This window comes from Nonomuraea sp. NPDC049714 (assembly GCF_044465295.1).
Classification (GTDB): Bacteria; Actinomycetota; Actinomycetes; order Streptosporangiales; family Streptosporangiaceae; genus Nonomuraea.
Genome location: NZ_JBITLM010000001.1, coordinates 1287458 through 1343135, shown reverse-complemented (window position 1 = coordinate 1343135; position 55678 = coordinate 1287458). Strand labels below are relative to the sequence as shown.

Below are 55678 nucleotides of genomic sequence, written 5' to 3'. Positions count from 1 at the left end.
CCGCCGTCCAGGAGGCGTTCTTCCACCGCCTGGCCGCCGGCATGCCCCTGGAGGAGGCGGGACGCCGCCGGACGGCCGACGTCGAACTCGCCTTCGACCTCCTCGAAAACGGCCTCAAGCCGAAAAATGGAGATAAATCGTGAGAAAAGGGATCAACTACGACACCGGCTTCCTCCCTGAGCCGGACCGCTCCCGTAAGGTCTTCGACGCCGAGACCGTCCGCCGCGAGATGCGCGTGATCGCCGATGACCTGCACTGCCAGGTCGTCCGCGTCTCCGGCGCCGACCCCGCCCGCCTGTCCGTCGCCGCCGAGCAGGCCGCCGGAGCGGGCCTGGAGGTCTGGTTCGCGCCGTTCCCCGTCGACCTCCATCCCCAGGAAACGCTCGACCTGTACGCCGAATCGGCCCGCCGAGCCGAGACCCTGCGCGCGGGCGGCGCCGAGGTGGTGCTGGTCGCCGGCTGCGAGACCAGCGCCTTCTGCCACGGCTTCCTGCCCGGCGACACCTACGGCGAGCGCATGCGCTCCATGACCACGGCGGACGCCGGGTGGTGGCAGACCACCATCCCCCAGATCATGCCCGCCCTCAACGCCCACCTGGCGAAGACGGCCGAGATCGTCAGACCACTTTTCCACGGAAGGCTCACCTACGCCGCCGGCCCCTGGGAGTTCGTCGACTGGACCCCGTTCGACCTGGTCGGGGTGGACGCCTACCGCGCCGCCTACAACGCCGGCCTTTTCCGCGAGGAACTGCGCGCCCACTTCGGGCACGGCAAGCCCGTCGCCGTCACCGAGTTCGGCACCTGCCCCTACCGGGGCGCGGCCGACCAGGGCGGGTCGGCCTGGCTGGTGCCCGGCGACGCGGTCCCCGACGAGGGAGAGCAGGTCCGCTACCTGGAGGAGCTGATCGACGTCTTCGAGGAGGAGGGCGTCGAGACGGCCCTGTGGTTCACCTTCGCCGGCTATACCCGCCTCGGCGCCGCCGACCTCGGCTCCTACGGGGTCGTCAGGATGCTCGACGAGACCCGCTGGGAGCCGAGGGCCGTCTTCGGCGCGATGGCCGCTAGATATTCGAGCAGCTGAAGATGGCGGTGCCGGGCAGGTGCCTGCCGCGCAGCGGGCTCCAGCCGCCCCACAGCCGGTCGTGGCCCGCCGGCCATTCGGGCTCCAGCAGGCCCGTGACGGTCAGCCCGGAGGCGACGATCAGGCTCACCCAGTCGCCCATCGTCCGGTGGTGCTCGACGTAGGTGGGTGTGCCGTCCTCGTCGCGTTCGACGTACGGGGCGCGGTCGAAGTAGGACCGGTCGGAGGTCAGCCCGCGCGGCCCCGGATCGTCGGGGAACGCCCACCGGATCGGGTGGCTGACCGAGAACACGAACCGGCCGCCCGGCCTGAGCACCCGGCACACCTCCCGGAGGACCGCCAGCGGGTCGGCCACGAACGGCAGCGCGCCGAACGCCGAGCAGGCCAGGTCGAAACCGTCGTCGGCGAACGGCAGTGCCTCGGCGTCGGCCTGCGCCACGGGAACGCGCACGCCCGTGTCGAGGTCGATCCGCCGGGCGTGCAGCAACTGCCGGTGGGACAGGTCGAAGGCCACGACCTGGGCACCCTGGCCGACCAGCCAGCGCGCGCACTGGGCCGCCCCGCAGCCGATCTCCAGCACGCGCCGCCCACGCACCTCGCCGAGCAGATGGGCGCCGGCCTCGTCCACGCCCTCCGGGCACCAGACGAAGCCGGCGTCCCGCAGGAAGTCGCCGTGCTCCACCTGGTAGTCGTCGGCGTTGCCGTCCCACCAGCCCCGGTTGGCCCGCGAAGAGGACGAGGGCACTAGCGCATCTTGGGGCCGCGCGGCATGCGCACGCCCTTGGGCATCGGCCCCTTGGGCATCGGCATGTTCTTCGGCAGGGACCGCAGCCGGTCCTTGACCTCGTTGACGGCGGGCTTCTTCAGGTTGCGCGGCAGCTTCATGATGTGCCGCTGCAGCTTGGCCAGCGGCACCTGGCCCTCGCCGTCACCGCACTGGATGTCGTAGATCTCGATGCCCAGCACCACCCGCGCGACCCGCTTCTTCTCGGCCGCCAGCATCTTCGCCACCCGGGTGCCGGGCCCCTCCGACACCAGCACGACCCCTGGGTAGCCGATCACCAGGTGGATCAGGTCCTGGTCACGGTTGACCGCCATCGCGGGGGTCACCTGCCAGTTGCCGCGCATGCCCTGCAGCACCGCCGCGGCGGCGCCCGTCTGGCCGTGCAGGATCGAATACTGGGCCCGCTGCGCGAGCTGCCCGAACACGACGAGGCCGACCGTGAAGGCCGCCAGGATGCCCAGGAACACGGAATACCACAGATAGTCCGTGACCAGACCGATCACGACGACCACAGCCAGCGTGCCGACCGCCGAAAGGAAGACGATCGGCATTCCCTTGGGATTGGCCTGCTTGATGATCTTCGCGATCATACGGAGCTGCTTGATGCGCCCCGGCTTCTCTGGATCCTCGGACTTCGCCATGGAAGGAAGGATACAAACGAACCGGACAGGTGCGAGAACGCGGTGGCCGGATCTTTCACATGAGACGCGTTTCAAACCCCTTTTCGGGTACGGGCGCCGCGCGCGTCAGCGGTCGGCGGCGGCGCCCAGCCCTTTTGTCAGACCTTGACCGTCACTCCGGTCACCCCGGTCAGCCGGCGACGAAGAACTCCAGCAACTCCGGCACCAGCGCCTCAGGGGCCACACCGTGCGCCTGGCCCTCCAGGACGCGATGCGCCGCCCGGGGGAGCGCCCCGGCGACGGCCCGGCCCGCCGCGGCCATCCACGGCGGGCTGAGCTCGCCGTTCAGCACCAGCGCGGGCCGGTCGACGGTGGCGATCCGCCGCGCCGGCAGCTCGCTGCCCGGCCCCATCACGGCGGCCTCGTACGCCAGCGTGTGCGCCAGCGCCTCCAGGTCCGCCCAGGAGGGCGACGCGCGCATGTCCGCGACCAGCTCGGGGGGCATCTGCGCCGCCGCCACCATGAACAGCTCCACGGCCGCCCCCCGCCGCCCCTCCCGCACCAGATCGGCCAGCCGCGCGCCGAAGTCGTCCGGCAGGTCGGGCGCGTCCGGGCTGACGTGGTACGGCGGCTCCCACACCGCGAGCTTGACGACCTCGGGCAGGCGCGCGGCCGCCTCCAGCGCCAGCGCGCCGCCGGAGGACCCGCCGAAGACCATGGCGGCGCCGCCCGCGGCCGCCATCACCGCGGCCAGGTCCTCGATCTCGCGCTCCACCGCGTACGGCGCGGTGTCGCCGCTGTCACCCCGGCCGCGCCGGTCATAGTCGAACAGGGTGAACCACGGCGCCAGCGCGGTCGCCACCCCGGTGAGCGTCGGATGTCCCCGGCCGGTGAAGGCCCCGTGCACCAGGACGACCGCCGGACCCGAGCCGTGCCGGTCGAAGACGATGGGTGTCCCGTCGGCGGAGATCGCCGTCCCGGTCACCGGATCCGCCGGGGGGACGTTCCTGAGCTCCGTGGCCGCCTTGCGGGCCGACCTCAACCTGCGGGCTGGACCAGGCACAGGACCTCCCAGTGGTGGCCGTCGAGGTCGGCGAAGGCGCGCTGGTAGCGGAAGGCGTCCTGCCTCGGCGGGCCGAGCGGGGTGGCGCCGGCCGCCAGCGCCTTCTCCGTCAGCTCGTCCACCTGGGCGGCGTTCTCGACGCCGACGACGAGGATCGCCTCGGTGCTCTTGGTCGCGTCGCCGACCTCCTTGGCCGCGTAACCGGCGAACGTCTCCTCCGCCAGCAGCATGACCTGGGCGCCGTCGTTGATGATCACCGACGCCATGTCGTCGCCGGCGCCGAACATGGCGAAGCCCAGTTCGCCGAAGAACGTCTTCGACCGGCTCAGGTCCTTGACCGGCAGATTCACGAAAAGCTGCATTGCCCGTTCCTTCCGACTCAGGTGGTCCGCTGGTCGCGAACCTGCCTCCAGTCTGGGGATCGGGACGCCGCCGGTCTTGCATCCTGGCGCCGGTCGACTTGACGATGCACGCACACCCGGCTCAGCCGCGCATACCGGACTCAGCCGCGCACACCCGGCTCAGCCGGCCTCGCGGCGGTACTCGATCGGCGGCCGTCCGTACGCCTGCCGGAACAGGCGGCTGAAGTGGGCCGCGTCCGGCAGACCCCACCTGGCCGCGATGGCGCTCACCGGCTGGGACCGCAGCGCCGGATCGGCCAGGTCCTGGCGGCAGCGTTCGAGGCGGCGGTGCCGGATCCACGCCGAGACCGTCGTGTCGCGTGACTCGAACAGCCGGTGCAGGTAGCGCACGGAGATGTGGTGCGCGACGGCGATGGCGGCGGGATCGAGGTCGGTCTCGCCCAGATGCTGCTCGATGAAGGAGTGCACGCTCAGCATCAGCGTCCGCTGCCGGGCTTCGGGGGACAGCGCCGGGAGCTGGTCGAGGCGCTCGGCCACGGCGGCGCTCACCAGATCCATCACCACGGCGGACAGCCGGGTCGCGCTGGCCGGCTGGTAGGTGTCGAGGTCGAGCGCCACCCGCCTCAGCAGCGGCGCGGCCAGGGCGCCCGCGCCGCCGTCGGACGTGATCGGCACCGCCGTGATGGCCGCCGCCGCGCCCGGAGGCAGCGCCAGCAGATCGTGGGGGAAGCTGAAGACGGCGAGCTGCACGGCCGAGTCGTAGGCCAGCTCGTAGGGCCTGGCGAAGTCGTAGAGGACGAACTCGCCACGGTTGAGCCGGGCGCTCCTGCCGTCCTGCTCCAGCAGCGGGTTGCCCGATAAGGCCAGCACCCCCCGGTAGAGCTCGGGGCTGTCGCGGCGGATCAGGCCGGGCGTGCGGTGCACGCTGTGCGGCGTGGAGGTGCGCACCCGGCCGACGCCCACGGCGCCGAGCCGGCCGGCCTCGATCTCGCCGCGCAGCGGCGCGTCCGGATCGATCCGGACGTCGAGCGGGCCCAGGGTGTCGCACACGAAGCTCCGCCAGGCGTCGTGCCGCTGCGCGGAGGGCACGTCGCGGGTGCGGATCAGGACGGCCATGCGAGTCGCCTTCCTTCGACGCCTGTCATGGTAGCCAGATGAGCGGGCCCCGGGCATCCGCCCGGGGCCGTGCGCCTGTGGTCCGCCGGCCGGACGTCCCCCGGGCCGGGCGGCCAGGGGCGGCCGGGGCAGCCAGGCGGCCGGGCAGGGCCGCCGGTGCGGTCAGGCCGTCTGGCGGGCCGCGATGGCCTGCTGGTAGAGCTTGCCCGCGCGGTAGGAGGAGCGGACGAGCGGGCCGGACAGCACCCCGGCGAAGCCGATCGCCTCGGCCTCGGCCTGCAGTTCGACGAACTCCTCCGGCTTGACCCAGCGCTCCACCGGGTGGTGGCGCGGGGTCGGGCGCAGATACTGGGTGATCGTCAGGAGGTCGGTGCCCGCGGCGTGCAGGTCGCGCATCGCCTCGACCACCTCCTCGCGGGTCTCGCCCATGCCGAGGATCAGGTTGGACTTGGTGACCAGCCCGGCGTCACGCGCGGTCGTGAGCACGCCCAGGGAGCGTTCGTAGCGGAAGGCGGGCCGGATGCGCTTGAAGATGCGCGGCACCGTCTCGACGTTGTGCGCGAACACCTCGGGCTTGCTGGAGAAGACCTCCTCCAGCTGGTCGCGGTCGCCGTTGAAGTCCGGCACCAGCAGCTCGACGCCGCAGCCCGGCAGCAGGGTGTGGATCTGGCGGGCGGTCTCGGCGTAGAGCCAGGCGCCGCCGTCGGGCAGGTCGTCGCGCGCCACCCCGGTCACGGTCGCGTAGCGCAGGCCCATCTGCCGCACCGACTCCGCCACCCGGCGGGGCTCGTCGCGGTCGTACTCCTTGGGCTTGCCGGTGTCGATCTGGCAGAAGTCGCAGCGGCGCGTGCACTGGTCGCCGCCGATGAGGAAGGTGGCCTCGCGGTCTTCCCAGCACTCGTAGATATTGGGACAGCCCGCCTCTTCACAGACCGTGTGCAGGCCCTCCCGGCGCACGAGCGATTTCAGCTCGGTGTACTCGGGGCCCGTCTTCAGCTTGGTCTTGATCCACGGGGGCTTGCGCTCGATAGGGGTCTCGGCGTTACGCACCTCCAGGCGGAGGAGCTTACGGCCTTCAGGAGCAACGGTCACGATCCCACCTTACGTCTCGCCCGGCATGACCGCTCCGAGGGGGGACCTCAGGTGATGAGGCCGAAACCGCGCACCGCCCGGGTGTAGTGCCTGAGCAGCTCATCGTCGATGCGGTCGGACTCGGCCGAGCCGAGCAGCGACGCGGCGGGGGAGCCGAAGACACTCGGCGCGGCCTGCTCGAAGCGGGCCAGCGCGCCCCTCCTGATCGCCGGTACGTTCTCCCCGCGCAGCACGGCCGCCTGCATGGGCGCCAAGTAACTGGTGCCCGCCATGACCGCTTCGAGCTCCGCCAGGTCCTCGGCCGGCACCACCCGCCGCGCCAGCGCCAGCGTCCGCTCGCGCCGCCGGCCGTCGTCCGAGCGCGTCAGCCGGATCAGGCCGTGCTCCAGCAGCAGCACCGGGATGCCCAGCACGCGGCCGATCATCCGCCCGAACATGCCGGCCACCTCGTAGCCGGTGCTGGGGCTTTCGAGCGCGCCGACCGAGGCGGTGATCTTGGTCTGGGCCTCCTCGCGCGCCTTCAGCGGCGCCGAGCCCAGCAGGGCCCCGCGCCATTCGCCCAGGGTCCACAGGGCGCTCCGCACGATGACGTCGTCCCCGGCGGTGCCGCGCGCGTAGGCCAGGGCCAGGAGCGCCACCCGCTGGCGGGGCGGCAGCGCCAGCCACAGCGGCAGGCCGATCATCAGCACCGGCGTCCTGAGCGGGCCGACCCGCTCGTAGGTGGTGGCCGGCACCAGGTCCTCCACGGCGATCTTCCTGGGCCGCCCGATCCCCATCCGGTCGGCGACCCGCTCGGCGGTGCCGTACAGCTCCGGGGCGGCGGAGCGGTCGAGCACCTCGGCGTCGGCGGGCACCCGGCCCAGGCGCGGCCGCAGCAGCCAGCCGATCCCGATCAGCCCGCCGCCGATCAGCCAGCCGAAGACGAACTCGGAGTTGACCACGATGGTCCAGGCGCCGAGCACGATGAAGGCGAGCGTCAGCGCGTGTACGACGAGCGCGATGGCCAGGGCTGTGATCCGCTTCACAGCCCGATCGTAAGGCGGCTGAAGGGGGAGGACCACCGCGTATCCGGTCAGCGGCGCAGCAGATCCTCTTCGTGCAGGTCGAACGGCTCTCTGCCGAGCGTCTCGGCCAGCCGCTTCTCGGCGATCGGCATGACCTCCTCGACCACGATCCGGCGGCCGGTCTCCGCGGAGAGCGAGGAGACGCCCACATCGGGCAGGCCGCACGGGACGATCCGGTTGAACCATCGCGGATCGTTCGCGCAGTTGAGCGCGAAACCGTGCATCGTGACGCCCTTCGACAGGCGGATGCCCACCGTGCCGAGCTGCCGGTCGGGCAGGCCGAGGCTGCTGTCGCCCACGGCCCAGACCCCGGCCCTGCCGCGGACGCGCCGCGCCGTGACGCCGAAGTCGGCGCAGACCTGGATCATCATCTCTTCGAGGCGGCAGATGTAGTCGACCACGTCGGTGACGGCCACGATCGGATAGCCGACGAGCTGGCCGGGACCGTGCCAGGTGACCCGGCCGCCCCGGTCCACGTCGACCACCGGAGTGCCGTCCGTGGGCCGCTCGTGCGGGGCGGCGCGCTTGCCGGCGGTGTAGACGGGCGCGTGCTCCAGCACCAGCAGCGTGTCGGGGAGCTCGTCCGCGACGCGCTTGCCGTGCACCCAGCGCTGCAGCGACCAGGCCTGCTCGTAGGGGACGTCGACGCCGAGGCGGACGATGGCGAGTGCGTGGGGATCGACCCCATGGGTGGGGCGCATGTGTCCATTGTGCCGTTCCCTCACCCTTGTAGGGTAATTCAGGATGTCAGCAACCGAGGTTCGATCCTGAACTCCTTGGTGCCTCCGGCCCCGTCGTGCTCCAGCTTGTAGGCGTAACCGTCGGGATCGGACGTCACCGCCTGGATGAACTCGGTGCCGACGTAGTGCAGCGCCACGCCCTCGTCGGCGGCGTAACCACCGGGCAGCTCGCCGTCGGCGATCGACCGCTGGAGCAGCGTCCGGCGCTGCGGGTCGGCGTTGTAGTGCACCCCGCACGAGTAGGGCAGCAGGCCGAGCCCGTCGGACCAGGCCCGCAGCCGGGGGCCGAAGGAGTCGGTGTTGCCACCGACGTGCCAGCACAGCGCGCCCGCGCTCTGCCCGGACAGCACCACACCGGCCCGCCACGCCTCGTCGAAGACCTCGTCGAGGCCGTGCAGCCGCCACAGCGCCATCAGGTTGGCGACGCTGCCGCCGCTTACGTAGATCATGTCCTGCTCCAGCATCCACGCCCGCGGATCCTCGACGTTGGGCATGGGGAACACGGTCAGGTGGCTCAGCTCCACGTCCCAGCCGGCGAACGCGCCGTACATCTTGAGCAGCCAGTCGGAGCTGTCGCCGGTCGCGGTGGCGAGCAGGCCGAGCTTGGGGCGGTCCTGACCGGTCAGGTCAAGGCCGTAGCGCAGCAGGGGACTGGCCTCGACGAAGCCGTAGCGCCCGGTCGGCCGGAAAGATCCGCCCCCGATGGCAAGGATGTGCGACTGCCCTGACCTGGTCATGTCGGTATCTCCCCGTAAATCTCCCGAGCGAAGGACGAACAGCACACTAGAGTACGGCGCGCAGCGCATCGCCGAGACTGGTATGGGCGAAGCCGAAGCCGGCGGCTGTCAACTTCGCCGGCAGGATCCGGTGGCCGGTCAGCAGCTCCCGGGCGAACTCGCCGAGCCCGAGGCTGAGCGCGAAGCCCGGCACCGGCACCGGCATGGTGGGCCTGCGCAGCGCCGCACCCAGCGTCCTGGTGAACTCGGCGTTGGTGACCGGGGTGGGGGAGGTGAGGTTGACCGGCCCGGAGAGCTCGGGCGTGTCGAGGACGCGCAGGGTCGCGTTCAGCCAGTCCTGCTCGGAGATCCACGACCAGTGCTGCCTGCCCGAGCCCAGCGGCGCGCCGAGCCCGATCTTGAAGATGGGCAGCATCCGGCCGAGCGCTCCGCCGCGTCCGCTGACCACGAGACCGGTCCGCAGCTGGGCGGTCCGTATCCCGAGCTCGCCTGCCGCTCTGGCCTCCGCCTCCCACCGCTCGCACAGATCGGGCAGGAAGCCGCTGCCCTTGCCCGCGCTCTCGTCGATCACCCGGTCGCCGGTGTCGCCGTAGAAGTCGATGCCGGACGCGGACACCAGCACCTCGGGCCGCTGCGGCAGCCGCCCCAGCGCGCCGACCAGCAGGCGGGTGCTCTCGACGCGGCTGCGGACGAGCTCGCTCTTGTAGGCCGCGGTCCAGCGCCGCCCGGCGATCGGCGCCCCCGCCAGGTGCACGACGGCGCGCGCGCCCGCCAGCGCCGCCGGGTCCAGCACCCCCTCAGAAGGCTTCCAGAACGCCTCGTCGCCGTCTCGTGGCTCGCGCCGCACCAAGGTGACCACCCGCTCGCCGGTGCCCCGCAGCGCGGCGACCAGAGGCCTGCCCAGCAAGCCCGAAGCCCCCGTCACGATGATCGTCATAAGGGCCACACTAACGCCGCCGGACGCCGAGGGGCCGGGGGCGCGACAGTCCGCGCACCCGGCCCCTCGGCTCACCGGTCGCGCCCGTGGTCCGGCCGGTGATCCGGCCGGTCTGGCCCCGGCCACTCCGGCCCGGCTCCCGAGCGGGACCTCGCTACGCGAGACCCAGCTGAGCCTCGAAGCGGCCCTCCTCCAGGCGGCGCTTGATCGTGGTCAGGAACCTGGCCGCGTCGGCGCCGTCCACCAGGCGGTGGTCGTACGTCAGCGCGAGGTAGACCATCGAACGGACCGCGATGACCTCGCCCTCGGGGGTGTCGACCACCACGGGACGCTTGACGACCGCGCCCGTGCCGAGCATGCCGACCTGCGGCTGGTTGAGGATCGGCGTGTCGAACAGGGCGCCGCGGCTGCCGGTGTTGGTCAGCGTGAACGTGCCGCCGGTGATCTCGTCGGGCGTCACCTTGTTGGCGCGGGTGCGCTCGGCCAGATCCGTGACCTTGCGGGCGAGACCGGCGAGGTTGAGGTCACCGGCGTCCTTGACCACGGCCGCGAGCAGGCCGCGCTCGGTGTCGACCGCGACGCCGAGGTTCTCGACGTCGAAGTAGGTCACCTCGTTGGTCTCGTTGTTGATCGTCGCGTTCAGCTTGGGGTGCTGCTTGAGCGCCTCGACGGTGGCCAGCGCGAAGAACGGGGTGAAGGTCAGCTTGACGCCCTCGCGGCGGAAGAAGTCGTCCTTCACCTTCGCCCGCAGTCGGGCGATCTTGGTGACGTCGACCTCGACGACCGAGGTGAGCTGGGCCGCCGTCTGCAGCGACTCCACCATCCGCTTGGCGATCGTCTGACGCAGGCGCGTCATCTTCTCGGTGCGGCCACGCAGCGTGGTGTCGACCTGGACCGGCTCGGGCTCGGCGGCCGGGGCCTGCGCCTGAGCGGCCGGGGCGGCCTGAGCGGGAGCGGCCTGAACGGCGGCAGGGGCGGGGGCCGGGGCGGCCTGCTCACGCCGGCTCTTGGCGGCCTCCAGCACGTCCTGCTTGCGGATCCGGCCGCCCACGCCGGTGCCGGTGATCGCCTCCAGGTCCACGCCGTGCTCGTTGGCCAGCTTGCGCACCAGCGGCGTGACGTACGGGCTGTCACCGGAGGTGGGCAGCGGGGACGGGGCGGCGGCGGGTGCCGGGGCCTGCGGCGCCGGGGCCTGGGCGGCCGGGGCGGGCGCGGCGGGAGCGGGCTGCGGCGCCGGGGCGGGCTGCGCGGGCGCGGGCTGCGGGATCGAGGAGACGGGCGCCGGGGCGGGCTCCGGCTCGGGCTCGGGCTCGGGCTGCGCGGCGGGAGCGGCCTCTGCGGCCGGGGCGGCGCCGCCGGCCTGGCCGCTCTCGTCGATGACCGCCAGCTCGGCGCCGACCTCGACGGTCTCGTCCTCAGCCACGACGATCTTGGTGATGACACCCGCGGACGGCGACGGAATCTCGGTGTCGACCTTGTCGGTCGACACTTCGAGGAGCGGCTCGTCAGCCTCGACGCGCTCGCCCTCCTTCTTCAGCCAACGGGTGACGGTGCCCTCGGTGACGCTCTCGCCGAGCTGGGGCATCTGTACGGAGACCGGCATCGTTATCTTCTCTCGCGTTCTGATCTCGAGGGCTGGACTAGTTGTGTACGTGCAGAGGCTTGCCGGCCAGAGCCAGCATCGCCTCACCGACCGCCTCGGATTGGGTCGGATGTGCGTGGATGAGCTGCGCCACCTCTGCGGGCAGCGCCTCCCAGTTGTAGATGAGCTGCCCCTCGGTGACGAGCTCACCGATCCGGCGGCCCACCATGTGGACGCCGACGACCGGCCCGTCCTTGCGCGCGAGCACCTTGACGGCGCCCGCGGTGCCGAGGATCTGGCTCTTCGGGTTGCCCGCGAGGTCGTAGACCTGCTCGACGATCTCGATGCCGCGCTCGGCGGCCTGTGCGGACGTGATGCCGACGGAGGCGACCTCAGGGTCGGAGTAGGTGATCCGCGGGACGCCGGCGTAGTCGATGGGCGGCGGGTTGAGGCCGGCGATGTGCTCGGCCACCATGATGCCCTCGGCGAACCCGGCGTGCGCGAGCTGCGGCGTGGCGATCACGTCGCCGATCGCGTAGACGCCGGGCACCGCCGTCTGGCAGTGCTCGTCGACGCTGACCGCGCCGCGCTCGATCACCACGCCGGCCTCCTCGAAGCCCAGGCCCGTCGTGACGGCCCCGCGGCCGACCGCGACCAGCAGGAGCTCGGCGTCCAGCGTCTTGCCGTTGGCGAGGGTGACGATCACACCGGTGTCGGTGGTCTTGGCGCCGTCGAAGAAGACGCCGAGCTCGTACTTGATGCCGCGCCGGCGGAAGGCCCGCTCCAGCAGCTTGGAGCTGGACTCCTCCTCGGCCGGCAGCAGGTGCGGCAGCGCCTCGACGATGGTGACCTCGGCGCCGAAGGAGCGGTAGACGCTGGCCAGCTCGACGCCGATGACGCCGCCGCCCAGCACGATCACCGAGGACGGCACCCGGTCCATCGTCAGGGTGTGCTCGCTGGTGATGATCCGCCGGCCGTCGATGTCGAGGCCGGGCAGCGACCGGGGCGCCGAACCGGTGGCCAGCACGACGTCGCGGCCTTCGTACACCTCGGAGCCCACCTGGACGCGGCCCGCGCCGGCGAGGCGGCCCTCGCCCTCGACCACCGTCACGCCGGCGGACTTCAGCAGCCCCTGCACGCCCTTCCAGGCGCGCGTAACGATCTTGTCCTTGAAGGCGTGGACGCCGGGGACGTCGATGCCCTCGAAGCGCGCCTTGACGCCGAACGACTCGCTCTCCCGGGTCTCGTCGGCGATCTCGGCGGAGTGCAGCAGGGCCTTGGTGGGGATGCATCCCCTGTGGAGGCAGGTGCCGCCGATCTTGTCCTTCTCGATCAGGACGACCGTCTTGCCGAGCTCGGCCGCCCGGAGCGCGCAGGCGTAACCGCCGCTGCCGCCACCTAGGACGACGATGTCGTAGGCCACAGGATGGCTCCTTGTCGGGGTGTTCGTGATGCCGTCATCTTTTCATTTGTTTCAGATGCTCGCGTGCCGCTCGGCGAGTCCGATCAGGGTCCGCGTGATGGCGCCGGTGCCGCCCTTGGGGGTGTAGCCGTGCGGCTCGCCCTTGTTGAAGGCGGGTCCGGCCATGTCGATGTGCGCCCAGCGGACCCCGTCGGGCACGAACTCCTTGAGGAAGATGCCCGCGGCCAGCATGCTGCCCCAGCGCTCCGGCTGGAGGTTGGCGATGTCGGCGACCGGGGAGTCGAGGCCCTTGCGCAGCTCCTCGGGCAGCGGCATGCCCCAGGCGCCCTCACCGGCGGCGCGGGCCGCCTCGACGACCAGGTCGCGCACGGCGTCGTCGTTGGCCATGACGCCGGCCGTGCGCCAGCCGAGCGCGACGATCTGGGCGCCGGTGAGGGTGGCCACGTCGACGATCAGGTCGGGGCCGTCCTCGGCGGCGCGGGCGATGCCGTCCATGAGGACCAGGCGGCCCTCGGCGTCGGTGTCGAGCACCTCGACGGTCTTGCCGCTGTAGCTGTGGATGACGTCGGAGGGGCGCTGGGCTGTGCCGCTCGGCAGGTTCTCCGCCAGGCAGAGGTAGCCGACGACGTTGACCGGGAGGCCGAGGCGCGCGATGCCGACGAGCGCGCCGAAAACGGCTCCCGCGCCGCCCATGTCGGACTTCATCCAGTCCATCGACGCCGACGGCTTGAGCGACAGGCCGCCGGAGTCGAACGTGATGCCCTTGCCCACGAACGCCAGCGTCTTGGCGGCGTCGGGGTGGGTGTAGGAGAGGCGGACCAGGCGCGGCGGGTTGACCGAGCCCTGGCCGACGCCGATGATGCCGCCGTAGCCGGCCTCCTTGAGCCGCTGGTCGTCGAGCACCTCGACGGTCAGCCCGGCCTTGCCGCCGGTCTGCTCGGCGATCTCGGCGAACTTGGCCGGCCACAGGTCCGACGGCGGCGTGTTGACCAGGTCGCGGACCAGGGTGACGGACTCGGCCAGCACGCTCGCGCGCTCGGCCACGCCGTCGGTCACGCTGCCGTCCGCGCCGGAGACCACGGTGAGCTCGGCGACCGGCGCCTTCTGGTCGTCACCGGTGCGGTAGCGGGCGAAGGAGTAGGCGCCCAGCAGCGCGCCCAGCGCCACGGCCTCGGCCTCCTCGGCGGAACCGGCCGGCAGCACGAGCGCGGCGCGCGCGGTGCCCGCCAGGGAGCGGACGGCAGCGCCCGCGGCCCGGCGCAGACCCTCGGCGTCCACCGACTCGCCCACGCCCACCGCGACCAGCACGGGCGCGGTCACGGCGCCGAACGTCGGCAGCTTGGCCAGCTCTCCGGCCTTGCCGGTGAATCCCACGGAGGTGAGCGAGGTGGCGAGCTTGCCGCCGAAGGCGGCGTCGAGTGCTTCGGCGCTCACGGCCGGGCTCGGGCCTCCGGCGCCCGGCCGGAAGGCGACAACGAGCGCATCGGTGTCGAGAGAGACTGGATCTGCTGAGTTCAGCCGCACAGTGGTCACGTAAACCGATGCTATCCACGGTTTCTCCGTACTCACAAACAGGGGTTCATCCCACCAATAATCGGCAAGCGTTCATGACGACATGGTGCTAGTGTCATTAGCACCATGTTGCTCACCCTTGATCTCAACGACGCCCGCCCTCTGCACGAGCAGGTCGCGGGCGCGATCCGGCGCGCCATCGGCGAGGGCTCCTACACGCCGGGCGACCGGCTGCCCTCGGCCAGGGACCTCGCCGAAGCGCTCGGCATCAACTCCAACACCGTGCTTCGCGCCCTGCGCGACCTGCGGGAAGAGGGCCTGCTGGAGTTCAGGCGGGGGCGCGGGGTCAGCGTCGCGCGCCAGGCCGACGGGCGCGCCCTGATCCGCGAGCGGGCGCGCGAGCTCCTGGAAGAGGCCAAGAGATACGGCTACCGCGCCGAGGACGTCATCACGATTCTTAAGGAGCTCCCATGACCACCCGTGATTCCGGCAGAGTGCCCGCGAGCGTCATCGCCGCAATTTGGGGAGTGGTCGTCACGGCCGCGCTGATCACGGCGCCCCTGATGCTGCGCGACCGGCTGCCGGAGCCGCTGGCCGTGCACTGGGGGCCGGGCTCGACGGCTGACGGCGCCGCGTCCTTCGCGGTCTTCGTGGGCATGCCGGTGGCGTTGTGGGCGGTGCTCTGGGCAGCGCTGTTCACCGCGGCGGTGCGCGGCCTGTCCCGCAGGCCGGCCCGTGCCTTCTGGTGGGCGGCGCTCGTCGGTGGCGCCCTCTTCGCGCTCGGCCTGAGCGGCATGACCCTGCTGGCCAACCTCGACGTGGCGAGCTGGACCGAAGCGGTTCTGCCGCTCTGGGCGCCCCTCGCCCTGGTGGGCGTGCCGACGGCAGTGGGGGCACTCGGGGGATACCTCGGCAGAGGCGCCCCCGACGAGCGGGACGCCGCCGACCGGCAGCCGCCGGTGCTCAGGCTCAGGCCCGGCCAGCGCGCGGTCTGGGTCAGCAGGATCAGCAACCCCTGGCCCCTGGCCGTCGCGGTCGTGGCGGCGGTCGCCCTGTTCGCGCTCGGCGCATTCGAGATCACCGGTGTCGCCACCGGCCCGGTGGTCGCCGGCCTGCTGCCCGCCCTCGGCGTGGTGCTGCTGGCCGGCCTGTTCGTCTCGTCGCTCACCGCCCGTGTCGCCGACGACGGCGTGGCGCTCGGCTTCGGCCCGCTCGGCTGGCCCAGGCGCAGGATCCGGCTCGCCAAGATAGACAGAGCCTGGACCGAGGAGAGAGCCCCGAGTCAGGTGGGCGGCTGGGGTGTGCGCGGGCTGCCCGGCTCCGCCACCATCATGCTGCGCGGCGGCGAGTGCCTGGTCATCGGCTACCGCTCCGGCGGGCAGCTGGCCATCAGCGTCGACGACGCCGAGCGCGGCGCCTCCCTCATCAACGCCCTCGTCTCCGAGAGGACCGCCGCGTGAGGCCGCCGGTCGCCTTCCTCGTCGCCGCCTTCGGCCTGTCCTGGGTCGTGGCGCTGCCCCTGTGGCTCGGCGACGGGCTGCGCACACCGCTGGTGGGGGTGCTGGCCGCGCTGATGATGTTCACGCCCACCGTGGGCGTGCTCGCCGCGTGGGCGTTCAGCCGGACGCCGGTCCGCCAGTGGTTGCGCGAGACCGGGCTGACCTTCGGCGAGCGCAGGGGCCGCACGGCACTGCTCGTGCTCGCCGCGTGGCTGGGCGTCCCCCTGCTGGTGGCGCTCTCGGTGGCGGCCAGCGTCGCCGTGGGGGTGCTGCGGGTGGACCTCGACGGCCTGAGCCTGTTCCAGGCGCAGCTCCGCGCCCAGGGCCTGCCCGTCCCGGAGAGCCTGACCTCGATCGCCGTCACCCAGGTCGTCGTCGCCGTGCTGATCGGCCCGGTGCTCAACACCATCCCGGCGCTGGGCGAGGAGTGGGGCTGGCGCGGCTACCTGCTGCCCAGGCTCGTCGGCACGCGCGGGACGGTGGCCGGGCTGCTGCTCTCCGGCGCGATCTGGGGCCTGTGGCACGCTCCTCTGACGTTGCTCGGCTACAACTACCCCAGCCTCGGGCCGTGGGCCGCCCTCTACTTCACCGGCTTCTGCGTCCTGGCCGGCGTGGTGTTCGGCTGGCTGCGGCTGCGCTCGGGCAGCGTGTGGCCGGCGGTCGTGGCACACGCCTCCCTCAACGCCGTCGCCCCCCTCACCCTGCTGCTCGGCGACGCCGCGGCGCCACCCGACCTGGTGGTGGCGGGGCTGAGCGGCGTGGTCGGCTGGGTCCTGCTCGCGGCGTGCGGCGCGCTGCTGCTGAAGATCTTCCCGGTACGGACTCCGCAACCGGCCTCCTGAGGGGGCCCGCGCCTTCGCACCGTCAGCCGAGCACGGCCCAGACCACCAGCGTGGTGGCCGTGGCCGTCTCCACCAGCGCGCCCAGGACGTCGCCGGTGATCCCGCCGAGCCGCCGCCGGGCGTGGCGGAGCAGCAGCAGGGCCGCGCCGAGCCCGGCCAGCAGGGCCACGGCCGGCGTCAGAACCAGGGGCTCGGGCGGGCCCGGGGCGGTGAGGGAGCCGGGCCAGGTCGTCAGGCCCAGGGCCAGGCTGCCCAGCAGGGCGGCCAGGGTGACCAGCCAGGCCACGTGCGTCCGTACCGTCCCCGCGACCATCGCGCCCAGGCCCTCGTCGCGGGCGGCGGGGACTCCGTGCCGGCAGGCCCACACGAGGGACAGGCGGCCGGTCACGCACGCCGTCACCAGTGCGGCGGGGCCCGTCTCGGACACGGCGGCGGCCTGGACGAGGAGCGTGAACACCAGGGTCATCACGCCGAACGGCCCGATGTCCGACTTTTTCATGATGTCGAGCGCCTGGGGGGCGGGCTTGCCGCTGCCCAGGCCGTCGGCGAGGTCCGCCAGGCCGTCCAGGTGCAGCCCCCGTGTGAGCACGGCCAGCAGGCCGAGGGCCAGGGCGGCGCCCAGCAGCGGCGGGCCGGGCAGCAGCAGCGCGAGCGCCGCCACCGCGCCGAGCACCAGCCCCACCACGGGCGCCACCGCCATGGCCCGCCCCGCGACCCGGCGATCCACCCGCTCCACCCGGACCGGCCACACGCTCAGCGTGCCGACCGCCAACCGCACCCCGTCCATCAGCGCGCCGCGCACGCCGGACGCCGCCCCCACACCGGAACGGCTCGGCCACCGGACAGAGACCTTCCAGGGAGCGAACGTCGCGAGCGCGTCGACGCGGCGCGTACGGCAGCGGCAAGCGGCCCGGGGAAGGGAACGCGCGCCGGGCCGGACGTGGGGTGGTGCGGGCGCATCAGAAGAGTTCGTCCAGCAGCCGGTAGTAGTCCAGCTTCCGCTGGTCGGCCTCGGCCAGGCCGTACGCGGTCAGGAAGCCGTCGGCGGCGGGGCCCGGCAGCTCGCGCAGTGCCACGGCCAGGTCCACGTAGCGGTCGGCCACGCCCAGTGCGCCCACGTCCAGGAGGACGGGCTCACCGGCGGGGGAGGCGAGCACGTTGGCGGGGGTGAAGTCGCCGTGCGTGACGACCAGGTCCTCGGTGACGGGCCGCTCGGCGACCAGCCGCCGGTGGATCGCCTCCGGGGTGAGCTCGGTGTGCTCGTCGTCGAAACCGGCGGTGTCCACCAGCCCGTCGCGGACCCGCCCGGCGGCCCTGGCCAGCTTGACGTCCAGCCGCTCGTCGAACGGGCACTCCGCCGCGGGCACGTCGTGCAGCGCGCGCAGCACGGTGCCCATGACGGTCCCGGCGTCGGTCGGCGTCCTGCGTTCGAGGCTGCGCCAGCCCGCGTCGGCCAGCACCAGCGTGTCGCCCTCGAACGCCACGATGTCGGGCACGCTCAGCCAGCGCTTGAGCCACAGCAGCCGCTCGTGCTCGGCCACCGCCACCGGGCCCCGCTTGAGGTAGAAGGCCCCCGTGTGGCTGGTGACCCGCAGGGTCTCGCCGCTCATGCCCTCGTGGTCGTCCGACCAGACGGCATGCTCACCGAACAGATCGAACAAGCGCCCAGGAAGCTGCATAACGGTCGATCCTACGGGCCTGCCCTGGTGGCCGGATGCACCCGCCCGGACTCGCTAGGGTGGCCGGATGCACGTGCTTGAACTCGAAGGCGTAGGGGTCCGGGTCGTCGGCAAGACGCTGCTGGACGGGATCGACTGGCGGGTGGGCTACGGCGACCACTGGGCCGTTCTCGGTCCGAACGGCGCGGGCAAGACGACGCTGCTGTCGCTGGCCGCCGCGGTGCGTCACCCCACCGTGGGTGCGGTGACCGTGCTGGGCCACCGACTCGGCCGGGTCGATCTGCGTGAGCTGCGGCGGCACATCGGCCTGGTCGCGTCCAGCCAGCGCCTGATCGACGAGGAGCTGCTGGAGGAGGAGGGGGCGAGCGCGCACACCGTGGTGCTCACCGGGCACACCGCGACGAGTGCCCCGATCTGGGAGAAGTACGGGGAGACCGAGCGGGAGCGGGCGCTGCGCCTGCTCGCCGACCTCGGCTGCAAGGATCTGGCCGAGCGGCCCTTCCGGGTGTGTTCCCAGGGCGAGCGGGCCAGGATCAGGGTGGCCAGGGCGCTCATGGCGGACCCGGCCGTGCTGCTGCTGGACGAGCCGTTCGCCGGACTCGACCTGCCGGCCCGCGAGGACCTCATCTCCGCCGTCGAGAACCTGGCCGAGACCAGGCCCGTGCTCACCACGGTGACGGTGACGCACCACCTGGAGGAGGTGCCCGCGACCACCACGCACGCGATGCTCATGGGCGACGCCCGCGTGCTCGCCGCCGGTCCGGTGGCCGAGGTGCTCACCCCCGACAACCTGTCCGAGTGCTTCGGCCTCCCGCTCCGCGTCGACCGCGTGGAAGGCCGCTGGTACGCCCGCGCCGCCCGCCCCTGATCCGCTGAGCCCGTTCTCCCGCCGGCCGGGCGGGCGGCGCGCTGACGGACCTCGCCGGTCCCGCGTGGCCGGTCGGCGGGTGTGGCGGGGCTGAGACGTACGCTCAGAGGCGCGTGGGGCGGCCGGCGACCACGAGGGCCACATACTCCGATTCGGCGGCGAGACGCTCGTTCAGCCTGCCGAGGGCGTCCCTGAACAGCCGTCCGGCGGCCGTCGCCGGCACCACGCCCATGCCGGCCTCGTCGGAGACGGCCACGACGCGCCCCGGCGCGCTGCGCCACGCCTGGACGAGCGCGTCGCAGCGCCTGTCGACGGGGGCGCGGTCGCCTTCCCACGCGCCGTGCTCGTCGAACACCGCCGCCAGCCAGGTGCCGAGGCCGTCGATCAGCAGCGGCGTCGTGGCGCTGCGGATCGTCTCGGCCAGGTCGGTGGTCTCCGCCGTCGCCCAGTGCGCGGGCCTGCGCTCCCGGTGGGCGCGCACCCGCGCCGCCCACTCCGCGTCCCCGTCGCCGCCGGGCCCGGTGGCGACGTAGGTGACGTACGGCTCGGCCGCCAGGCGCAGCTCGGCCTCGGCGGACTTGCCGGAGCGGGACCCGCCGAGCAGCAGCGCCCGCCGCGGTTGCGCGGCGGGGGGCGGTGGCGGGCGACCCGTGTCGAGCGAGGTCCCGTCCGGTACGGCCCCCGCGCCCCACATCCGCAGCCGTCTCGCCAGCTCCTTCTCGGACCTGATCCGGTGGTCCAGGCCCACGGCGACCAGGTGGGTGCGCCCGTTCACCAGCCCCGCCCGCCGCAGCGACCCGAGCCGCTCGGGCCGCTCCAGCAGGTCGATCAGCACCACGTCGTAGGCCGGGCCGTCCGCCGGCGGCTCCGGCCCCGCGGGCGCGTACAGCAGCCTGGACCCGTCGGGGGTCGTCAGCCCCAAGCCGCCGGCATGGGGCGCGTAGCCTTCCGGCAGGTCGCCGGCCGGGAACGGCACCGTGTCGTCGACGACCGCTCCGAAAGGCCGCCGCCACGGTCCTTCGCCGTCGCGGACGGCGCAGGAGGCACAGGGGCACCCCGGCTCGGGCCAGCCCATGCCGCCTGCCGTACCGGTGAGAAGCACTTTCACCGCGCCGAGCGTACAAACAATGCCGGCCGCGGCGGTGCGGCGGGGGCGGTGGAGCGGGACCTTCGCCCGCACGGGGCGAATCACTGAGATCCTTGGGCATGGTGAACGGTTCCAGGGGCCCGAAAGGGTGCGCCGGTGAGCCCGCGGAAAAGGAGCGTATGGCATGACATGGCGGTGGCGTTATGAGAATGCAAATGGTGGTGAGGTGACGGATCCGCCTTTGCCGCGAGAGGTTTTCCCGAGCCAGGCCGACGCGGAGTCCTGGATCGGCGAAAACTGGCGTGAGCTGCTCGAATCCGGTGTTGAACGGGTGGCGCTGCTCGATGAGGAGCGGGTCGAATACACGGGATTGTCATTGCGGCAGGAGTGAAATGTGCGAGAACCCCTTGAGCGCCGTTGTGGCTCAAGGGGTTCTCTGCCGCAAGGGGAAGGTCAGGCGCGCCTGGCCGGGCTCACGGTCTTGGCGGGGTCGCGCTCCACGATCGGGGCGATCGCCTCGTCGATGCGGCGCATCACCTCGGCGTCGAGCTTGACGCCCGCCGCCTTGACGTTGTCGTGCACCTGCTCGGGCCTGGAGGCGCCGACGATGGCGCTGGAGACGTTCGGGTTCTGCAGCACCCAGGCGACGGCGAGCTGCGCCATCGACAGGCCGAGGTCGGCCGCGATGGGCTTGAGCTGCTGCACCCGGGACAGCACCTCGTCGGTCATGAAACGGGCGATCATGTCGGCGCCGCCGGCCGCGTCGGTCGCCCGGGAGCCCTGGGGCGGGGCCTGGCCGGGCAGGTACTTGCCGGTGAGCACTCCCTGCGCGATCGGGGAGAAGACGAGCTGGCCGAGGCCCTCACGCTCGCTCAGCGGCACGACCTCGCCCTCGATGACCCGCCACAGCATCGAGTACTGCGGCTGGTTGGACACGATGCGGTCGAAGCCCATCTCGTCGGCGATCTTCAGTGCCTGGGCGATCTGACCGGCCGTCCACTCGCTCACGCCGACGTACAGCACCTTGCCCTGGCGGACGAGGTCGTCGAAGGTCTTGAGCGTCTCCTCCAGCGGCGTCTCGTTGTCGTAGCGGTGGGCCTGGTAGAGGTCGACGTAGTCGGTCCGCAGGCGGCGCAGGGAGCCGTTGATGGACTCGGTGATGTGCTTGCGCGACAGGCCGCGGTCGTTGGGGCCATCGCCGGTCGGCCAGTAGACCTTGGTGAAGATCTCCAGCGACTCCCGGCGGACGCCCTGGAGCGCCCGGCCGAGCACCTCTTCCGCCTTGGTGCCCGCGTAGACATCGGCGGTGTCGAAGGTGGTGATGCCCTCGTCGAGAGCCGCCCGCACGCACTGCTTGGCGGCGTCCTCCTCGACCTGGGAGCCGTGAGTGAGCCAGTTGCCGTAGCTGATCTCGCTGACCATGAGACCGCTGCGGCCGAGGTGACGGAATTCCATACATCCGACCTTAGAGGCCCTTGTGGTCTTCCGGAGACCGGGGTTCTTCACCGGGAGATCATCCGTATAGGGCGAGCGATAGGGTCGGCCCGTGCCGAATCTCGTCCGGATGGGGCTCACCGCCGCCGTTCTGCTGGCGATCGCCGTACGCCTGCGCCGTCGCGCGCGCCTGACCGGCGCCCGGCCCGCTCCCGCGCCGCCACCGCCGCGGCTGGGCCAGCGCGGGGTGCTCGTGGCCGGCACGGTGGCCGTCTTGGCGGCGCTGGCCTTCCTCGGGGCCGGGCTCTGGCCCGGCCAGTCCGTCAGAACCCCGATGACGATCCTGGACGCTCCGGTCCAGGACGTCGCCCGCACCGGAGAGCGCACGCTGGAGATCCGCTACGCCGACGAGCCGGGCCGCTGAGCGCATCCCAGGTGAGCCGCGCCCACGAGCGTCGGCGCCGGGCCTTCCGCCTTCCCTGAAGGGAACCGATCCGGTGGTCCGGATACTCCTTCGGCGACCACCATGGGGACCGAAGCATGACGAAGAGCTCGACGGCGGATGAGTCCGCCGTCGAGCTCGGGTGTGCTGCGCTGGGGCAGGTGGAAGGCACCGGCGGGCGGTCGCCCGGCCGGTGACGGCCTCCCGGCCTACTTCTTCCGGCCTACTTCTTCGGCGGCACCGGCTTGCCGCCGGGCAGCACCGCGGGCGGCGGGAAGCGCAGCTTGCGGATCTGCAGGGCACGCATCGCGGCGTAGAAGCCGACGCCCTTGAGGCTCTCGTCCGGCATCTTCGCCGCCACCTCCTTCTTGATCTTCCAGGAGACGTAGATGGAGGTGAACAGCACGCCGACCATCATGACCGGCCAGCCGAACACGATCACGCCGTTGAGCACCTGGACGCGGATGGCCGGCGGCCACGGAACCCAGGTGGCCACCAGGATCAGCAGCGAGAAAGGCAGGAAGTACTGGCTCGGCAGGCGGCGGGAGTCGACCCAGTCACGGGCGAACTTACGCGCGGGACCCTTGTCACGAGCGGGGAAATACCGCTCGTCACCGGCGAGCATGCCCCTGCGGGCCCGGTCCCGCTCGGCGGCCTGCTTGGCGCGCATCGAGCGATAGGCCTCTTTGCGGTCCTTGGGAGCGCTGACGGGCTGGCGCCGCCTGCTCTCGGCGTCTCTGCGCTTGGGAGTGGGACGACCCTTACCCTGGGGCTTAGGATCGTCAATGGGGACGGGGGTGTCGTCCACGGAGGTTTGGGAACGGCGTCGCAACACGACGTCAACCCTACCTGTAGTGCAACTTAGTGACGCCCACGTGCGTTATGCGTAGGGTAATCCCAAGGCGGCTGGGCTGCACTGGGTGAAACACAGCACGACCTAAGAAGGGGACGGCCGACGCGCATGAGCGTGATGAAGAGACTTTCAATGATCTTCAAGTCCAAGGCCAACAAGGCCCTGGACAAAATGGAGGATCCACGCGAGACCCTCGACTACTCCTACCAGCGGCAGCTTGAGCTGCTGCAGAAGGTGCGTCGTGGAGTGGCGGACGTCGCCACCTCTCGCAAACGTGTAGAGCTGCAGATCAACGGTCTTGAGCAGCAGGGCAAGCGCTACGAGGAGCAGGGCCGCAAGGCGCTGTCCGTCGGCCGTGAGGACCTCGCGCGCGAGGCGCTCCAGCGTCGCTCCAACCTGCAGACGCAGATCGCCGACCTGAGGGTGCAGCACGACAACCTGCAGGCCGAGGAGGAGAAGCTCACCACGGCTTCCCAGCGGTTGCAGGCCAAGGTGGACTCCTTCAGGACCAAGAAGGAGACGATCAAGGCCACCTACACCGCGGCCGAGGCGCAGACGCGCATCAACGAGGCCTTCTCCGGCATCTCCGAGGAGATGGGCGACGTCGGCCTGGCGATCCAGCGCGCCGAGGACAAGACGGCCAACATGCAGGCCCGCGCCGGCGCCATCGACGAGCTGCTCGCCAGCGGCGCGCTCGACGACTACAGCGGCAGCCGCACCGACGACATCCAGGCCGAGCTCGACCGCATGGGCGGCGGCATGGACGTCGAGCTGGAGCTGGCCCGGATGAAGTCCGAGCTCGGCCAGGGCCCCGCGCCCAAGAGCGCCATCGAGCAGGGGCAGCCCCAGCAGCAGCCTCAGCAGCAGGCCCAGCCCAACCAGCAGACGCAGCAGCTGCGCCAGCCAGGGGAGGGCGCGTGATCATACGCATCATGGGCGAAGGCCAGGTGGAGATCTCGCCCAACGACATCTCCGTCCTCAACGAGCTCGACACCGAGCTTGAGGCGGCGATCGAGTCCGACGACGAGAAGGCCTTCCGGGTCAAGCTGCACGCGCTGCTCGACAAGGTTCGCCACGTGGGCAAGTCCCTGCCGGACGACAGCCTTGAGCCGTCAGAGCTGATCCTTCCCCCCGCGGACGCCTCGATACAGGAGGTCCGGGAGATGCTGGGCGACCAGGGCCTGATCCCGGGCTGAGCCCGTGCGCTCGCGCTTCGCGGCCGACCGGGGTCTGACCCGTCGCATGGTCGTGACGATGTTCCTGCTCGGACTGCTGTACGTCGTGTTCGTCGGAGCTCTCGTCGCCCTGGGCGTCCGGGCGGTGGCCGTGCTGCTGATCGCGGGGGTCCTGCTGCTCGCGCAGTACTTCCTGTCCGACCGCATCGCCCTGTACGCGATGGGCGGCCGGGAGGTGTCGCCGCAGGAGGCCCCCGAGCTGCACGGCCTGATCGATCGGCTGAGCGCGCTGGCCGACATGCCCAAGCCGCGGGTGGCGATCGCGCGGTCCGACGTCCCCAACGCCTTCGCCACCGGCCGCAACCAGAAGAAGGCCGTCGTCTGCGTCACGACCGGCCTCATGCGCCGCCTGGAGCCGCACGAGCTCGAGGGCGTGCTCGCTCACGAGCTGTCGCACGTCGCGCACCGCGACGTGGCCGTGATGACGATCGCGTCGTTCCTCGGCATCGTCGCCGGCCTGATGACCAGGGTGGCCCTCTACACCGGCCTCGGCGGCCGCCGCTCCAACGGCCAGGGCGGGCTGCCGATCGGCGTGATCGTCATGCTGGTCTCGGTGCTGGTGTACGCGATCAGCTTCCTGCTCACCCGGGCCCTGTCGCGCTATCGGGAGCTGGCCGCGGACCGGGCCGGCGCACTGCTCACCCAGCGGCCCTCCGCCCTGGCCAGCGCACTGGTCAAGATCTCCGGCGAGATGGCCAGGATCCCGACCCGCGACCTGCGTGAGGCCGAGCCCTTCAACGCCTTCTATTTCGCCCCGGCACTGGCCAAGGGCGAGACGCTGGCGAACCTGTTCGCCACGCATCCGCCGCTCGACCGGCGCCTGGAGCAGCTCACGCAGATCTCACACCAACTCGGAAGGGGCTGACCACCATGGGCTGGCTCGATGCCATCCTCGGCCGCTCCAAACCGGTTCCGCCCGACCTCGACGCGCTGTTCGCGCTGCCGTCCGCGGCGGTGAAGCTGCAGGCGGCCACCGGGCTCCAGGCCACCGGCAACGGCTCGGTGGCCTTCAGGGCGGCCGAGGGCGGCGCCTTCGCCACGCTGGAGAGCGACGTGAAACAGTTGCTCGGCGGCCGCGTGGAGGAGTTCACCGACAGCTACGGCTACACCTGGCTGGAGGTGCGGCGTGCCCCCGACCAGGTCTCGGACCTGGTCACGGAGCTGCACGCGGTCAACTCCTCGCTGGAGGGGGCCGGGTTCGGGCCGTCGCTGCTGTGCTCGATGGTGTCGTTCGCCGACGCCGACGGCAGGCGGCTGGCCATCGTCTACCTCTACAAGCGGGGCACGTTCTACCCGTTCGCCCCGCTGTCCGGGCAGATGCGCGACAACGCCCTGGAACTGCAGGCCCGGGGAGCGCTGGCGGACGAGCTTCCGCTGGAGGAGGACCTCAGCCGCTGGTTCCCCGTCTGGGGCGCTCCGGGACTCTGATGACCCACGGTGATGTAATCATCACGTGGAGCGAAGATTGTACGTGCTCGCGGCTTCCGCGTTCATCGCGTCGGCCGTGCTGTACTGCGCGTGGATCACCGGCCAGTTCACCACGCCGGCGGTCGACAGGGCGCACGGATACGTCGGCGAGCTGGCGGCGCGTGATCAGCCATGGACGCGTCTGTTCAGGGCCAGCGACGTGCTGTCCGGCCTGGCGTGCCTGGCCGGGGTGGCGATGGTGCCCAGGATCGAGCGCGAATGGCCGGGCTGGCTGGCGCTGGCGGCCTTCGGCCTGCTCACCGTCGCCGGCGGCACGTTCCCGCTGGACTGCGCGGCGCTGAGCGCCCCGGCCTGCGCGCTGGGGCCGGTGTCGCTGTCGCACCACGTCCACATCGTGACCGGCGTGCTGGCCGTCGCCGCCGTGCTGACCGCCATGGTGCTGCTGGGCGGACGCTGGCGGACACGGGTGGCCTGGCTGGTCACGGGACTCACCGGGCTGCTCACCGTCCTGTCCGTCGCCGCCGTGGCCGCCGGTCAGCTGGCCGGGCTGGCGCAGCGCCTGCAGGTGACGCTGATCGCTGTGTGGCTGGTGTACGTGGCGCTCCGACTGCTGGTCCGCGACGCTCCCACGCTGGTGCCCGGCCCGCTGCACGTGGTGCGGGAGGGAGAGGGCCCCGCCGTGCTGATCGCCGCGGGCGCCGCCGCGGCCTGGTGCCACTGGGACGGCGTCGCGGCGGAGCTGGCGAGCGGGCACCGGGTGATCAGGTTCGACCGGCCGGGGCTCGGGCTCAGCCCCGCCTCGCCCGTTCCGCCCACCCTGCACGGCGAGGTGGCCAGGCTCGCCGCGCTGGCCCCCGCCCATCCCGAGCGGGTCACCGTCATCGCGCACGCGATGGCCGCCTGGCACGCCGAGGCGTTCGCCCGGCTGCATCCGCTGCGCGTGTCCGCGCTCGTGCTCGTGGACCCGAGTTGCGACATCCGGCGTGGGCGCGACGGCACGTCGTTCCGCGGCGCGTTCGGCGGGTGGCTGCCCGCCCTGGGCGGTACGTGGGGGGCGACGGCGCTGGCCCGGATCGCCGGGCCGCCCCTGCACCGGCTGCTCTGCGGCCGTGCCGACACCCACGGTCTCTACCGCAAGGGCCGCGTCCTGGCCGCCACCGTGGGGGAGTGGCTGGCGCGCCCCGGCATGGCCGCCGACCTGCGCCGGATCAGGACCGAGCACGCCTTTCCCGACGTGCCGGTGACCGTGCTGTGCACGAATGTACGGCGCGGCTGCCTCAAGAGGCTGGCCGAGGAGCTCAACGCCAGGCTCGTTCCGCTGCCCGCCTCGCGCTTCCAGGCACGGCTTCACGTCGCCGACGCCATCGCCGACGCGGTGTAGGCCGAAGACATGACGCGAACCCGCGCCAGCCACCAGAATGTCGGGAAAAGCAGCGAAATATGGGGGATGTACATGCCGGACCTCGCGCCCCTGCGTCCAGGGGACCCAGCCTCGGTGGGGGCCTACACCCTGACCGATCGCCTGGGGGAGGGCGGGCAAGGCACCGTCTACCTCGCCTCGGCCCCGAACGGGCACAGGGTGGCGGTGAAGCTGCTGCGCGCCGACCTCGCGGGTGACCACGAGGCGTCGGTCCGGTTCGTCCGCGAAGTGGAGCTGGCCAGGCGGGTCGCGCCGTTCTGCACCGCCCAGGTCGTCGAGACCGGGCTGTTCAACGGCCGGCCGTACATCATCAGCGAGTACATCGACGGGCCCACCCTCACCGACGTGGTCAGGACGCAGGGGCCGCGCTCGGGCACGTCGCTGCATCGGCTGGCCATCGGCACGGTCACCGCGCTGGTCGCCATCCACCAGGCCGGCATCGTGCACCGCGACTTCAAGCCGTCCAACGTGCTGCTCGCCTCCGACGGGCCGAGGGTCATCGACTTCGGCATCGCCAGAGCGCTCGACCTGACCTCCACGCTGACCGCCAGCGCGATCGGCACCCCCTCGTTCATGGCGCCCGAGCAGCTCACCGAGGCGAGCCCCGGCCCGGCGTCGGACATGTTCGCCTGGGCCTGCACGCTGCTGTTCGCCGCCTCCGGGCAGACCCCGTTCGGACAGGACAGCCTGCCGGCGGTGATCAACCGGATCCTGCACGGCGAGGCGGACGTCAGGGTGGTCGAGGACCTGGGGCTGCGCTCGCTGGTGGCGGACTGCCTGTACAAGGACCCCGCCCGGCGGCCGTCGGCGAGCCAGGCCCTGATGCGCCTGCTCGGCCACGCGCCCGTACAGGACGGCTTCACCCCCGGACCGGGCGTCCCTTTGCCCGGCCCGAACACCGGCGCCCCAGCCCCGCCCGGCGCCCCAGCCCCGCCCGGCGCCCCAGCCCCGGCCGAGGCCGCGGGCGCGTCCGGCCCTGTGGGGGGTGGGCACGCATCCGGGGGTGCGCCGGGTCCGGTGGGGATGGGGCACGGTCCGGGAGGGGCGTCCGGTCCGGTGAGGATGGGGCACCCGTCGGGAGGGCCGGCGTCCGGTCCGGGAGCGGTCTCGTCGGGCCATGGAGAGGACGCATCGCCGTGGGGCGGGGTGGCGCCCGGTGGAGGCGGCAACGTACCCGGTGGGGGTGGCACGGTGCCCGGTGGCGGGGCGCTGTTCACTCAGTGGGGGTCCGACCAGGCGGGTGGGGCACCCGGCACGGGGACCCCTGCTGGACTGCTGCAGCAGGGCAGCGCGGCCGCCGCCGGTCCTGGCGGGTGGCAGGGGCACGGCCCGCCGCCGCCCGCGCACGCCCGCCCGTTATACCAGCGGCCCCGGCCGGAACGCAGGGCCGCCGCCGGGTGGATCGCCGCCGTCGCCGTGGCCGGCGTGCTGGTGCTGGTGGTCGCCGGCGCGTTCGTCACGACGCGGATCATCGCCAGTTCGGGGTCCACCCCGACGCCGACCCCCACCGTCACGTCCTCGTCCACCTCCCCGACGCCGAGCCCCACGCCCACCCCGACCCCGACTCCCGCGTCGACCACCACCACGATCAGGCTGCGGGGCAGCGCGGTGCGGTTCGAGGAACGGGACTCCGACCCGCTCAAGCTGGCCTCGTACAGCATGAACAGCGGAAAGAGCCTCTACGTCAGGCGGCCGGGCACGGACGTCTTCACGGCCGAGACCCGCTACTTCGAGTACGCGCTGAACGACGACGGCACCCAGGCGCTCGGCACGGACGTGGACTACAGCACGGACAAGCACGCCCTGCTGTCGGTCATCGACCACCGGGCCGGCACCAAGCGCGCCATCAAGGTCAGCGCCTCCCCGGTCTTCCCCACCACACCGCGCTGGTCGCCCGACGGCGAGCTGGCCCTCGTCACCCTGTACACCTCCCCCGAAGGCGAGGGCGAGAGCGTCGAGTACGGCTTCGGCATCGTCGACGTGGAGGCGGGCACCGCGCGCACCTACCGGGTCAAGGAGAAGGGCGCGGGTGAGTGGCGCTTCTTCTGGGACGCCGACGGCCAGGCGGTCGGCACCTGGGTCGGGGGCAAGATGAAGTTCTACGACCTGAACGGCAAGGAACTGCGTACGCTGTCGAACGTGGGCAGTCCGGTGTGGGTGGAGGGCGACGACGTCTCCCCGTCCGGCAGCCGGTTCCTCGCCCACTGCACCACGACGCGCACGACGATCTGCCTGCGGTCCACCTCGGGTGACGACTCCGAGTCCAGGGCCGTGCCGTTCGCCAGCGACCGGCTGATCGGCTGGTGGGACGAGGAGCACCTGGCCGTCTGGCGGGCCAAGGGCACCGGCCGGGAGGCGGTCGTGATCGACCTGACCGGCAAGGTCGTCCGCGTGCTGGCGACCGCGCCGAAGCGGGCGGAGTTCGACAAGATGGCATTCCGGTTCAGCAGAGGTACGCCTTAGATCGGGACAGGCACCCGATCGGGACAGGCACCGCCAAGGGCCCAGCGAAGGAGTCGGCGTGGAGAGCACCGGCAGCACTGGCAGCACTGGCAGCACTGGCAGCACTGGCAGCACGGACATCACCGTCGTCGGCGAGGGCGCGGTCGCGGCCCCGCCGGACGTCATGCGGCTGCACGCGGGCGTCGAGGTGCGCAGGCGGTCGGCCGCCGAGGCGTTCGCCGAGGTCAGGGCCGCCGCCGCCCGGCTGGCCGAGGCGTTGCGCGGGGCCGGGATCGCGGGCGAGGACCTGCGCACCACCGAGCTGTCGCTCGGCCCCGAGTACGAGGCCTACCCGAAGGTGTCCGCCTACCGCGCGGCCCAGGGCGTCGAGGCCGTGATCCGCGACCTGGCGCGGGCCGACCAGGTCATCGACGTGGTCGCCGGGGTGGGCGAGGAGGCCAGGCTGAACGGGGTGGCGTTCGAGGTGTCCGACCCGGCCGCGGTGCTCAGGCGGGCCAGGGACCGGGCGTTCGCCGACGCCGCCGCCAAGGCCGCCCAGTACGCCGAGCTGGCCGGGCGGGAGCTCGGCGGCGTCGTCTCGGTGAGCGAGGAGGTCGAGCAGGGGCCGCAGCCGCTCCGGGTGGCCGCCGCGATGGAGGACACGGGCTCGGTCAGCCCCGGACGACAGACGCTGACGGTCGTCGTCCGGGTCGGCTACCGGTTCGGTTGAGGGATCAGGCGAGGGCGAGCATCCGGTCCAGGGCGACCTTGGCCCAGTGGGCGGTGTCGTCGTCGACCGTGATCTGGTTGACCACCTCGCCCAGCGCCAGCGACTCCAGCGCCCACACCAGGTGCGGCAGGTCGATGCGGTTCATGGTCGAGCAGTAGCAGACGGTCTTGTCCAGGAACGAGACGTTCTTGTCGGGGAACATCTGGGCGAGCCGCTTGACCAGGTTCAGCTCGGTGCCGATGGCCCAGCTGGAGCCCGCGGGCGCCGCCTGGAGCGTCTTGATGATGTGCTCGGTGGAGCCCACGTGGTCGGCCTTCAGCACCACCTCGTGCCGGCACTCGGGGTGCACCAGCACGTTGACGCCGGGGATACGGCTGCGTACGTCGTCCACGGACTCGGGGGTGAAGCGGCCGTGCACCGAGCAGTGGCCCTTCCACAGGATCACCCGCGCCCGCTCCAGCTGCTCCTGGGTGAGCCCGCCGTTGGGGCGGTGCGGGTTCCACACCACGCAGTCGTCGAGCGACATGCCCATGTCCAGCACCGCGGTGTTGCGGCCCAGGTGCTGGTCCGGCAGGAAGAGCACCTTCTGGCCCTGCTCGAAGGCCCAGTCCAGGGCGCGCTTGGCGTTGGAGGAGGTGCACACCACGCCGGCGTTCCGGCCGCAGAAGGCCTTGATGTCGGCGCTGGAGTTCATGTATGTGACCGGGATCACCTGGTCGGCCAGGCCCGCGTCCTCCAGGGCCTCCCAGCACTCCTCGACCTGGTCGAAGGTGGCCATGTCGGCCATCGAGCAGCCCGCGGCCAGGTCCGGGAGGATGACCTTCTGCGCGGGCGTGGTCAGGATGTCGGCCGACTCGGCCATGAAGTGCACGCCGCAGAAGACGATGTACTCGGCCTCCGGCCTGGCGGCGGCCTGCTGGGCGAGCTTGAAGGAGTCGCCGGTCACGTCGGCGAACTGGATGACCTCGTCGCGCTGGTAGTGGTGGCCCAGCACGAACAGCCGGTCGCCGAGCGCCTGCTTGGCCCTGCGCGCCCGGTCCACCAGGTCCGGGTCGGAGGCGGGTGGCAGCTCGCCGGGACAGTCCACGCCTTTCTCGCTGTGCGGATCGGCGCCCTGGCCGAGGACGAAGAGCGGCAGCCCAGTCTGGGTAGCCATGGCCGTACCCCCTTATCGTCTAACTGACGATACTCATGATGACATATGGCCCCAGGGTTTTATTCCGGGGGTGGGGGAGGGAGGAATGTGTAGCACCGGCCGGGTGTTGGTAGCGTCATAGCAGGACGTCGGAAACAGACAGCCGGGTTAGGGAGTCAGCAGATGACGGTTGAGAGCAGCGAGACCACGACGCAGGGCCTGATCCTGACCGAAGCGGCCGCCGCGAAGGTCAAGAGCCTGCTCGAGCAGCAGGGCGAGGAAGGCCTGCAGCTGCGGGTGGCCGTGCAGCCTGGCGGCTGTTCCGGGCTGCGTTACCAGCTCTTCTTCGACGACCGTTCGATGGACGGTGACGTGGTGACGGACTTCGACGGCGTGGGCGTGGTCACCGACAGGATGAGCGCCCCCTACCTGATGGGCGCCTCGATCGACTTCGTCGACACGATCGAGAAGCAGGGCTTCACCATCGACAACCCGAACGCCACCGGCTCGTGCGCCTGTGGCGACTCCTTCAACTAGTCGGAGTCGCCGGGGTCGCCCGGCCAGCGGTTGCCTCGCAGGTCCCGTTCCGCCTTTGTGCGGGCGGGACCTTCGCGTATTCTCTTGGGGCTCATTGGCTTGCTGACAACGAGGAAGAAGAATCCCGTGCGCATCGCCGTCACCGGCTCCATCGCGACAGACCACCTGATGACCTTTCCCGGCAGTTTCGGCGACCAGCTGATCGCCGAGCAACTGGACCGGGTGTCGCTCTCGTTCCTGGTCGACGACCTGCAGATCCGTCGCGGAGGTTGCGCGGCCAACATCGCCTTCGGCATGGCCTGCCTGGGGCTGAAGCCGCTTCTGGTGGGGGCGGTCGGCAACGACTTCGCCGACTACCGCTCCTGGCTGGAGAGGCACGGCGTCGACTGTGACTCGGTGCACGTCTCCGAGACCCAGCACACCGCCCGTTTCCTGTGCACCACGGACGAGCACCACAACCAGATCGCCTCCTTCTACACCGGCGCGATGGCCGAGGCGCGGCTGATCGAGCTGCAGCCGGTCGCCGACCGGGCGGGCGGTCTCGACCTGGTGCTGATCGGCCCCAACGACCCCGACGGCATGCTCCGGCACACCGACGAGTGCCGTCACCGCGGCATCCCGTTCGCCGCCGACATCTCCCAGCAGCTCGCGCGGATGGGGGACGAGCAGATCCGCCAGCTCGTCGACGGGGCCGCCTACCTGTTCTCCAACGACTACGAGAAGGGCCTCATCGAGCAGAAGACCGGCTGGTCCGACGAGGAGGTGCTGAGCCGGGTCGGCGTCCGGGTCACCACGCTCGGCCCCAAGGGCGCCGTCATCGACCGCCAGGGCGAGCCGTCCATCCACGTGGCCCCCGCCCCCGAGAACGGCAAGGCCGACCCGACCGGCGTCGGCGACGCCTTCCGGGCCGGCTTCCTGGCCGGTCTGGCCTGGGACATGCCGCTGGAGCGGTGCGGCCAGATCGGCAACCTGACCGCCACGCACGTGCTCGAGCGCGTCGGCGGCCAGGAGTACGAGCTCGGCCAGCGGGCCTTCATGGAGCGCTTCAGCGCCGCCTACGGGAAAGAGGCCGCCGCGCAGATCGCCGACCACGTCCGCTGCTACCACCCCTGACCGGCGCACCCCCGTGCCCCCGCCACGGCGGGGTCACGGGCCGGCGTAGACCCGGTGCACGAACTCGGCCAGCTGGTCGTCCGGCAGGTGCCTGGCCAGGTCCGCCTCGCTGATCATGCCCACGACGTGCTCGTCCTCCAGCACCGGCAGCCGCTTGATCTGGTGCTGCTCCATGCGCGAGAGCGCCTCCTTGACCGTGGCGTCGGCGCGTACCCACACCAGCCCCGTCGCCAGGTCGCCGGCGCGCACCCGCGCGGGGTCCTTGCCCCCGGCCACGCACTTGATCACGATGTCCCGGTCGGTGATGATGCCCGTCACGCGGTCGTCGTGGCACACCGGCAGCGCCCCCACGCCGCTGTCGCGCATCATCTGCGCGGCCCGGTCCAGCGTCTCGTGGGCCTGGATGCACTCCGCCCCCGGACTCATCAGGTCGCGGGCGGTCTCGTGCGGGTGTTCGTGTGTCATGTGTCCCCCTGGAAAGCGGTGGTCTCCGGGGGCCTACCCAGTCAGCGGGTCAGTAGTTGCGCCGTACGTGAATCGCCCAGCCTCCCTGGGGGAGTTCGTACGAGCCGACGTGCCGGTGCGACTTCAGCCGGCACCACGCGGGCACGTCGGTGACGGCCGCGGGATCGTCGGCCAGGACGGACACCACGGCGTTGAGCGGGACGTGGTTGATCCGCTCGGCGAGCATGATGATCGGGATGGGGCACTTCTTGCCGAGCGCGTCGACGGTCAGTGCCGGCTGCGTGGTCTCTGTCATGTGACTCCTGCGTCCTGGCGGATTCGGCGCACCAGCTCGGGCAGCACGGCGAGGAATCTGTCGACCTCGGCCGCGGAAGCGCCCCTGGGCAGTGACACCCGGACATTGCCATGTGTGAGCACGCCCATCGCTTCCAGGACGTGCGATGGTCGAAGCGTACTAGCGGTGCACGAGCTTCCGGACGAGACCGCGAATCCCGCTTTGTCGAGCTCGGTGAGCAGCGCCTCGCCGTCGACGTACAGGCAGGAGAACGTCACGATGTGCGGGGCTCGCTCGACGGGATCCCCGATCACCTCGACGTCGGGGACGACCTTGGGCACGGTCTCCCGGATCCTGTCGACGAGGGCGGAGAGCCTGGAGCGTTCCTGAGCCGCCTCCGCCGTCATCGCCCGCAGGGCCGCGGCGGCGGCGACGATGCCCGGCACGTTCTCGAAGCCCGGCACTCGCCGGCGCTCGCGCTCGTCCTCCGGCAGGAACGAGCGGAACCTGGTGCCCTTGCGCACGGCGAGCACGCCCACGCCCGGCGGGCCGCCCCACTTGTGCGCGCTGGCGGTGAGCACCGACCAGCCCGCGGGCACCGGCATCCGGCCCGCCGTCTGCGCCGCGTCGACCAGCAGCGGGACGCCGGCGCGGCGGCAGGCCGCGGCGACCTCGGCCACCGGCTGGAGGGTGCCGACCTCGTGGTTGGCCGTCTGCAGGCAGGCCAGAGCAGTGCCGGGCCGGGAGACGACCTCGGCGAAGGCGGCCGGATCCACCCGCCCCAGCAGGTCGACGCCCACGGTCTCGGCCGAGCCGCCGTCGCGCTCGTGCAGGGCGGCGGCGTGCAGGACGCTGGAATGCTCGACCGCGCTGGTGACCAGATGACGGCCCACGCGCCGTCTGCCCTGTAGGGTGCCGAGCACGCCGAGATGCACCGCTTGCGTGCCCGAGGAGGTGAACGACACCTCGTCAGGCCGGGCGCCGAGCGCCTCGGCGACCTCCGTGCGGGCCTGCTCCAGCAGCAGGTGAGCACGGCGGGCCTGGTTGTAGAGTCTCGCGGGATCGGCCCAGCCGACGTCGATCGCCGCCAGGAGCGCCTCGCGTGCCTGGGGGTGCAGCGGCTCGGTGGAGGCCGCGTCAAAGTACGCCACGAGACCTATCGTCCCACCCGCGGCGCGCCACTGAGGGGGCGCGCGGGAGGGCAAGGGCGTTGCGCGCTAATGTGTCTGCAATCAGCTGTCCATCTTGAAATACGAGCGCTCAGGAGAAGACTCCTGGGCTTCATCTGTGGGGTAGGCGATCCGTGAGTCCGACCCGCCGTTCGACGCGGCGTTCGTTGGCCCGTCGCAGAGTGCCACGCGCCGCCGCTCTGGCGTTGCTGCTGGCCTCCGCTACGGCGTGTGCTAATGACGTTCCCGAGGCCAATCTGGGCCGTGGCCTCCTTCCGGAGCACATCACCACGCAGGGTGGCGTGGTCCAGAGCCTGTGGAACGGGGCGTGGATCGCCGCGCTGGCCACCGGCGTCGTGGTCATCGCCCTGATCGTGTGGGCGTGCCTCTTCCACACCAAGCGCAAGGCCAAGGCCGAGCTCCCGCCGCAGGTGCGTTACAACCTGCCGATCGAGATGCTCTACACCCTCGTGCCGCTCGTCATGGTGTCGGTCTTCTTCTTCTTCACCGCCCGTGACAGCGAGGTGCTCACCGCGGACTCGAAGAACCCTGACGTCACGGTGAAGGTGGAGGCGTTCCAGTGGAGCTGGCGCTTCACCACCACCGTCCAGGGCAAGGACATCAAGCCGGTCACCGGCATGCCGGTGAGCGACTACAAGCAGGGCCCCCAGCTCGTGCTGCCGGTGAACAAGAAGATCCGGTTCGAGCTCAACAGCGATGACGTCATCCACTCGTTCTGGGTGCCCGAGATGCTGTTCAAGCGCGACGTCATCCCCGGCATCCCGGAAGACAGCCCCGGCCGCTTCTTCGAGGTCGACACCCTGAACAAGCCCGGCGTCTACGCCGGCCGGTGCGCCGAACTGTGCGGGGTCGACCACAGCCGCATGCTCTTCTCGGTGAAGCTCGTCCCGCAGGCTGAGTTCGACCAGTACATCGCGACCAATCAGGCTGGGAGCGCCCAGTGACCGCCATCCAAGAACCCATTTCGACGACGCCCGGCTCCGGGCCCAGGCCCACCACCAAGGGCCGGGTGATCACCAAGTGGCTGTCCTCCACCGATCACAAGATCATCGGACACCTCTACCTGATCACGTCGTTCATCTTCTTCCTCATCGGCGGCATCATGGCGCTGATCATGAGGGCCGAGCTGGCGCAGCCGGGGCTGCAGTTCACCAGCAACGAGCAGTTCAACCAGCTGTTCACCATGCACGGCACGATCATGCTGCTGATGTTCGCGACCCCGCTGTTCGCCGGGTTCGCCAACGAGCTGATGCCGCTGCAGATCGGCGCCCCCGACGTGGCCTTCCCGCGCCTCAACATGGTCAGCTACTGGCTGTTCCTGTTCGGCAGCCTCATCGCCCTGTCGGGCTTCTTCACCCCTGAGGGCGCGGCCTCGTTCGGCTGGTTCGCCTACACGCCGCTGTCGAACGCGATCAGCTCGCCAGGGATCGGCGGCGACCTGTGGATCATGGGCCTGGCGCTGAGCGGCCTCGGCACGATCCTCGGCTCGGTCAACTTCATCACCACGATCATCTGCATGCGGGCCCCCGGCCTGACCATGTTCCGGATGCCGATCTTCACCTGGAACATCCTGCTCACCAGCATGCTCGTGCTGATGGCCTTCCCGGTGCTCGCCGCCGCGCTGCTGGCGCTGGAGGCCGACCGCAAGTTCGGCACCCACATCTTCAGCCCCGAGAACGGCGGAGCGATGCTCTGGCAGCATCTGTTCTGGTTCTTCGGGCATCCAGAGGTCTACATCATCGCGCTGCCGTTCTTCGGCATCGTGACCGAGATCCTGCCGGTCTTCAGCCGTAAGCCGATCTTCGGCTACATCAGCCTCGTGGCCGCGACGATCTCGATCGCCGGCCTGTCGATCACGGTCTGGGCGCACCACATGTTCCCGACCGGGCAGGTGCTGCTGCCGTTCTTCTCGTTCATGACGTTCCTCATCGCGGTGCCGACGGGCGTGAAGTTCTTCAACTGGATCGGCACGATGTGGCGAGGCCATCTGAGCTTCGAGTCGCCGATGCTGTTCTCGATCGGCTTCCTGGTGACCTTCCTGCTCGGTGGTCTGACGGGTGTCATCCTGGCCTCGCCGCCGCTGGACTTCCACATCAGCGACACCTACTTCGTGGTGGCGCACTTCCACTACGTGGTCTTCGGCACCGTGGTGTTCGCCATGTTCGCCGGGTTCTACTTCTGGTGGCCCAAGTTCACCGGCAAGATGCTCGACGACAAGCTGGGCAAGCTGCAGTTCTGGCTGCTGTTCATCGGCTTCCACGCCACGTTCCTGATCCAGCACTGGCTCGGCGTGCTCGGCTTCCCGCGCCGCTACGCCGACTACAGCCCGGCCGACGGCTTCACCGACCTGAACATGATCTCGTCGGTCGGCGCCTTCGTGCTCGGCGCCTCCACGCTGCCGTTCTTCTACAACGTCTGGAAGACCTGGCGCACCGCGCCCAAGGTCACCGTCGACGACCCCTGGGGCTACGGCGGCTCGCTCGAATGGGCGACGTCCTGCCCGCCGCCGCGGCACAACTTCACCTCGCTGCCGCCGATCCGGTCCGAGCGTCCCGCGTTCGACATGAAGTACCCGCACGTGTCCGCCAAGACCCCCGTGGAGGTTGAGGCCTGATGAAGGTTCAGGGTTGGCTGTTCCTGCTGTGCGGCCTGTTCTTCGCCGGGGTCGACGTCGCCTACTGGTTCTGGACCAAGGCGGCCACCGGCACGGGTGAGCCGGTCGGCACCACCGCCATGGCCATCTCGGTCGGCTTCGCGTTCATGATCGGCTATTACCTGATGTTCACCGCGCGGCGCATCGGCGCCCAGCCGGAGGACAACAAGCAGGCCGACATCAGCGACGGAGCCGGTGAGATCGGCTTCTTCAGCCCGAGCAGCTGGTGGCCGCTGTTCGTCTGCCTGGCGGCGGCCTTCGCCTTCGCCGGGTTCGTGATCGGCTTCTGGATGTTCCTGATCGGGATGTTCCTGGTCATCCTCGCGATGATCGGGTTCGTGTTCCAGTACTACCGGGGACACTTCTCCCACTGATACTCCGCGAAACGGGCGTCCTTCTTTTGGAGGGACGCCCGTTTTTTGGTGTTCTTTACCGGGGCGCGGATGTGGTCATTCGATCACTGAGGGTAATAAGGGAGGTGAATCAGCTCGACTCGGACGGGGGACTGCTCGTGGGGCGTCTTGCGTATCAAACAGCCGGCCTGCTGGCCTTGGTGGTGCTGACGGCGTGCTCCGGCGTCACGGACAGGGCGGGGAACATGGCGCTCAAGGCTCCGGACGCCTCTGTGGCGGTCCTGCCGCTGGACAAGTCGGCTCAGGTGCCCACGGACCAGCCGGTGGTCGTGGCGGTCCGCGGAGGCACGCTCAAGAGCGTCACCGTGCGCGGCGACAAGGCGGGCGCGCTGCCCGGCACCCTCAGCGGCGACCGGACCCGCTGGCGCAGCACCGGCACCGCCCGTCCCGGCGCCACCTACACGGTCACCTCCGTCGCGGCCAACGCCGAGGGCAAGCAGACGAAGCAGACGACCACCTTCTCCACTGCCAAGGCGGTCACCACCTTCGACGTCGAGCGCCTCACCCCGAACAAGGACGAGACCGGCGATACCGTCGGCGTCGGCATGCCCATCATGATCACGTTCGACCAGCCCATCACCGACCGGGTCGCGATCGAACGCAACCTCACCGTACGCACCTCCAAGCCCGTGGAGGGGGCCTGGCACTGGTTCGACGACCGTCACCTCGACTTCCGGCCGAAGGAGTACTGGCCGGCCCGCACCAAGGTCCGCGTCGAGGCGCACTTCGCCGGCGTGCACGCGGGCAAGGGGATGTACGGCAAGCGCGACCTGGCCGTCGATTTCAGGATCGGCCGTTCGCAGATCACCAAGGGCACCACGCACGGGCACGTCCTGACCGTCAGGCGCGACGGCAAGAAGGTCCGGGTGATGCCGATGAGCGCCGGCCAGGGCGGGCAGTGGAAGTACTACACGACCTCCGGCATCCACCTGGCCATGTCCCGCGAGCCAGTGACGATCATGACCTCGCCCGGCATCGGCCCCGGCTCGGCCGGCTACTACCGGCTCACCGTCTACAACACGGTCCGCATCTCCAACAGCGGTGAGTACGTGCACAGCGCGCCCTGGTCGGTGGGCTCCCAGGGCCACGCGAACGTCAGCCACGGCTGCGTCAACATCAGCCCGGAGAACGCGGCCTGGTTCATCAAGAACACGCTGATCGGGGACCCGATCGTCATCACGGGCTCGCCGCGGAAGCTGGAGCCGACCAACGGGTGGGGGCACTGGCAGGAGAGCTGGAAGGAGTGGCTCAAGTGGAGCTCGCTCAAGGGCGGCCCCACACTGTCCTTCTCCTCCTGAGCCGTCCCGCCTGAGCGCTGTTCGCCTGAGACCCGCCACGCGGCCCTGAGATGGTCTGACAGGGCCGCGTGCGGGTCGTACGGAATGATGTGTCAGGCGGCGGTGAAGGAGCCGCTGACCTCGATCCAGCGGTCGAGGGTCGCCGAGGCGTCGCCGGAGTCGACCGCCTGGACGGCGCGGGCGTAGCCGTCGATCATCGCCGAGTCGAGGTCGTCGCCGGGGCCGTCGAGGGCCACCAGCGCGGCCGCCGCGTTGAGCAGGACGGCGTCGCGGACCGGGCCGGTCTTGCCGCGGACCAGGTCGTACACCGCCTGGGCGTTGAAGTCGACGTCGCCGCCGCGCAGCGCGTCCGCGCCGGCCCGGGGGATGCCGAGGACCGCCGGGTCGAAGGCGGTCTGGGTGGCGGTGCCGTGCTGGACCGTCCAGACCGTGGAGGTGGTGGCGATGGTGAGCTCGTCGAGGCCGTCGTCGCCGCGGAAGACCAGGGCCGAGACGCCGCGCTCGGCGAAGACGCCCGCCAGGACCGGGAGCATGGTGGCGTCGAAGACGCCGATGGCCTGGGCGGCGGGGCGCGCCGGGTTGGTCAGCGGGCCGAGGAAGTTGAAGATCGTGGGGACGCCGATCTCCCTGCGGGTGGGACCGGCGAAACGGAGGGCGGGGTGGTAGACGGGGGCGAAGCAGAAGGCGATGCCGGCCCGGTCGGCCACCTGGGCCGTCTGCTCGGGGGTGAGGTCGAGGCGGATGCCGAGGCGCTCCAGGACGTCGGCCGCGCCGCAGGAGGAGGAGGCGGCGCGGTTGCCGTGCTTGACCACGCGGGCGCCCGCGGCGGCGGCCACGATGGCGGCCATCGTCGAGACGTTCACGGTGTGGGCGCGGTCGCCGCCGGTGCCGACCACGTCGACGACCGGGCCCTCGACGTGCAGCGGGGTGGACAGGTCCAGCATGGTGCGGGCCAGGCCCACCACCTCGGCCACGGTCTCGCCCTTGGCGCGCAGCGCGACCGCGAAGGCGGCGATCTGGGCGGAGGTGGCCGAGCCGGACATGATCTCCCGCATCGCCCAGGCCGTCTCGTCGGCCGACAGGTGCTCCCCGGACAGGAGAGCCGAGAGCAGGGTGGGCCAGGTCGTCCGCGAGTCCACAGAAGGCACCTACTTGGCGTTGAGTCGGCTGGAGGAACGGCGGCGCATCAGGTCGGCGACGGTGTCGGCCAGCACGATGGGCTCGATGGGCTGGGGGACGACGGCGTCGGCCTTGGACCACTCGGCCAGCCAGCGGTCGTCCCGCCTGGCGATGATCAGGCAGATGGGCGGGCAGTCGTAGACCTCGTCCTTGGCCTGACGGGAGACGCCCATGCCGCCCGCCGGCTGGGTCTCGCCGTCGAGCACGGCCACGTCGATCTCGCCGGAGGCGAGCCACTGGTGGACCTTGGGCTCGGTGGCGCACTCCACGATCTCCACGAAGGGGACGTCGGCGGCCGGTCGCCGGCCGATCGCCTCGCGGACCTCCTGACGGGTGGCGGCGTCGTCGCTGTAGACGAGGACCCTCATCGTGTCGTCGGTGCTCACGGTCGCGCTCACTATCGGTCGTAGCGATATGGTCACCTGGGATCGTACCGGTGGTGCGGGGTGCAGTCCCAGGCCGTCACCTCTGGTGGGGTGATTTGCCCTAATTATCCCAGCTTGCTGCAAGTTTCTTCCCCCTAACGGGGGGTCGTGCGAAGGACCGACCTGAGAAGCCGCAATAATGCTGCCCGTGGCGACAGCATCCGCAATAACTTCGACGACGACAGCACAGCCGTTCCGCAGACCCAACCTGGTCAGCGTCGGGACGATCGTCTGGCTGTCCTCTGAGCTCATGTTCTTCGCGGCGCTGTTCGCGATGTACTTCACCATCCGGTCGGTGAGCGAGGGCCAAGGCATCGAATGGGGGCCCGCCTACTTGCCCGTGGGGGCCGCTGAGGGCGCCGAGGGCCTGGCTCACCTGAACATCCCGTTCGCGACGGTCAACACGATCATCCTGGTGCTGTCGAGTGTGACGTGCCAGCTCGGTGTCTGGGCCGCGGAGAAGGGGCAGGTCGCCAAGCTTCGCTTCTGGTACATCGTCAGTTTCCTGATGGGCGCCGTCTTCGTCGCCGGTCAGATCTACGAGTACATGGAGCTGGCGAGTGAGGGCGCGACCCTGTCCGCCAACCCCTACACCTCGGTGTTCTACCTCACGACAGGCTTCCACGGCCTGCACGTGACCGGTGGACTGATCGCGTTCCTGTTCATGCTGGGACGTACGTACGCCGCGAAGCGCTTCACGCATGAGCAGGCCACCAGCGCGATCGTCGTGTCCTACTACTGGCACTTCGTCGACGTCGTCTGGATCGGTCTTTTCGCGACCATCTACATCATTCGGTAAGGAACGGGATCTCTGTGACCAGGATCACCGCTTGGCGGCGGCATCCCCTCGCGAGATATGCCGTCCTGATTTTGGCGTTGGCGCTAGTCGGGATGGTATACGCCGCCTTTGTGCAGGTGAGCAAGCCCGCGGACGCGGCGCTCGCGTCCGGCAAGGTGGACGACGTGGCAGAGGGCAGGAGCCTGTTCGAGGCGCACTGCTCCAGCTGCCACGGTCTCAACGCCCAGGGCACGTCGACGGGACCCACGCTGATCGGCGTCGGCGCCGCGTCCGTCGACTTTCAGATGAGCACCGGCCGCATGCCGGCCTCCGACCCGGGCGCGCAGGTGCCCCGCAAGCCGGTGCCCGAGTGGGTCGACGAGAACGCCATCAGGCAGATCGGCGCCTACGTGCAGTCGCTCGGCGGCGGCCCGCAGGTGCCTGGCCACGAGCAGGTCGACCCCAAGCTCGGCGACGCCGGCAAGGGTGGCGAGCTGTTCCGCGCCAACTGCATCCAGTGTCACAACTGGGCGGGCGCGGGCGGCGCCCTCACGCAGGGCAAGTACGCCCCCAATCTGAACGAGGCCTCTCCCGCGCAGATCTACGAGGCGATGGTCACCGGCCCGCAGGCGATGCCGGTGTTCAACGACTCGACGATCACGCCCGAAGAGAAGCGCAACATGATTGCCTACATCACCCAGGTCCGTGAGCAGAAGGATCCCGGAGGTTTCGGTCTCGGGCGCATCGGCCCGGTCACCGAAGGTCTCGTAGCGTGGATCGTGGGCATCTTCGCCCTCGTGCTCGCCGCCATCTGGATCACCGCGAAGAAGCGACAGAAGTCATGACAGACAACGAGCACGAGATCGAGCAGCCGGATGACCGCGTGCCCAAGCGCGTCATCGGCACCCCCGGCCCCGGCACCTCGATGCTCGGCGAGGTGGAGACGAAGGCGGAGCCCCAGCCGCCGCAGGACGACACCGCTCCCGGTGTCATCCTGCAGGACGAGCAGAAGGCCCGGCGCGCCGAGAAGATCGTGGCGCTCTGCTTCACGATCACCTTCCTGGCGGCCGTCGCCTTCATCATCTCCTACGTGGTCTTCCAGGTCGGAAGCCCGGAGGCGACCGGCACCTCCAACCTGGCGCTCGGCAGCACGCTGACGCTGGCGGTGCTCGGGCTGGCCGTCGGCATCGTCATCTGGGTCCGCCAGATCATGCCGAAGTACGCGCTGGTCCAGGAACGCCACGAGATGGTCTCCGGCGAGGCCGAGCGCTCCGTGGTGGCCGACACCTTCGTGCAGGGCGCCAACGAGAGCGGCTTCGTCAAGCGCAAGCTGCTGCGCCGCACGCTGCTGCTCGCCGCCGCGCCGCTCGGACTCGTTCCGCTGGTGCTGCTGCGCGACCTCGACAACAGCAAGATGACCGGCGCCAGCTTCAACAAGCTGCTGCGCCACACGGTCTGGGGTGAGAAGACCAAGGAGGGCAAGCCGCTGCGCCTCGTCGTCGAGGGCACCGGCCAGCCGATCCGCGCGGCCGACTTCAACTCGCCCGGCGGCATCCTGTCGATCGTGCCCGAGGGCTACGAGCACGACCTGAACGTCCTCGCCAAGGCCACGCTGATCCTGATCAAGTTCCGCCCCGAGGAGCTCAAGGCGGGCGTCAACAAGAACTGGACGCACGAGGGCATCGTCGCCTACTCGAAGATCTGCACGCACGTGGGCTGCCCGGCCGCTCTGTACGAGCAGACCACCCACCACATCCTGTGCCCCTGCCACCAGTCGACGTTCGACGCGGCCGACGGCGCCAAGGTCATCTTCGGGCCGGCCGCCCGGCCACTGCCGCAGCTGCCGATCTCCGTCGACGACCAGGGCTACCTCGTCGCGCAGGGCGACTTCGCGGTGCCGGTCGGTCCCAGCTTCTGGGAGCGCGGCGACGCCGAGGCCGAGGCCAGGGCCAAGGGAGGCCAGGCATGAGTGACCTGAAAGAGGTCCCCAAGGGCATCGCGGGACCGGCCAACGCCCTCGACGCACGCCTGGGCGGGGCGAACTTCCTCAAGCGCAACCTGCGCAAGGTCTTCCCCGACCACTGGTCCTTCCTGCTGGGTGAGATCGCGCTCTACTCGTTCGTCATCCTGCTGCTGACCGGTACGTTCCTGACGTTCTGGTTCAAGCCGAGCATGGGCGAGATCGCCTACGCCGGCTCGTACGCCCCGCTGAAGGGCGTCATGATGTCCGAGGCCTACGCGTCGTCGCTGGAGATCAGCTTCGACGTCCGTGGTGGACTGCTCATGCGGCAGATGCACCACTGGTCGGCGCTGCTCTTCGTCGCGGGCATGATGGTCCACATGCTGCGGGTGTTCTTCACCGGCGCCTACCGCAAGCCGCGTGAGATCAACTGGATCATCGGCGTGCTGCTGCTGACGCTGGCACTCGCCGAGGGCCTGACCGGCTACTCACTCCCCGACGACCTGCTCTCCGGCGCCGGTCTGCGGATCACCGAGGGTGTGGCCATCTCGCTGCCGCTGGTCGGCACGTACATCACGTTCTTCCTGTTCGGCGGCGAGTATCCGGGCACCGACGTCATCTCCCGGTTCTACTCGCTGCACATCCTGCTCATCCCCGGCATCCTGCTGGCTCTCATCAGCGCCCACATGGTGCTCATGTGGGTGCAGAAGCACACCCAGATGCCGGGCAAGGGCCGCAACAACGCGAACGTGGTGGGCGCGCCGTTCTACCCGGCCTTCATGGCCAAGGCCGGCGCCTACTTCCTGTTCACGCTGGGCGTGGTGGCCGGGCTTGCGACGTTCACCCAGATCAACCCGATCTGGCTGTTCGGACCGTACACACCGGCGGACATCTCGGCGGGCTCGCAGCCTGACTGGTACATGGGCTTCCTGGAGGGCGCGCTGCGGGTCATGCCCGCCTGGGAGATCAACCTGTTCGGCACGTCCCATGCGGGCACCCTGCCGTTGAGCGTGATCATCCCGGCGCTGGCGCCACTCGGCCTCATCATGACCGGCCTGGCGCTCTACCCGTTCCTCGAACGGTGGATCACCGGCGACCACCGCGAGCACCACATCGCGGAGCGTCCCCGCAACAACCCGCACCGCACCTCGATCGGCATGGCCGCCGTCACCTTCTACGGCGTGTTCTGGCTGCTGGGGGCGAACGACGAGTTCTCGGCGTTCTTCAGCATCAGCCTGAACATGACGACCTACGTCGGCCGGGTGCTGGTGTTCGTCGCCCCGGTGCTGGCCTACGCGATCACCTACCGGATCTGCCTCGGCCTGCAGCGCGCCGACGCCGACATCCTCCACCACGGCGTGGAGTCCGGCGTCATCAAGCGGCTGCCGCACGGCGAGTTCATCGAGGTGCACACGCCGCCGGCGGAGGACATCGCGGCGCACATCCGGGGCAAGGAGGCGGTGCTCATGCTGCCCGTGGACGAGGACGCCTCCGGCATCCCGCCCAAGGGCATGCGCGGCCCGCTCGGCAAGCTGCGCGGCAAGATGTCCAAGACGTACGGCGGGGAGAAGATCCCGCTCGACGGGGGACACCCGCACGACGAGGAACACCCGCACGAAGAGGAGCACGCCGCCGTCACTTCCGGCGAGGACAAGTCTCTGACCCACTGATACGGCTGCCACGAAGGGCGTGGGCCCGGACGACTCTCCGTCGTCCGGGCCCACGCCTGTTCCTGGCCGCGGTGGGCTCAGGCGTGTCCCTGTGCGCGGGCTTCTGCGTGTGTGTAGGCGCGTTCGTGTGCGGGGGCTTCTGCATGTGCCGGGCCCGACCTTTCCCGGGGCTCGTAGCTTTCGCGGGCCCCGCTTCGCAGGTCCGTTACTCTCTGCGGGCCAGGTGCCGTTCGCGGGCGGCTCCGCGCGGAGCGCCTGCGACACGCTTGTGACCCCCGCGTCACGGGACGCGGGGTCACAAGGGGAGCGACGGTCAGTCGGACTCGGGGAAGCCGATGGAGAAGGCCGCGTCCAGGTCGTGCTTGGAGTAGGTGCGGAAGGCGATGTGCGTCACGGTGTGGAGGACACCGGGGACCTTGTTGAGGCGACCGGGGATGACCTCGGCGACCTGCTCGTAGGCGGCCACACGCACCATGGCCAGCAGGTCGTATTCGCCGGTGATCGAGTAGACCTCGCTGACGCCGTCGATCTCGGCGATCGTCTCAGCGACCTCCGGAATCCGGTCCACCTCGGCGTTGATGTGAACGATTGCCGTGACCATGCGACCAACTGTATCGAATCACCACAGAAGTCGCCCTTCCGGCTGCATGGCAAGTCGAGCCGTGGTCGGTGGGGCGGGTTGCGCAACGGGGTTGTGGGGTGGTTACCGCAGGGGGCGGCCCTCGCGGTTGCGGGGGTGGTCGAGGGTGCGGTAGGCGAGGTCGATGCGGGCCTTGTGGCGGGCGGCGCCGCGGGCGGGCAAACTCCACTGACCGTCGACCTCCACCAGTCGCACGCCGGGGGACTCCAGCCAGCGCAGGATGCACTCGGTCTCCTCGGCGCTGGCCGCGTGGACCGGGCCGGGGCCGGGGATGACGGCCTCGGCGGTGGCGGTGAGGGAGGCGACGAAGGGGGTGGGGTGGGCGCCGCGCGGCATGACGCCGGCGGCGGCGAGCCTGCCGTAGCGGATCACGTGGATATCCCAGCCGCCGTCGAAGGCCGGGCTGGCGGCGATGAGCTGCGGGATGCTGGTGATGGCGGTGAGGCGCTGCATGCGGGCGGCGGCGCGGACGAACGCGGCCAGCCGGTCGCGGTCGACGGAGGCCTCCTCGTAGCGCTGCTCGACCGACAGTCGCTCCATCCGGGCCGAGACCGCCTGAAAGACGGGCGCGGCGTCGAGGAGCATCGCGCGGCGGGCGGTCTCCACGTGGACGGAGTAGTCGGCCTGGCTCTGCTTGCCCTCGCAGGGGGCGCCGCAGCGGCCCATCTCGTGCAGCACGCAGGCGGCGCGGCGGGTGCGGGTCGTGATGGGCTGGGTGCACTGGCGCAGCGGCAGCGCCTCGTGCAGGGCGTTGCGGGCGTCGTCGGCGAGCCGGGCGCTGGAGAACGGGCCGAGATAGGCGGCGCCGTCGTCCCTGAGCTCGCGCACGATCGACAGGCGCGGGAAGGCCTCGTCGGTGAGCTTGAGCCAGACGACCTTCTCGGGAAAGCGGGATCGGCGGTTGTAGCGGGGTTTGGCGCCGCCGATCAGGCGCAGCTCCCTGACCTCGGCCTCCAGGGCGGTCGAGCAGACGATGTGGCGGACCCGCTCGGCGATGCCGATCATCTCGCGGATGCGCGGCCTGGTCTCACTGGCCGTGAAATAGGAGCGTACGCGGTTGCGCAGGTTGGTGCTCTTGCCGATGTAGAGGACCTCGCCGCGCTCGTCCTCGAAGAGGTAGACGCCGGGGGAGTGCGGCACCGACTCGGCGAGGTGGCGCTTGCGCTGCTGCTCGGGGGTGGGGGCGCGGACGAACGACTTGAGCTCTTCGAGCGTGTGCACCTGGAAGGAGCCGGCCCGTTCGATGAGGCCGTGGAGCACGTGCACGGTGGCCCTGGCGTCCTCGAGCGCGCGGTGGCACGGATCGGTGGGGCTGCGGAAGAACCGGGCGAGGGTGGACAGCTTGGCGTTGGGCGTCTCGTCGCGGGTCAGCACTCGCCGGGCGAGGTCGACGGTGTCGACGACCGGGTTGGCCGGTGGGGGATAGCCGTGTGCCGCGCAGGCGGCCTTGATGAAGCGGGTGTCGAAGCCGGCGTTGTGGGCGACCAGGGTGGTCCCCCGGATGAACTCCAGGAAGCTCGGCAGCACCGACTCGATCCGCGGCGCGGCCACCACCATGGCGTCGGTGATGCCGGTCAGCACGGAGATGAACGGCGGGATCGGCCCACCGGGATCGACCAGGGTGGAGAACTCCCCTAACACCTCGCCCGCCCGCACCTTGACCGCGCCGATCTCGGTGATCATGTGCTCGGCGGGCGACCCGCCGGTCGTCTCGAGGTCGAACACGACGAAGGTGACCGCGCTCAGCGGAGTGCCGAGCTCGTCGAGGGTGCCCTGTACCGGTTCCACGATCCAAGACCATAGACAGGCCGACCGACAGTTGCGGGTCCGGGACGAATAACTATTCGGCTTGAACCTTCGTTACCCTTCCCTTTATGTCCGGGGGAAGACTCGCCAACCGCTACTCCCTGATGCAGCCGCTCGGCAGCGGCGGCATGGGGCGGGTCTGGCTGGCCAAGGACGAGATGCTTGACCGCGAGGTGGCGGTCAAGGAGCTCACCCTGCCCCAGGGACTGTCCCCCAAGGAGCGGGCCGAGCTGGTCACCCGGGCCGTGCGCGAGGCGCAGGCGATGGCCCAGCTGCGTCATCCGGGCATCGTGGCGCTGCACGACGTGGTCGTGGAGCAGGACCGGCCCTGGATCGTCATGGAGCTGCTGCGCGGCCGCACCCTCGGCGAGGCGGTCGCGGCGCACGGCCCGATGCCGGTGGAGTACGTCGCCAGGATCGGCGCCGACATGCTCGACGCGCTGTCCGCCGCGCACGCCCGTGGCCTGCAGCACCGCGACGTCAAGCCGGGCAACGTCTTCCTCACCGACAGCGGCAGGGTGGTGCTCACCGACTTCGGCATCGCCAGGCAGGAGGGCCAGGCGACGCTGACCGAGCAGGGCATGACGATCGGCTCGCCCGGATTCATCGCGCCCGAGCGGCTGGAGGGCGCGGCGGGCGGGCCGGCCAGCGACGTGTGGTCGCTGGGCGCGACCCTCTATCTCGCGGTGACGGGCACGGCGGCCTTCGGCGGCACCGCCGCCGAGCGGATCAGGGCGACGCTGACCCAGCCGCTGCCGGTGGCGCCGGGGCCGCTCGGCCCGCTGCTGGCGGCCATGATGGCGGCGCATCCGGCGGCCAGGCCCGCCGCGCCGGCGATGATCCAGCCGCTGCGGCAGGCCGCCGCCGGTCTGCCCGCCGTGCTGCCGGTGCACCATGTGGCGACGGTGCCCCGCCCGGTCAGGCGGCGCGGCAGGCCCCTGCTGTGGATCGCCGCAGCGGCGACGGTGCTGGTCGTGGCCGCGGCGGCCACCGCCGTTGTCCTGATCCTGAAAAATCAGGACAACGGGGTGCCTGCGGCGTTCACTGTGCCCATGAACGTGTGCTCCCTGCTCACCCAGGAGGACGTCGGCCTGCTGCTGCGCACCCAGAAGCCGCCCGCGGGCAAGGCGAGCGCCGACGAGATCGGCCCCCAGTGCGGCTGGACCATGTCGAATACAGGCATGGAGGTGCAGGTGCAGAAGGACTCCGACACCCGCGATCCATGGGCCATGACCCCCGCGTCGGCCCGCACCCTCTTCGCCAACCAGCGGCGCTACTGGGCCGGCAGCGACAAGATCCAGTGGGTCTGGCCGGAGATCGGCGTCACGCAGGCCCAGTCGGTGACGCGCACCCCGGTCCGGGCCATGAAAGGCGTCGGCGAGGAGGCCTTCACCTTCGAGCTGAAGGGCTCCACGGGCCGGATGCACTCCGCCATCGTCTTCTACCGCCTGGCCAACCTGGTGGTGAGCGTCGAGTACACCACGCTCGCCGACCGGCCCAGCGACGACGACATCAAGCAGACGGCCCTGAAGGTGGCCCAGGCGAGCGAGCGGGCGTTGCGCCGTGCGGGCTGACGGATACCTGCTCGCCGGCCGTTACCGTCTCGTGGAGCGCCTCGGGCAGGGCGGCGCGGGCACGGTGTGGCGGGCGCACGACGAGACCCTGCACAGGCAGGTCGCGGTCAAGCAGGTCACCGTGCCGCCCGAGCTGACGCCGCGTGAGCGGGCCGAGTTCGCCGACCGGGCCATCCACGAGGCCAGGTCCGCCGGGCGGCTGCGCGACCCGGCCATCGTCCTGGTCCATGACGTCGTGCTGGCGAACGGCCAGCCGTGGATCATCCTCGATCTGGTCGCCGGCAGCTCCCTGGACAAGGTGATCAAGGAGCACGGCCCGCTCCCGCCGGACATGGTGGCCCGCATCGGCCTGCGCGTGCTGTCGGCGCTGTCGGTGGCCCACTCCCACGGCATCGTGCACCAGGACGTCAAACCGGCCAACATCCTGCTCGACGCCGACGGCTCGGCCATGCTCACCGACTTCGGCATCGCGGTCCCGATGGGCGGCAAGGCCGACAAGTACGGCAGCGCCGGCTCGCCCGGCTACATGGCGCCCGAGCGGCTCAACGAGCACCCCTCCGGCCCGGCCTCCGACCTGTGGTCGCTGGGCGCCAGCCTGTACACCGCGGTGGAGGGGCGAGCGCCGTTCGAGCGGGCGGGGCCCGCCGCCGTGGCCGCCGCGGTGCTGCTGCACGAGCCGCCGCCCCCGGTCAGAGCCGGTCGGCGGTTCGGTGGCCTGCTGACGGCCATGCTGGCCAAGGACCCGGCCGTCCGTCCCACCGCCGCCCAGGTGCGCGACGAGCTGCACGCCGTGCTCGCCGCCCCCGCGCCCCGCACCTCCTCGCGCCGCCGCTGGTGGCTCGTCCCGGCGGTGCTCGCCGCCGTCGCCCTGCTGGGCACGGGCGGCTGGTACGGCCTGGCGGTGCTGGGCCAGGAGGATCCCGGCAGGTTCGCGGCGGCGCCGGCTCCGTGCGAGCTGCTGACCGACGCCCAGGCCGCCCAGCTGCTCCAGGGCACCGCGAGACGGGCGGCGACCCGGGAGGGCGAGTGCCGGTGGCAGCTGCTCCAGGGCTCCAGGAGCATCCGCTCGATCACCGTACGGACCTGGGCGGAGCGGCCCGCAGGCGACCTCGGCGGCCCGGAGGTCGCGGCGCTGCGCTTCACCAACGAGCGCACGCTGCGCGCCGGCGCCGAGGGCGAGGTGTTCCGCAAGAACGTCGGGGCCGTCACCGACGTGGGTGAGGTGGGAGAGGCCGCGTTCGTGCAGAGCACCTTCCAGTTCGCCCTGGGCGCCACCGACGAGGGCCGCTCCGACAGCACGGTGCTGCTGCGCACCAGCAACCTGCTCGCCGAGGTCATCTGGCACAACGCGAGCGTCAAGCCGGGCACGGCGGACGAGCGGACGGCGGTGTCCGCCGCCCGGCTGGTCTCGACCGCGTTGCGGGAATGAGTCACCGCAAGCGTCCCGCAAGCCGGATGACTAGCATGTTTCACCGCAAGTCATGGCAATCCCCTGGAGTCCCTGGTGAATCCCGGTAGCGAGTATCCACCGCCTCGTCCGCCCTATCAGGTGCCGCACGGCGGGCAGTTCGAGCCACCGACCATGCCGCCTAGGCCCCCCATGCCGCCCATGCCCCCCGGCCGCCCGCCGGCGCGGCGTCCCTGGCTCCTGCCGGTGGTCGCCGTCTGCGTCGTGGCGCTCATCGGCGCCAGCGCCGCCGCCTACCTGGTGTACGGCCAGGTGCAGCGCACGTTCGGCACCACGGTCGCCGGGCCGGGCCAGACGACGCCGTCGAAGTCCGTCAAGGCGGCCGCGGTGACCGGCCCGGACGTCTGCTCGATGCTGCCGAAGCTGGAGGCCGAACGGCTGGTGCCCGAGGCCACGGTGGCCAAGAGCTCCCGAGACTCCGAGTACACGGTCAACTTCTCCTGCAACTGGGTGAACCGCCGCATCTCCTTCGGCGAGTTCTGGCGCAGCCGGGAGATCGACGTCAAAGTGGACCAGCATCGGGGCAGCGGCGCGAAGACCGGCCGCGCCATGGCCCAGAACTCCTACGACATCGACTACGGCGGCGCCAAGTTCGGCGAGACGGCCAAGCCCACCCAGGAGAAGGGCGAGAAGGACTACGTCTCGGCGGTCAAGGAGATCCCCGGCGTCGGCGACGCGGCCTTCGCCCAGTACACCTGGCGCCGCTCCGGCACCACGCTGTGGTACTCCTTCGGTACGGCTCGCGCCCGCGTCCAGGACATGACCATCGAGGTCGAGTACCAGGCGAGCCAGCAGCGCAAGGACGCCCAGATCCTCAGCAACGAGACCACCCAGTCGGTCACCGAGGCCAACGCGATCCGCGAGGCCACCAAGGTGATCACACACATCGCCAAGGGCGTGGCCGCCTGGAAGGCCGAGAACCCGGACGTGGTCGCGCAGCCGTACAAGGCGGCCACCGCCGCGCCGAGCGTGGCCCCCACGCCGACGCCGACCCAGCTCGCCGCCTTCCCGCCCGCCTGCCAGGCCATCACCGAGGTGGCCACCGGGCTGGTGCCCGGCCCGGTCACCAGGGCGCGTGGCATGGAGGCGGGCGACGACACGCAGACCGAGTGCCGCTGGCTCAACCTGGACGCCCCCGCGGGCGACGCGGTGACCCGGGTCCGCAGTGTGCTGATCACCGTGCACTCCTTCGCCAACCGCGCCGGCGTGGCCGACGCGACGGCCGCCAAGTCCTTCTACTCGGGTCGGCGAGGCGGGGACAGGAACATGGCGCAGTCCTCGTTCGGCGGGATGGAGACCGGCAAGGTGGTCGACCTCGAAGGCCTGGGTGAGCAGGCCTACGGCAAGTACCTCAAGACCAGGCGGGGCGAGGTGTCCGCGGGCAGCGGCGCGGTGATCGTGCTGCAGGGCGCCACGGTGGTGGAGATCGACTACGCCGGTGCCGAGCGGCCCAAGGGCCAGCCGGCCAACTCGCCCAAGGCCCGGCTGCTGGCCGAGAAGGAGGCCCGTGCCGGCGCGCTGACCGTGGCACGGGCGTTCATGCCGGAGCTGGCCGACAAGCCGATCGGGAGCTGAGCCGGCGACCTTGACCGCGGCTGTTAACGATCCTGCAACCACCCTGCAAGTGGGACAAATAGTGTTATTTCAGCAAGTGGTACGTGGGCCGCGTGGTCTGGTTCGCCCAGTACAGGGGCCTGAGCGGGCGGAGGGGGATACGCGCGGCTCACTGCCGCGCCCGGACCAGGAACGGCGCCAGCAGGCCGGGCACGGCCCGCGCCGCCAGGTCCAGCCCGTCGTCCCGCCCGATGTCGGCCACGTCGTAGTGACCGTCGCCGGCGGCCGTGGTCGCGGTGACGGTCAGCAGGCCCGACCGCCGCTGGAACGGTGACTCGGTGATCGTCCAGCCCACGATGCCGCCCCGGTCCAGCATGACCGTGCGCCGGTTGACCGTACCCCGCCTGGAGACCAGGTGGCGTTCGCCCAGCGCGTGGCCGAGCGCGCGGTAGGCGTCGGCGGCCAGCCAGAGCGCGATCGGCAGCGCCAGCGCCGCCAGGCCTGCCGGCACCGCCCAGAGCCGGCCGGCCTGTCCGGACAGCACGCCCAGCGGCTCCAGCCAGCCTGCGGCGGCGGCGAACCAGGCCGCCGCCGCCGCGAGCGCGGTCAGGAACACCACCGTGGACAGCGCCCAGCCGATCCGCCTGCGCCTGGCCGCCGGGGGATGGCGGCGGGGCGGGGCCGGCGCCGCCCCCGCCACGCGCGCCGCCACCTGGCCGGCCAGCTCGCGGGGCAGCGGCGGCGTGAGCGCGGCCACGTGCTCGCTCTCGCCCTCCTCCGCCTTGCCGAGCCCCGTGGCGACCGTCCTGACCCGCGCGCCGCCGCCCAGCCTCAGCAGCAGCGGCTCGCTGATCTCCACCCCGCGCAGCCGGCGCTCCTGCAGGGTCAGTGAGCGGTTCGTCAGCAGCCCGCGGCGCAGCCTGAGCCTGCCCGGCTCGCGGTCCAGCCGGTAACGGCCCCACGACTCGGCGAACAGCAGCAGCGCGCCCACCACGCCGGCGGCCACGTTCGCCGCCAGGATCACCGGGACCGCCATCCATGGCCGCCCGGTCACCCAGCCCCAGACGGCGGCCGCGGTGTCCGCCGTGAACCGGTCCACGCCCAGCAGGTCGACCCCCTTGAACAGGACGCCGAGCACCAGCCCGGCCCCGGCGAACGTCCACACCGACAGCGGCGCGTACCTCGCCCAGGCCCACCGCAGCTCGGCCAGCGGCGCCCGCGTGTCCTCGGCCTCGTGCGGGAGCAGGCCGTGACGCAGCTCCTCGGCGTCACGCACGGTCAGGGAGTCCAGGGCGAGCTCGGAGTCGGCGTCCGCGTGCTCGCCGGTGCCGACCTTGACCAGGGTCAGGCCGAACACGCGCCGTACCGGGTCCGCGCGCACGTCCACGCTGCGCACCCGGTCACGCGGGATCGAGCGATGCTGCCGTACGGCCACTCCCGTGCGCACCTCCAGCCGCTCGGCGGTCAGCCGCCAGCGGGTCGCGCGCAGCCGCGCGGCCTCGTACGCCAGCACCGCGGCGACGACCAGCACGCCGGCGCCGGCGCCGGCCGCGACGATCGCCTGCCACGGCCATGCGGCGCCGGCCAGCACCCGCGCCAGCACGATCACCACCGGCGCCGCGACGGCCAGTGACTTGACCCCCGCGGCCCCCAGGTTGCGGCGGGACAACTCCCGCCAGGTCTCGCCGGTCACGTGGCATCACCCGGCGTGGCCTGGGTGAGCGTGGTCAGCCGCGCGGCCAGGTCGGCGGCCAGCTCGTGGTCCAGCGCCTCGATCTTGATGGCGCCGGCGGCCGAGGCGGTGGTCACCGTGACGTCGGCCAGCCCGAACAGCCGCTGCACCGGCCCCCGCGCGGTGTCGACCGTCTGGATGCGCGACATCGGCGCCACCCGCCAGGTGTGGGTCAGCCAGCCTTCGCGGGTGTAGACCGCCTCGCCGGTCACCTCCCAGCGGCGTACCCGGTAGGAGGCGCGCGGCGCGACCAGCGCCAGGACGACGCAGCCCACGGCGAACGCGCCCGCCGCCACGCCGAGCCAGAGGGGGCGCTCGGTGAGGAACCAGAAGGCCGCCAGGCCGGCGGCCGCCACCGGCAGCAGGAAGAGCAGCCACTGGGTCGTCCACCACGCGACCGCCCTTGGGTCGGCCCACTCACGCGGCGGGCGCAGCATGGTGCCGCCGTGCCCGGCTGTCTCGGGCTCGATCTCGGTCTCGGTCTCGGTTCGGGTTTCGGTTCCGGGGAGGACTCGCATGGACCCAGCGTCTCCGGCCCGCCCGGCCCGCCGCGTCGGTCCGAGGTCTGGCCCGGTATCGACTTTGGTCGCTGTCGCCATGTCCTTCGTACGGCATAACCTCGGTGAACGTGACGGGCTCGGATGAATACCGGTGGGCGCTGCCGTCCGTCCTGCTGGGCGACGGCGGCGCGGGGCGGCCGGTGCGGCGCTCGACCCGTGACTGGTTCGTCGACATCGTCATGTTCGTGCTGGCCTGCGTGCTCGCCCTGGTGACCATCCCGGAGCTGGCGGACGAGCCCGAGCCGGTGATCGCGCTGGAGCAGGTGGCCGGCGTCCTGGGGTGCCTGTCGGTGTGGCTGCGGCGCCGGTGGCCGGTCGGATTCGCCGTGGTGACCAGCGTCCTGTCGACCTATCTGGAGCTGGTCGGCGGAGCCGCCGTCGTCGGGCTGTTCACGGTGGCCGTGCACCGGCCGTTCAAGGTCTCCGGCTCCATCGCCCTGCTCAGCGTGGTCACTCTGCTGCCGTACGTGTTCCTCAGGCCGGATCCCGAGCTCGGCCTGCTGGGCACGTTCGTCCTGGGCCTCGCCATCATGCTGACGGTCTTCGCCTGGGGGGTGGTGGTGCGGGCCAGGCGGCAGCTCGTCTGGACGCTCAGGCAGCGGGCCGACATCGCCGCCGAGGAGGCCAAGCGGCTGGAGCGCGAGCGGATCGCCAGGGAGATGCACGACGTGCTGGCCCACCGCCTGTCCATGCTCAGCCTGCACGCGGGGGCGCTGGAGTTCAGGCCGGACGCCCCGGCCGAGGAGATCGCCAGGGCCGCCGGGGCGATCAGGAGCAGCGCCCACCTGGCGTTGCAGGACCTGCGCGAGGTGATCGGCGTGCTGCGCCATCCGGGCTCGCCCGGCGACGAGCCGGTGCCCGAGCGGCCGCAGCCCACCCTGGCCGACCTGCCCGACCTGGTGGCGGAGTGCGAGCAGGCGGGCATGGACGTCCGGCTCGACCTGGCGGTCGGGCACGCGCCGGAAAGCCTGGGCCGCACCCTCTACCGGATCGTGCAGGAGGCGCTGACCAACGCCCGCAAGCACGCCGACGGCGCTCCCACGACCGTGGCGGTGACCGGGGCTCCGGGGGAGGGGCTGTCGGCCGAGGTGCGCAACGCCCTGTGGCCGTGGTCCGGCTCGCGCATCCCCGGAGCGGGGGCCGGGCTCATCGGGCTGACCGAGCGGGCCGAGCTGGCCGGCG

The 55678-nt window shown here is 71.3% G+C and carries 57 protein-coding genes (2 of these 57 cut by a window edge); 29 read left to right on the top strand and 28 right to left on the bottom strand.

Features of this window, described 5'->3' with window-relative positions:
* Together ACIBQX_RS06460 and ACIBQX_RS06455 are read left to right on the top strand one after the other, a co-directional pair.
* A protein-coding gene (locus tag ACIBQX_RS06460) for a TetR/AcrR family transcriptional regulator (RefSeq protein ID WP_397001260.1) crosses the window boundary here: on the top strand, positions 1–143 show its final stretch. The gene continues 550 nt to the left of window position 1, outside the view; 143 of the gene's 693 nt are visible here — the last part of the coding sequence; its start codon lies beyond the left edge, outside the window; its stop codon occupies positions 141–143.
* The gene (locus ACIBQX_RS06455; protein ID WP_397001258.1) at positions 140–1081 is read left to right on the top strand and encodes a hypothetical protein; all 942 of its coding nucleotides are present in this window, start codon (positions 140–142) and stop codon (positions 1079–1081) included. Before ACIBQX_RS06460 ends, ACIBQX_RS06455 begins: the two co-directional genes overlap by 4 nt.
* Here the strand turns inward: ACIBQX_RS06455 and ACIBQX_RS06450 are convergent.
* The 13 genes from ACIBQX_RS06450 to ACIBQX_RS06390 all read right to left on the bottom strand — a co-directional run bounded on the left by ACIBQX_RS06450 (position 1062) and on the right by ACIBQX_RS06390 (position 14134).
* Positions 1062–1826, bottom strand: a complete 765-nt coding sequence (locus ACIBQX_RS06450) for a class I SAM-dependent methyltransferase (protein ID WP_397001256.1) — start codon at positions 1824–1826, stop codon at positions 1062–1064. The two genes, ACIBQX_RS06455 and ACIBQX_RS06450, sit on opposite strands and share 20 nt — an antisense overlap.
* Positions 1826–2506 (bottom strand): DUF4191 domain-containing protein, encoded by a 681-nt coding sequence (locus ACIBQX_RS06445; RefSeq protein WP_397001254.1) that lies wholly within the window; start codon positions 2504–2506, stop codon positions 1826–1828. The genes ACIBQX_RS06450 and ACIBQX_RS06445 overlap by 1 nt, the downstream gene beginning before the upstream one ends.
* Positions 2507–2675: 169 nt before the next feature.
* On the bottom strand, positions 2676–3548 hold the full coding sequence (locus tag ACIBQX_RS06440) for an alpha/beta fold hydrolase (RefSeq protein WP_397001252.1): 873 nt from the start codon (positions 3546–3548) through the stop codon (positions 2676–2678).
* Positions 3524–3910 (bottom strand): VOC family protein, encoded by a 387-nt coding sequence (locus ACIBQX_RS06435; RefSeq protein WP_397001250.1) that lies wholly within the window; start codon positions 3908–3910, stop codon positions 3524–3526. Before ACIBQX_RS06435 ends, ACIBQX_RS06440 begins: the two co-directional genes overlap by 25 nt.
* A 159-nt stretch (positions 3911–4069) precedes the next feature.
* Positions 4070–5026 (bottom strand): helix-turn-helix domain-containing protein, encoded by a 957-nt coding sequence (locus tag ACIBQX_RS06430; RefSeq protein WP_397001248.1) that lies wholly within the window; start codon positions 5024–5026, stop codon positions 4070–4072.
* A gap of 162 nt (positions 5027–5188) precedes the next feature.
* Positions 5189–6118: a lipoyl synthase gene (gene lipA / locus ACIBQX_RS06425; protein WP_397001246.1), complete on the bottom strand. Its 930-nt coding sequence runs from the start codon at positions 6116–6118 to the stop codon at positions 5189–5191.
* A gap of 47 nt (positions 6119–6165) precedes the next feature.
* The gene (locus ACIBQX_RS06420) at positions 6166–7143 is read right to left on the bottom strand and encodes a hypothetical protein (protein WP_397001244.1); all 978 of its coding nucleotides are present in this window, start codon (positions 7141–7143) and stop codon (positions 6166–6168) included.
* Positions 7144–7190: 47 nt separating this feature from the next.
* On the bottom strand, positions 7191–7883 hold the full coding sequence (lipB, locus tag ACIBQX_RS06415; protein ID WP_397001242.1) for a lipoyl(octanoyl) transferase LipB: 693 nt from the start codon (positions 7881–7883) through the stop codon (positions 7191–7193).
* Positions 7884–7921: 38 nt separating this feature from the next.
* Positions 7922–8659 (bottom strand): Type 1 glutamine amidotransferase-like domain-containing protein, encoded by a 738-nt coding sequence (locus ACIBQX_RS06410; protein WP_397001240.1) that lies wholly within the window; start codon positions 8657–8659, stop codon positions 7922–7924.
* 46 nt (positions 8660–8705) lie between these two features.
* Positions 8706–9596, bottom strand: coding sequence for a TIGR01777 family oxidoreductase (locus ACIBQX_RS06405; RefSeq protein WP_397001238.1), 891 nt, complete (start codon positions 9594–9596; stop codon positions 8706–8708).
* 154 nt (positions 9597–9750) lie between these two features.
* Positions 9751–11199 carry a 2-oxoglutarate dehydrogenase, E2 component, dihydrolipoamide succinyltransferase gene (sucB, locus tag ACIBQX_RS06400; protein WP_397001236.1) on the bottom strand — a complete coding sequence of 483 codons (1449 nt, stop codon included), beginning with the start codon at positions 11197–11199 and terminating at the stop codon, positions 9751–9753.
* A 37-nt stretch (positions 11200–11236) separates the two neighbouring features.
* Positions 11237–12601, bottom strand: coding sequence for a dihydrolipoyl dehydrogenase (gene lpdA, locus ACIBQX_RS06395; protein WP_397001234.1), 1365 nt, complete (start codon positions 12599–12601; stop codon positions 11237–11239).
* 51 nt (positions 12602–12652) lie between these two features.
* The gene (locus ACIBQX_RS06390; RefSeq protein WP_397001232.1) at positions 12653–14134 is read right to left on the bottom strand and encodes a leucyl aminopeptidase; all 1482 of its coding nucleotides are present in this window, start codon (positions 14132–14134) and stop codon (positions 12653–12655) included.
* Positions 14135–14239: 105 nt separating this feature from the next.
* On the opposite strand from ACIBQX_RS06390, the gene ACIBQX_RS06385 reads away from it, so the two are divergent.
* From ACIBQX_RS06385 to ACIBQX_RS06375, 3 genes are read left to right on the top strand one after another with little or no spacing between them, the layout of a single operon-like run.
* Complete coding sequence (locus tag ACIBQX_RS06385; protein ID WP_397001230.1) at positions 14240–14587, top strand: GntR family transcriptional regulator; 348 nt, start codon at positions 14240–14242, stop codon at positions 14585–14587.
* The gene (locus ACIBQX_RS06380; protein ID WP_397001228.1) at positions 14584–15573 is read left to right on the top strand and encodes a hypothetical protein; all 990 of its coding nucleotides are present in this window, start codon (positions 14584–14586) and stop codon (positions 15571–15573) included. Before ACIBQX_RS06385 ends, ACIBQX_RS06380 begins: the two co-directional genes overlap by 4 nt.
* Positions 15570–16454 carry a lysostaphin resistance A-like protein gene (locus tag ACIBQX_RS06375; protein WP_397001226.1) on the top strand — a complete coding sequence of 295 codons (885 nt, stop codon included), beginning with the start codon at positions 15570–15572 and terminating at the stop codon, positions 16452–16454. Before ACIBQX_RS06380 ends, ACIBQX_RS06375 begins: the two co-directional genes overlap by 4 nt.
* 22 nt (positions 16455–16476) lie before the next feature.
* On the opposite strand, the gene ACIBQX_RS06370 is transcribed toward ACIBQX_RS06375, so the two are convergent.
* Positions 16477–17241: an adenosylcobinamide-GDP ribazoletransferase gene (locus ACIBQX_RS06370; protein WP_397001556.1), complete on the bottom strand. Its 765-nt coding sequence runs from the start codon at positions 17239–17241 to the stop codon at positions 16477–16479.
* A gap of 172 nt (positions 17242–17413) precedes the next feature.
* A complete protein-coding gene (locus ACIBQX_RS06365) occupies positions 17414–18115 on the bottom strand; it encodes an aminoglycoside 3'-phosphotransferase (RefSeq protein ID WP_397001224.1) in 702 nt (233 codons plus the stop codon).
* Between the two features lie 85 nt (positions 18116–18200).
* On the opposite strand from ACIBQX_RS06365, the gene ACIBQX_RS06360 reads away from it, so the two are divergent.
* Positions 18201–19001, top strand: coding sequence for an ABC transporter ATP-binding protein (locus ACIBQX_RS06360; RefSeq protein WP_397001222.1), 801 nt, complete (start codon positions 18201–18203; stop codon positions 18999–19001).
* Positions 19002–19104: 103 nt separating this feature from the next.
* On the opposite strand, the gene ACIBQX_RS06355 is transcribed toward ACIBQX_RS06360, so the two are convergent.
* Positions 19105–20109: a bifunctional adenosylcobinamide kinase/adenosylcobinamide-phosphate guanylyltransferase gene (locus tag ACIBQX_RS06355; RefSeq protein ID WP_397001220.1), complete on the bottom strand. Its 1005-nt coding sequence runs from the start codon at positions 20107–20109 to the stop codon at positions 19105–19107.
* 163 nt (positions 20110–20272) lie between these two features.
* On the opposite strand from ACIBQX_RS06355, the gene ACIBQX_RS06350 reads away from it, so the two are divergent.
* Positions 20273–20479 (top strand): hypothetical protein, encoded by a 207-nt coding sequence (locus ACIBQX_RS06350; RefSeq protein WP_397001218.1) that lies wholly within the window; start codon positions 20273–20275, stop codon positions 20477–20479.
* Between the two features lie 62 nt (positions 20480–20541).
* Here the strand turns inward: ACIBQX_RS06350 and ACIBQX_RS06345 are convergent, their stop codons facing one another.
* Complete coding sequence (locus tag ACIBQX_RS06345; protein WP_397001216.1) at positions 20542–21543, bottom strand: aldo/keto reductase family protein; 1002 nt, start codon at positions 21541–21543, stop codon at positions 20542–20544.
* A 91-nt stretch (positions 21544–21634) separates the two neighbouring features.
* Between ACIBQX_RS06345 and ACIBQX_RS06340 the strand changes: the two genes are divergently transcribed.
* Positions 21635–21946 carry a hypothetical protein gene (locus tag ACIBQX_RS06340; RefSeq protein ID WP_397001214.1) on the top strand — a complete coding sequence of 104 codons (312 nt, stop codon included), beginning with the start codon at positions 21635–21637 and terminating at the stop codon, positions 21944–21946.
* Positions 21947–22187: 241 nt separating this feature from the next.
* Here ACIBQX_RS06340 and ACIBQX_RS06335 read toward each other — a convergent pair whose 3' ends face one another.
* The gene (locus tag ACIBQX_RS06335) at positions 22188–22772 is read right to left on the bottom strand and encodes a DUF3043 domain-containing protein (RefSeq protein WP_397001212.1); all 585 of its coding nucleotides are present in this window, start codon (positions 22770–22772) and stop codon (positions 22188–22190) included.
* A gap of 153 nt (positions 22773–22925) precedes the next feature.
* Between ACIBQX_RS06335 and ACIBQX_RS06330 the strand changes: the two genes are divergently transcribed.
* The 7 genes from ACIBQX_RS06330 (at position 22926) to ACIBQX_RS06300 (ending at position 30072) form a co-directional block, all read left to right on the top strand.
* The gene (locus ACIBQX_RS06330) at positions 22926–23738 is read left to right on the top strand and encodes a PspA/IM30 family protein (RefSeq protein WP_397001210.1); all 813 of its coding nucleotides are present in this window, start codon (positions 22926–22928) and stop codon (positions 23736–23738) included.
* Entirely contained in the window at positions 23735–24013 is a 279-nt protein-coding gene (locus ACIBQX_RS06325) for a hypothetical protein (RefSeq protein ID WP_397001208.1), read from the top strand. The genes ACIBQX_RS06330 and ACIBQX_RS06325 overlap by 4 nt, the downstream gene beginning before the upstream one ends.
* Positions 24014–24017: 4 nt before the next feature.
* Positions 24018–24917 carry a zinc metalloprotease HtpX gene (htpX, locus tag ACIBQX_RS06320; protein ID WP_397001206.1) on the top strand — a complete coding sequence of 300 codons (900 nt, stop codon included), beginning with the start codon at positions 24018–24020 and terminating at the stop codon, positions 24915–24917.
* Between the two features lie 5 nt (positions 24918–24922).
* On the top strand, positions 24923–25480 hold the full coding sequence (locus ACIBQX_RS06315; protein WP_397001204.1) for a hypothetical protein: 558 nt from the start codon (positions 24923–24925) through the stop codon (positions 25478–25480).
* Positions 25481–25505: 25 nt separating this feature from the next.
* Positions 25506–26861, top strand: a complete 1356-nt coding sequence (locus tag ACIBQX_RS06310; RefSeq protein ID WP_397001202.1) for an alpha/beta fold hydrolase — start codon at positions 25506–25508, stop codon at positions 26859–26861.
* A gap of 72 nt (positions 26862–26933) precedes the next feature.
* A complete protein-coding gene (locus tag ACIBQX_RS06305; RefSeq protein WP_397001200.1) occupies positions 26934–29363 on the top strand; it encodes a protein kinase in 2430 nt (809 codons plus the stop codon).
* A gap of 58 nt (positions 29364–29421) precedes the next feature.
* Complete coding sequence (locus ACIBQX_RS06300; RefSeq protein WP_397001198.1) at positions 29422–30072, top strand: SIMPL domain-containing protein; 651 nt, start codon at positions 29422–29424, stop codon at positions 30070–30072.
* 4 nt (positions 30073–30076) lie between these two features.
* Here the strand turns inward: ACIBQX_RS06300 and nadA are convergent, their stop codons facing one another.
* Positions 30077–31228, bottom strand: coding sequence for a quinolinate synthase NadA (gene nadA / locus ACIBQX_RS06295; RefSeq protein ID WP_397001196.1), 1152 nt, complete (start codon positions 31226–31228; stop codon positions 30077–30079).
* A gap of 162 nt (positions 31229–31390) precedes the next feature.
* Between nadA and erpA the strand changes: the two genes are divergently transcribed.
* Positions 31391–31744, top strand: a complete 354-nt coding sequence (erpA, locus tag ACIBQX_RS06290) for an iron-sulfur cluster insertion protein ErpA (protein WP_397001194.1) — start codon at positions 31391–31393, stop codon at positions 31742–31744.
* A gap of 126 nt (positions 31745–31870) precedes the next feature.
* Positions 31871–32857 carry a carbohydrate kinase family protein gene (locus tag ACIBQX_RS06285; RefSeq protein ID WP_397001192.1) on the top strand — a complete coding sequence of 329 codons (987 nt, stop codon included), beginning with the start codon at positions 31871–31873 and terminating at the stop codon, positions 32855–32857.
* Between the two features lie 33 nt (positions 32858–32890).
* Here the strand turns inward: ACIBQX_RS06285 and ACIBQX_RS06280 are convergent, their stop codons facing one another.
* From ACIBQX_RS06280 to ACIBQX_RS06270, 3 genes are read right to left on the bottom strand one after another with little or no spacing between them, the layout of a single operon-like run.
* A complete protein-coding gene (locus ACIBQX_RS06280) occupies positions 32891–33322 on the bottom strand; it encodes a CBS domain-containing protein (protein ID WP_397001190.1) in 432 nt (143 codons plus the stop codon).
* Positions 33323–33371: 49 nt separating this feature from the next.
* Positions 33372–33617, bottom strand: a complete 246-nt coding sequence (locus ACIBQX_RS06275) for a sulfurtransferase TusA family protein (RefSeq protein WP_397001188.1) — start codon at positions 33615–33617, stop codon at positions 33372–33374.
* A complete protein-coding gene (locus ACIBQX_RS06270; RefSeq protein ID WP_397001186.1) occupies positions 33614–34747 on the bottom strand; it encodes a cysteine desulfurase family protein in 1134 nt (377 codons plus the stop codon). The genes ACIBQX_RS06275 and ACIBQX_RS06270 overlap by 4 nt, the downstream gene beginning before the upstream one ends.
* A gap of 200 nt (positions 34748–34947) precedes the next feature.
* On the opposite strand from ACIBQX_RS06270, the gene ACIBQX_RS06265 reads away from it, so the two are divergent.
* The 4 genes from ACIBQX_RS06265 (at position 34948) to ACIBQX_RS06250 (ending at position 39150) form a co-directional block, all read left to right on the top strand.
* Positions 34948–35730, top strand: coding sequence for a cytochrome c oxidase subunit II (locus ACIBQX_RS06265; protein ID WP_397001184.1), 783 nt, complete (start codon positions 34948–34950; stop codon positions 35728–35730).
* The gene (ctaD, locus tag ACIBQX_RS06260) at positions 35727–37400 is read left to right on the top strand and encodes a cytochrome c oxidase subunit I (protein WP_397001182.1); all 1674 of its coding nucleotides are present in this window, start codon (positions 35727–35729) and stop codon (positions 37398–37400) included. Before ACIBQX_RS06265 ends, ctaD begins: the two co-directional genes overlap by 4 nt.
* Positions 37400–37813: a cytochrome c oxidase subunit 4 gene (locus ACIBQX_RS06255; protein ID WP_397001180.1), complete on the top strand. Its 414-nt coding sequence runs from the start codon at positions 37400–37402 to the stop codon at positions 37811–37813. The genes ctaD and ACIBQX_RS06255 overlap by 1 nt, the downstream gene beginning before the upstream one ends.
* 137 nt (positions 37814–37950) lie before the next feature.
* Positions 37951–39150 carry an Ig-like domain-containing protein gene (locus ACIBQX_RS06250; RefSeq protein ID WP_397001178.1) on the top strand — a complete coding sequence of 400 codons (1200 nt, stop codon included), beginning with the start codon at positions 37951–37953 and terminating at the stop codon, positions 39148–39150.
* Between the two features lie 92 nt (positions 39151–39242).
* Here the strand turns inward: ACIBQX_RS06250 and trpD are convergent, their stop codons facing one another.
* Together trpD and ACIBQX_RS06240 are read right to left on the bottom strand one after the other, a co-directional pair.
* The gene (gene trpD / locus ACIBQX_RS06245; protein WP_397001176.1) at positions 39243–40289 is read right to left on the bottom strand and encodes an anthranilate phosphoribosyltransferase; all 1047 of its coding nucleotides are present in this window, start codon (positions 40287–40289) and stop codon (positions 39243–39245) included.
* A gap of 9 nt (positions 40290–40298) precedes the next feature.
* The gene (locus tag ACIBQX_RS06240) at positions 40299–40697 is read right to left on the bottom strand and encodes a hypothetical protein (RefSeq protein ID WP_397001554.1); all 399 of its coding nucleotides are present in this window, start codon (positions 40695–40697) and stop codon (positions 40299–40301) included.
* 196 nt (positions 40698–40893) lie between these two features.
* On the opposite strand from ACIBQX_RS06240, the gene ACIBQX_RS06235 reads away from it, so the two are divergent.
* From ACIBQX_RS06235 to ACIBQX_RS06220, 4 genes are read left to right on the top strand one after another with little or no spacing between them, the layout of a single operon-like run.
* On the top strand, positions 40894–41553 hold the full coding sequence (locus ACIBQX_RS06235; protein ID WP_397001174.1) for a heme-copper oxidase subunit III: 660 nt from the start codon (positions 40894–40896) through the stop codon (positions 41551–41553).
* A gap of 14 nt (positions 41554–41567) precedes the next feature.
* Positions 41568–42377, top strand: a complete 810-nt coding sequence (locus ACIBQX_RS06230) for a c-type cytochrome (protein ID WP_397001172.1) — start codon at positions 41568–41570, stop codon at positions 42375–42377.
* A complete protein-coding gene (locus ACIBQX_RS06225; protein ID WP_397001170.1) occupies positions 42374–43501 on the top strand; it encodes a Rieske 2Fe-2S domain-containing protein in 1128 nt (375 codons plus the stop codon). The genes ACIBQX_RS06230 and ACIBQX_RS06225 overlap by 4 nt, the downstream gene beginning before the upstream one ends.
* Positions 43498–45162: a cytochrome bc complex cytochrome b subunit gene (locus tag ACIBQX_RS06220; protein WP_397001168.1), complete on the top strand. Its 1665-nt coding sequence runs from the start codon at positions 43498–43500 to the stop codon at positions 45160–45162. The genes ACIBQX_RS06225 and ACIBQX_RS06220 overlap by 4 nt, the downstream gene beginning before the upstream one ends.
* A 313-nt stretch (positions 45163–45475) precedes the next feature.
* On the opposite strand, the gene ACIBQX_RS06215 is transcribed toward ACIBQX_RS06220, so the two are convergent.
* Positions 45476–45763, bottom strand: coding sequence for an Lrp/AsnC family transcriptional regulator (locus tag ACIBQX_RS06215; protein WP_397001166.1), 288 nt, complete (start codon positions 45761–45763; stop codon positions 45476–45478).
* A gap of 102 nt (positions 45764–45865) precedes the next feature.
* A complete protein-coding gene (locus ACIBQX_RS06210; protein ID WP_397001164.1) occupies positions 45866–47590 on the bottom strand; it encodes a DEDD exonuclease domain-containing protein in 1725 nt (574 codons plus the stop codon).
* 86 nt (positions 47591–47676) lie between these two features.
* Between ACIBQX_RS06210 and ACIBQX_RS06205 the strand changes: the two genes are divergently transcribed.
* The 3 genes from ACIBQX_RS06205 (at position 47677) to ACIBQX_RS06195 (ending at position 52225) form a co-directional block, all read left to right on the top strand.
* Positions 47677–49182 (top strand): serine/threonine-protein kinase, encoded by a 1506-nt coding sequence (locus ACIBQX_RS06205; RefSeq protein ID WP_397001162.1) that lies wholly within the window; start codon positions 47677–47679, stop codon positions 49180–49182.
* Complete coding sequence (locus ACIBQX_RS06200; RefSeq protein WP_397001160.1) at positions 49172–50611, top strand: protein kinase; 1440 nt, start codon at positions 49172–49174, stop codon at positions 50609–50611. The genes ACIBQX_RS06205 and ACIBQX_RS06200 overlap by 11 nt, the downstream gene beginning before the upstream one ends.
* Positions 50612–50791: 180 nt before the next feature.
* On the top strand, positions 50792–52225 hold the full coding sequence (locus tag ACIBQX_RS06195; protein WP_397001158.1) for a hypothetical protein: 1434 nt from the start codon (positions 50792–50794) through the stop codon (positions 52223–52225).
* Between the two features lie 148 nt (positions 52226–52373).
* Here the strand turns inward: ACIBQX_RS06195 and ACIBQX_RS06190 are convergent, their stop codons facing one another.
* Together ACIBQX_RS06190 and ACIBQX_RS06185 are read right to left on the bottom strand one after the other, a co-directional pair.
* On the bottom strand, positions 52374–53897 hold the full coding sequence (locus ACIBQX_RS06190; protein WP_397001156.1) for a PH domain-containing protein: 1524 nt from the start codon (positions 53895–53897) through the stop codon (positions 52374–52376).
* Positions 53894–54454 carry a PH domain-containing protein gene (locus ACIBQX_RS06185; RefSeq protein ID WP_397001154.1) on the bottom strand — a complete coding sequence of 187 codons (561 nt, stop codon included), beginning with the start codon at positions 54452–54454 and terminating at the stop codon, positions 53894–53896. Before ACIBQX_RS06185 ends, ACIBQX_RS06190 begins: the two co-directional genes overlap by 4 nt.
* 110 nt (positions 54455–54564) lie before the next feature.
* Between ACIBQX_RS06185 and ACIBQX_RS06180 the strand changes: the two genes are divergently transcribed.
* Positions 54565–55678, top strand: partial view of a sensor histidine kinase gene (locus tag ACIBQX_RS06180; protein WP_397001152.1) — the 5' portion only. The gene runs 92 nt beyond the window's last position; only the first 1114 of its 1206 coding nucleotides appear in the window; it begins with the start codon at positions 54565–54567; its stop codon lies off the right edge, out of view.

Coding starts and splice junctions, on each gene's coding strand:
- ACIBQX_RS06445 (WP_397001254.1), bottom strand. CDS start 2,506: ATGGCGAAGTCCGAGGATCCAGAGAAGCCGGGGCGCATCAAGCAGCTC.
- ACIBQX_RS06435 (WP_397001250.1), bottom strand. CDS start 3,910: ATGCAGCTTTTCGTGAATCTGCCGGTCAAGGACCTGAGCCGGTCGAAG.
- ACIBQX_RS06430 (WP_397001248.1), bottom strand. CDS start 5,026: ATGGCCGTCCTGATCCGCACCCGCGACGTGCCCTCCGCGCAGCGGCAC.
- lipB (WP_397001242.1), bottom strand. CDS start 7,883: ATGCGCCCCACCCATGGGGTCGATCCCCACGCACTCGCCATCGTCCGC.
- ACIBQX_RS06410 (WP_397001240.1), bottom strand. CDS start 8,659: ATGACCAGGTCAGGGCAGTCGCACATCCTTGCCATCGGGGGCGGATCT.
- ACIBQX_RS06405 (WP_397001238.1), bottom strand. CDS start 9,596: ATGACGATCATCGTGACGGGGGCTTCGGGCTTGCTGGGCAGGCCTCTG.
- sucB (WP_397001236.1), bottom strand. CDS start 11,199: ATGCCGGTCTCCGTACAGATGCCCCAGCTCGGCGAGAGCGTCACCGAG.
- ACIBQX_RS06385 (WP_397001230.1), top strand. CDS start 14,240: ATGTTGCTCACCCTTGATCTCAACGACGCCCGCCCTCTGCACGAGCAG.
- ACIBQX_RS06380 (WP_397001228.1), top strand. CDS start 14,584: ATGACCACCCGTGATTCCGGCAGAGTGCCCGCGAGCGTCATCGCCGCA.
- ACIBQX_RS06370 (WP_397001556.1), bottom strand. CDS start 17,241: ATGGACGGGGTGCGGTTGGCGGTCGGCACGCTGAGCGTGTGGCCGGTC.
- ACIBQX_RS06360 (WP_397001222.1), top strand. CDS start 18,201: ATGCACGTGCTTGAACTCGAAGGCGTAGGGGTCCGGGTCGTCGGCAAG.
- ACIBQX_RS06350 (WP_397001218.1), top strand. CDS start 20,273: ATGACATGGCGGTGGCGTTATGAGAATGCAAATGGTGGTGAGGTGACG.
- ACIBQX_RS06345 (WP_397001216.1), bottom strand. CDS start 21,543: ATGGAATTCCGTCACCTCGGCCGCAGCGGTCTCATGGTCAGCGAGATC.
- ACIBQX_RS06330 (WP_397001210.1), top strand. CDS start 22,926: ATGAGCGTGATGAAGAGACTTTCAATGATCTTCAAGTCCAAGGCCAAC.
- ACIBQX_RS06315 (WP_397001204.1), top strand. CDS start 24,923: ATGGGCTGGCTCGATGCCATCCTCGGCCGCTCCAAACCGGTTCCGCCC.
- ACIBQX_RS06305 (WP_397001200.1), top strand. CDS start 26,934: ATGCCGGACCTCGCGCCCCTGCGTCCAGGGGACCCAGCCTCGGTGGGG.
- nadA (WP_397001196.1), bottom strand. CDS start 31,228: ATGGCTACCCAGACTGGGCTGCCGCTCTTCGTCCTCGGCCAGGGCGCC.
- erpA (WP_397001194.1), top strand. CDS start 31,391: ATGACGGTTGAGAGCAGCGAGACCACGACGCAGGGCCTGATCCTGACC.
- ACIBQX_RS06280 (WP_397001190.1), bottom strand. CDS start 33,322: ATGACACACGAACACCCGCACGAGACCGCCCGCGACCTGATGAGTCCG.
- ACIBQX_RS06275 (WP_397001188.1), bottom strand. CDS start 33,617: ATGACAGAGACCACGCAGCCGGCACTGACCGTCGACGCGCTCGGCAAG.
- ACIBQX_RS06255 (WP_397001180.1), top strand. CDS start 37,400: ATGAAGGTTCAGGGTTGGCTGTTCCTGCTGTGCGGCCTGTTCTTCGCC.
- ACIBQX_RS06240 (WP_397001554.1), bottom strand. CDS start 40,697: ATGAGGGTCCTCGTCTACAGCGACGACGCCGCCACCCGTCAGGAGGTC.
- ACIBQX_RS06235 (WP_397001174.1), top strand. CDS start 40,894: ATGCTGCCCGTGGCGACAGCATCCGCAATAACTTCGACGACGACAGCA.
- ACIBQX_RS06225 (WP_397001170.1), top strand. CDS start 42,374: ATGACAGACAACGAGCACGAGATCGAGCAGCCGGATGACCGCGTGCCC.
- ACIBQX_RS06220 (WP_397001168.1), top strand. CDS start 43,498: ATGAGTGACCTGAAAGAGGTCCCCAAGGGCATCGCGGGACCGGCCAAC.
- ACIBQX_RS06215 (WP_397001166.1), bottom strand. CDS start 45,763: ATGGTCACGGCAATCGTTCACATCAACGCCGAGGTGGACCGGATTCCG.
- ACIBQX_RS06205 (WP_397001162.1), top strand. CDS start 47,677: ATGTCCGGGGGAAGACTCGCCAACCGCTACTCCCTGATGCAGCCGCTC.
- ACIBQX_RS06195 (WP_397001158.1), top strand. CDS start 50,792: ATGCCCCCCGGCCGCCCGCCGGCGCGGCGTCCCTGGCTCCTGCCGGTG.
- ACIBQX_RS06185 (WP_397001154.1), bottom strand. CDS start 54,454: ATGCGAGTCCTCCCCGGAACCGAAACCCGAACCGAGACCGAGACCGAG.